The sequence below is a fragment of the Aquirufa sp. genome (assembly GCF_044377215.1).
Lineage (GTDB): Bacteria > Bacteroidota > Bacteroidia > Cytophagales > Spirosomataceae > Aquirufa.
Genome location: NZ_JBILJM010000010.1, coordinates 1 through 57,671 on the forward strand (window position 1 = coordinate 1; position 57,671 = coordinate 57,671).

Below are 57,671 nucleotides of genomic sequence, written 5' to 3' on the forward strand. Positions count from 1 at the left end.
GAATAGATCCTAGTAAATAACTCAATAAAGAAAGACCGGTAATAATTAAAATCATAAATCGGCAATAAAATCGCTATTTAGCGTCAATTCAAATATAGGTTGCTAATCTGCCAAAATCAAGAAGTTGAAAAAAGTTCTTGAAAAGTTTAAATTTTGGTCTTTATAATATACTAAAAGTGAAAATTTATAGACCCCATCAAACGAAAAAGCTCCGGATTTCCATGATCCAAATAACTCAAACGATGAAATGCTTGCAACCTAAAAAGTTTAAAAATATTATCGATTCCATAACCCACTTCAACAAAAGCCTTTTTAGGATCCAAGGAATCAAAATCATAGCGATCCAGGTAGCGCGAGTCCATAGGCCGATTAACCTCTTTCATGAGCTCTCGATTTGACGTTCGCTGGCTACCATACAGCACGTTTGCGCTCGCAATAAACCTCCATTTTAATTTTTTAATGAGGGGTATCCTATTGAAAAATAAACCTTCAAAGTTGTGATTGTATTGCAACGATGCGAAGCGGTCACTAACAAATTCAAAATAGTTCATGGTGGAAAACGCACTCCGAACAAACATAAATGTCTCATTCCCCAAATGTGGAAATAAGAGCGGCGCAGGAAGATTGGAAGGGGTATATCCGGCCAATAGCGTATAATCTGATCGACCGTATTTCCCGAATCTAAACGTTTGGTATGCTTTAATTGTAAATCGCTGATAGTTGAAATCGCCACCTAATAAGCCCCTAAAGCCTTGCTGATACCGAAATGTAAGCACCGGGATGCGGCGGGTAGCCAGCGTGACTTTCTCATTCCCATTTAAAATAAAGGTTTCATTTTTAGCAAAACGTGCCTCTAGTGTAAAAAATGTATCATTATAATAATCCTGCACGGGCGATTCCATTCCTAACTCGGGTTGGAGTCGGTATTGAAAACGGAATAAGGGATCAAAGGAACGCATGTTCATGGAGCCAGTTAACCGAAAACCTCGAATAAATTCAGTGGAAAAAAATGCTTCCGAGTCTCTCCTAAAAAATGCCCCTGAAAATGAACCCCAACGCGTAAATGCATAAAATAATTTATTGTCTCCAATCAGATCCGGGGTTAATCCAACACGCTCTAATTCATAACTATGCTTGATTCCAGCCACCGTCCATTTACTTTTGGAGAATAAATAATTCACCTCCCCTGAATATTTGGGAATCAAATCCTTGGTACCAAAACTGGCGTGCCCTCTAAAAATCCAACTTGAATCAAATAGCGCATTTGTCCGAAAACCCAAGCGCACCCGAGCCCCCTCAACTTGATTAATCGCCAAACCTGAAATGTAGGGTCCCACATCCATATCATTAAATTTACGATAACCACCCAGTACGACATCAGCAATCTCCACGTAGGTTCGCACGGCGGGCACCGACTTCACCGAATCAATCATCGAAAAAGCAACTAAGTCTTGTCGGCTTAGCGACTCATGACGCGCATTTTTCCAGTATGCTGGATCAGCATCGCGCGCATCCTCCGCCACCTCAGATGTTCGATCATAAAAATTTAACGGATGCGGCTTATTGATCACAAAATCTTTGTTGGAGATATACATCTTCAACAACATCCCCGCCGAGCCCTTCGAAATTTCCTCTAGATCAATCAAAAAACGTGTCCGCGCTGGCAACCATACGCCATCAGATGTTTGCTCAAGCTCTTGCGAAATCTTTACTTTTTCAATAAAATTAAGGTTGGCCGCTTTCCCCACGGTGGCGTCAATTTGCGTTAAAGCAAAGTGCGTTGTATCAATCCACATTTGACCAATGTACGTTAAATCTGCGGGGTTTTTGGGTTCAAATTCAATTTGATAACATACCCTTCCTTCTACTTGTACCGTGTCTAGCAAAAAATACTGATACGTTTGCCTCCATTGTTCCCCAATCGGGCTAGCAAAATCCTTACCAAAAAAGCTAATGAAGTTTTGATAAAAATTATAATTCGTCACCAAATTTCCGCCAACAAGTTGGGAAATAAGTCCCCCATCGCCCATACCCACTCCTTTGATGTTTGTTTTTTTAATATGCTCTCTGCGGCGACGAGGCGATTCGAGATAATAAAATTTACTGACAGTTTCCGTGATGTAGGTGGGAATCACCAACTTACCATCTTCTCCGGCCTGCTGCTCAAATTTTTTAATTGACGAAGCAATAGCTTGCATCACTTTTTTCCCTTTGAACTTTTCGGAAATGTTATCCACATCCAACTCCATTTTCGCATATGAATCATATTCATAGGCTGAGAGTTGGACGCGATCATTGCGGAATTTTTGTGCCTGAACAGCGCGTAAAATACGAAAAGCAGGGTTCTCCCCTGAATACACTTTTACCTCTGTTAAATTAGATGAACTGGGATTTACTTGAAAATCTACTTCATGTATACCGGGAGATTGGGAGACTGATTTGACCCGTCGGGTATACCCCACCATCGAGACAAACAAAGAATCAGCAGCTACGTTAGATTGAAAGGAATAAACCCCTTGAAAATTAGTTGTACCTCCGCTATTCACCCCCTTGATTCCTACAGACGCAAAGGGAATTGGATCTCCCGAATCTGCATCCGTTACTAATCCCTTGTAGACAAATTGAGCCTTTACATGGGAAGCGAGGAGTAGAAAAATAAACACTAGCCAACGGCTATTGCGACACAAAATCATCCTGTAGTTATATTTACTAAATTTCAATTTGATCAATGTCCCTCAAAAATCTGGTCATCCAAAACAAATTTTTTGAATTTCCGAAGGGCATGAGCACGATGTGCTATTTGATTTTTTTCGGCCAAACTCAACTCTGCGAAGGTTTTCGTTAGACCTTCTGGAACAAAAATAGGGTCATATCCAAATCCATTAGATCCCCGTTGCTCCGCTTCAATATGTCCTTGTATCTCGCCTTCAAATACATAAAATTTACCCTGATGATGCAATGTCAAAATTGTCACAAACCGTGCCTGACGATTAACAGAGCCAGCTAATGCATGCATCAACTTCGCCATATTCGCCGAATCACTTTTATGCTCACCTGCATAGCGTGCAGAATAAACACCCGGAGCTCCTCCTAAGGCCTCCACTTCCAATCCTGAATCATCCGCCAAACACGTAATTCCTCCAAAATTTTGCGCAATATATTGTGCTTTTTGCCTCGAGTTTTCAGTTAAGGTTTTTCCCGTCTCCGGAATCTCTACAGCTAAGCCTAAATCAAAAACCGTCCGAAAATCAAAAAGATCTCCTAGGAGATCCTTGATTTCATCTATTTTATGCCTGTTTTGTGTCGCTAAATAAATAATTGGTTTCATTATCCCTAAGGCGCAATAACCGAAATTTCAAAATACAATGTAGAATAGCCTGGTATCGCAGAGTTGCCTGCTGTACCATAACCCAATGAATATGGAATTATAACAGCTGCTTTCTCCCCAGCACGCATCTTTTTCAATGCCTCTGTAAATCCAGGAATCAAATTATTTTGACTCAAGACAAAAGGGACCGTTGGGGTTCCTAACGTCCCCGACCCAAAAATAGGGTTGTAAACAAATGCACCTGATACATCTGAATGAACATAACTATAAGACAAACGACCCGTGTAATTTACTAAAACAGGTGCATCAGCTGATACAGCAGCGCCTGTTGGATTGGTTACTAATTTCTTAAACAACAACCCCGAACTTGTTTTTTCCGGGTTTTCAATGTTGTATGTTTTTTGAATCAAGGCAATTTGAGCCGCCTCATCTCGAATAGCATCAATGGTTAACTCCAGAACAATGACCGAAAAAGCAGGTACATCACCCAATTGGGAACTCCCAAAAGCCAATGCCGACGGGATTAAAAACAAACCACTTTCCCCTTCATTGAGCAAACTTAAAGGCAAACTAAATAGCGATTGAGATGTATTGACACCCCAAACAAGTGATCGATTAATGTTTTTAGTTCGGGAAGTGGAATCGATTATTTTACCATCCAACAAGCTCATTTTGTAATGAAAAGTAACTAGCTCTCCTACAATTTTAGGTTTTACTTTATCACTCGGACTAGGAGTTTGATAGTACAATCCTGTCTGTAATGACTTCGTCAAGGTTAAATTCTTGAGCTTGATGTAATCTTGAATCTCAACCTCATTCTTATTCGAAGGGTCTTCTGGCGTTTCGAGCGTACAGCTACTAAATAAAACGGAACAGATACATACTAAACCAAAAATATATTTCATCTACTTTATTGAATTTTGGCAACGTAAATTTCAAAAACTAAAGGTGTAAAGCCAGGAATGGTCGTACTCGATCCTTTTTCACCATATCCAAGAGAAGACGGGAAAACGAGAACAGCTCGCTCGCCAAGACGCATCTTGGCAACACCTGCTGAAAAGCCTTTAACCGTCTGCGAACTACCTATCGTCACAGAGAAGCTATCCGTACGCGCCATATTTCCATCAAATGCAACTCCATTTAATAAACGGCCTGTATACTTCAATTTAACTACTTTCCCGGACGCAGGAACGTCACCTGTTCCAGGAGTCAAACTAATGTAGCGTAAGCCATCAGCCGTTCTTTCCTTAACTGTGTATTTCTTTGCCGCAATATATTCTTCGATACGATCATTTTGACTGCGAACAGAATAATTCTTGATAACCACCTTCACAGGCGTAAATGCAGGAAGCCCATCAAAAGATTGTGATGTACCCGGTAAGCCCATAACAGCCTCTTCTCCATCCTTTAGATAGGACATCAAACGACCAAAAATGGGATTCAAATACCCAAATTGGTACACCAAAGGATCCTTTGGACTTTCAATAATCTGACCTGTTAACAAATTCGAAAGCTCATAGTGCATTTGAAGCGTATCTGCCTTGGAGGCAAGTTCGCCTGTGGAATTTGTTTTAGTCAGCGCGTAATAAGCGCCATTTTCAATCGCAATAGGAGATTGATTTTGTTTCGCAAAAAAAGCTAAAATTTGGGCCTGATTTTCTTTGGCCTTTACTTCATCTGCTAATTCCACATTGGACAAACACGAACTCATCGTCCAAACGGCAAGAATTGCCCAAAACCCTTTTTGAATACTACCTATCATAATGTTCTCTAAACGAAAAAAACGTCTCTTTCGTATCAACCAAAATAAAGGGGGAACAAATCCCCCCTTTACAAATTATTTTTTGCTCAATACCTCAACCTCAAATACTAAAACTGAATTAGCTGGGATTGGACCACGTCCTTGATCACCGTAGGCCATTTGAGAAGGAATAACAAAAACTCCTTTTCCGCCTGCCTTTAATAAAGTTAACGCTTCGTTAAAACCTGGGATCATCTGACCTAAAGGCATTTCTGTATTAGAACCCTTATCAAATTCTTTTCCATCTAAAAATGTGCCACGGTAGTTAACCATCCATGATTCTCCCATTTTAGGCGATGCACCTTGACCTGGTTTTTCAATACTTGCAAGCAATCCTGAAGCCGTTTTTGTGAATTTCTTACCTGATTTAGCAATATATGCATCAATCATAGCAGGTTGTTTGGCAAGTAATTTAGCAGCATCTGCTTTCGCTTTCTCTGCTTGGCCAGCCATTTCTTTTTCAAATTCAGCCTTTGATTGAACTTTCAAAATCTTTACCGTATACTTTAAATCAGTCCCCGGCTTCAAGAATGGAGGCAAAGGAGCTTGTACTGTTTTCGCCAAGCTATCGATCGGAACCAAAATTGTGGCCGAATCCCCAATAGATAATAAACGAAGTCCATTTTCGAATGTACCCTTAAATGCTCCTGGAGCAGCTTGCGGTGCCTGAACCATCCCTTTTCCTGGTTGGCCATCCTTACGCGTATCCTGCAAAACAGAATCAGCGCCATTTTTGATCACCAAATCAAACGTAATGATATCCCCATCTTTCAACTTTTTTGCATTGTTGTCATGACTGTGGATTTGAATTTTTACTCCTTCAATTACTTCTACTTTATCCTTGGTACAAGCTGTCATTAAAACAGTAGCAGAAAATAGGACTCCTAAGATTTTACGCATGATTTCGTTGTTTATTTTTATAAATTTTTAACTCGATTAATTTCAGAAAGGTACAAAGGTAACACTTCTAGCAATTTTTCCTTCGCTTCTGTCAAACCGCCAGAAGAAAATCGTCCGCCAGACGCATTTTTATGTCCACCACCCTCAAAATAAGTAGCGGCAAATTGGTTCACTGCAAAAGGCTCAATCGACCGAAAAGATAGCTTTACACCATCTGGACGCTGAATCATACAAATAGACCAAATTGCTCCGGCCAACTGTAAGCCATAATTCACAATGCCTTCCGTGTCACCAGGTTGCGAATGAAATTGTTTTTGATCTTCCTCCGTAATCCACATAAAGGCTAAATGATAATCAGGTAAATATTCCAAGCGGTTTGCCAGCACATGACCCATAAATCGCAACCGTTGCAAACTCGCCGAATCAAATACCTTGCGATGAACCGCGTTTGTATTCACTCCTATTTTAATCAACGCCGCAACAACTTCGTGCACATGTGCTGTCGTATTTGGATGTCGGAATGATCCCGTATCCGTCATAATTCCAGAATACAAGCATGACCCCATATCCATATCAATTAAAGCTTCATCGCCCCATTCTTGAATCAAATCAAAAATCAACTCACAGGTAGACGCCGCAATCGTCCGATGGTAATAATAATCGGCAAAGTCCTCCGGATCCAAGTGATGATCAATAACCACCTTCTGGCAACGTGCCGCTTCGACCCATTTAGCCAAACCATGCAAACGCTGCATGCCCGAGAAATCAAGGCAAAAAATCCAATCCGCCGATTGAATCAATCCATCAATTTGAACCTTGTGAATAATATTTTCAAAATCAAGTATGTCAGCAGCGCCAGGCATCCATAAAAGATTAGCCGACAACCCAGAGGGAACAACAACAATTGCATCTAAACCCTTCTTAATCAAATACTTCTGCCAGGCTAATGTAGAACCAATAGCATCAGAATCAGGATTGAAATGCGTCGTAATAATAACTTGTTGGCCCGGAACTAAGGCAGCACGTAGTGCAGAAATTGATGACATAAAGTTGGATAAAGTGCTTATGATTTGGGCGTTCGCAAAGTTAAAGATAAATTTGTTGAAAAGTAATAAAAACGAGATGCCAACAAACAGAACTTTTACCATGATTAAACCCGATGCCATTGTAGATGGATTTACGGGACCTATCATTGAACAAATTGAAGCCGCGGGATTTAGAATCGTCGCGATGAAAAAAGTGCACCTGAGCATGGAAGAAGCAGGAAAATTTTATGAAGTTCATCAAGAGCGCCCATTTTACGGTGAGCTTTGTGAGCACATGTCTTCCAATCCAATCATTCCCATGGTCTTGGAAAAAGAAAATGCCATAGAAGAGTTTCGAATACTAATCGGAGCAACAGACCCAGCCAAAGCGGCAGAAGGCACAATTCGTAAGCAATTTGCCCGCTCAATAGGATCAAACGCGATTCATGGATCTGATTCGGACGCAAATGCAGCAATCGAAGGAGCTTTCTTCTTTACGCCCTCTGAACTTAAATAAGCCTATTTGTGCTTATAGAATAAAAAACCATTCTCTTCTTTGATCAAAATCAAGTTGGGATGGTACTTATAGCGATCCTCGGCATTCGTCTTCATCACCAAATAGGTGGGACGATCTGTCGAGGATTGTTTCATTAACTCCTCACCCGACGGACTATACGCCTGCTTTTGAAAATACAATAGGTGCGCAAAAGATTTGAAGCCAACGGGCTCGATGTAGACTTTTTGACCTACATGCGAAATGTAAAAATCCAGCGGTGTTGCCTGGGTATATCCCTCAATTTTGGGAACGACTATGGCCATGTAAGCCATAATTACAATTACTCCAGCGCCCATCAAGCGCATGATATGCTTAAACAATATTTGTTTTTGCCAAACCGTAACTAACACCACAAGCCCCAAAACCATGCCAATTACAACTTCCCAGCCCTCCCAATAAACAGGAGCTTGTAAATTACCCTGGACAAAAACATCTTTGATGTATACACTGTAAGTGCCAGCATGCATCCCGATCCACGGAACAAGCGTTAAAATAATGGCCAAAATTACCCCAATACTGGTTAGAAAAATCGTATATCCGCGCTTCCATGTCCAATTTCCCGTGGACCAATCATGCAAAACGAGCGCAGAGAAATAAGTTAATGGCAACCAGCACATACTCGAATAATGCACAATTTTAGTCTTGACTAAGCTGAACAAAATCAACACAACCCAAAACAGAACTTGCATCCACTGACTTAAACTAGCTGGTTGATTTCGCGAAAATAACCGCGGACCCGCCCAAATCGAAATAGGAAAACAACCCAAGAGTAAAACAAAAAAATGATAATAAAACGGTTGGCCATGCCCGGCATCACCTGTCGTCAACAAGCGTATTTGATAGGCAAAAAAGTCAACCAAAATTCCCCATCCGAAATGCCAAACAATCAAGGCGTACCACGTGACAAAAAGGAAAATTGCCAGTATTGCGGCCAATACCACCCCGGAAAACAATCGCTTGAAATTGGCAAAAACCTCAGCCCGTTGAATCAAAGAAAAAACAAAAATCGTTAAACCCCACAGTAAAAGTGCCACCGGGCCTTTGGTCAACATACCTAATCCGATGCAGATACCGGCCCACAAAGCAGGTCGCAAGGAACTGGGATTCGCGTAAAACTGACTTATCAAATAAACGCCTAAAAAAATAAAGAGATTAAATAGCGGATCAATGATACCCGAACTTGCATAAACGTGTGGCGTGATAGCAGCCAGGTAGGAAAATGCCCAAAGGTGACCCATGCGTTCGGACACATGCTTCGACCCGATTCGATAAATGACTAATAAGGTTGCGATGCCAATTAATGCATTTGGAAAGCGAGCAGCAAATTCCATGGACGTCCATGCCGATTCCGTAAATGTGCCAAAAAACTGAAAACTCAACACCTGAAGCCACATGAACAAGGGTGGCTTTTCCCAAAACGGCTGAAAGTTAATTTGGACGCTGAGGTAATCTCCGCTGACCAACATCTCACGCGCTGATTCCGCAAAATTAATTTCGTCCCAATCAAATAAATGCGACACCCCTAAGAAAGGAATAAACACGAGTACCCCAATAATCGACCACATTAAATAGGGTTTACGCATTACGTTTGACATCATTCTCATTTGATTTATACAGCATAAAATAATACACAAGTGCAGAACTTAAAAAACCAATCCCCGCACCGAATGTGACATCAATCGGAAAATGCTGCATCAGGTATAGCCGTGAATACGCGACACCTATGGCTATAAGTGCCATAAATAGGCCCCAAAGACGCGATTTACCCAATAAAGCAAACCAAAAAAACATAAACCAAGCGGCGGAAGTATGTCCCGAGGGAAAGCTATTGTGCGTGTGTACATCCACCCCTGGAACTAGATCCCAAGATATATGTAGCTTAGCAAAATAGGCAATTGGCCGCAAGGCATTCGGGAAAATTAGATGCTTAATACCTTGAATAATAAGCGTAGAAACGGCATAGGAAGTCAAAAACGGAACAAAAAAAGAACGTTTCTTTTGGTATAAATATACGGCTAGGGCAATCGGCAAGAAAACTTCAGCGAGTGACGTAAGAAAACGAAATATATAATCCGCCCAAAGTGCATGATGCGAATTCACCCAAGTCATTTGCTCAAGCCGCGTAGATGATAGCAAAACACCAATACAAAGGCATTCGAAAGCCACAAAGGCTAAACTAAACGTCCATAAAGATTTTTTCGACTGGGTCACAAGTTCAAAGGTCGGAAGATTTTATGAAAAAGGTAAGCGTCCTACTTGCTGTTTCCGAAAATTTACCTAATTTTGCATTCCTTTTTTTAGCACAAGCCGTGTCATGAAAGTATTAGAAGCGTACCAGATACCCATCATTTCATTAGAAGATAAAGCGTATCAATACACTTTTAGCGGGAATGATACATTTTTTGCAGCTTTTGAGCAGGATTGGGTAGAGAAAGGCACATTTAATGTGACGGTTGACTTAACGAAGTCGGCCTTAATGATTCAAGTTCAGTTACAGATTACGGGTTCAATAGAATTGACTTGTGACCGATCGCTGGAGCTCTTTGATCATGCACTTGCGGTGAATGAGAAACTTATTTTTAAGTATTCAGACCACAGTGAGGACATGGGGGACAATTTATTTTTGTTGGACCGCAAAGAGCCCAAATTAAACTTATCGCAAGATATATTTGATTTTATTGCGTTAGAGGTTCCTATGAAGAAATTGCATCCGCGTTTTTTAGTAGAAGGAACGGATACTGAAAGAGATGAATTTATTTACACGACAGATCGTGCGGATGCAAATCAAACGAAGTCGGCAGAAGAAGCAACAGACCCACGCTGGGCTGCGCTTCAAAAATTAAAAGATTTAAAATAAAATTAATTAACAAATACGATGGCACATCCTAAACGAAAAATCTCTACTACGCGTCGTGATACGAGAAGAGCGCATGATTTCGGAACTCCTAAGCATTTAGGCGTAGACCCACAAACAGGCGAAACTCACCTGTATCACCGTGCACACGTGCATGAGGGAAATTTATATTACAAAGGTAAAATGATTGTAGAGGGATATTCTGCACGTTAATTTTACTTGGGTCAAAAAAATCAGTTTTTTTTGAGTTTTGCCAAAAAGTCCCGTTAAAATACTATTTATTGACTAAAATTAATACTATTTTTGTCCTTAGATTTAGTATTTAAACACCTAGTAAATGAACATAGCAATCGACGTAATGGGCGGGGATTATGCCCCCGAAACAATAGTTGATGGGATTCTTTTAGCGATTTCAAATTTAGCCCCGGAAGAAATTATTCTTGCGGTTGGCCCAGCCGATACAATTAATACATTACTGACTGAACGAGGTTATACGGGTAGTCAAATTCGCGTGATCCATGCGGAAGAAGTAATTGAAATGGGAGAACATCCCACTCGAGCATTAACGCAAAAACCCAATTCCAGCATCGGAATTGGGTTTGCGCTTTTAAAGGAGGGCAAAGCCGATATTTTCGCATCCGCTGGAAATACGGGTGCCATGATGGTAGGCTCCTTATTCTCTGTCAAAACAATCGAAGGAATTCAGCGTCCTGCTATTGCCGGATTTATCCCACAGACGGATGGCACACATTCGGTGATGTTGGATATTGGGGCGAATGCCGACTGCAAACCTGAAATGCTCGCTCAGTGGGCGGTATTAGGTTCAGCTTACGCAGCGGCCACACGCGGAATTGAAAGTCCACGCGTCGGATTATTGAATATAGGCGAGGAAGAGCAAAAAGGTTCCACGTTGACGCAAGCGACCTATGCTTTACTGAAGGCAAACGAAAAATTAAATTTTGTTGGTAATTTAGAAGGGAAAGATATTTTCCGCGGGAAAGCAGATGTGATTGTCACGGATGGTTTTACCGGTAATATTGTCCTCAAAATGGGTGAATCCATTTACAACATCATGAAAGAAGAAGGCATGATGAACGAATTTGTGGATCGTACTAATTACGAGAATTACGGAGGAAGCCCTATTATTGGCATCAATGGAAATGTTATTATTGCCCATGGGGCTTCAAGTCCAAAGGCCATTATGAACATGATTAAATTATGCCAAAACATAGTAAAATCGAATGTTTGCCAAAAAATTAAGGCAGCCGTCGAAAACAACTAATACGATATGTCAAATAAAATAAGCGCAGCCATAACGGGAGTAGCCGGATACGTCCCTGATTATGTGCTAACGAATGAAGAGTTAGAAAAGTTAGTAGATACAAATGACGAGTGGATTACCTCCCGCACAGGAATTAAAGAGCGTCGCATCTTAAAAGGTGAAGGACAAGGGACTTCTGTCATGGGAGCCAAAGCGGTAGAAGAATTACTTCGTAAAACGAATTCAACTCCTGATCAAATTGATTTATTGATTTGCGCAACGGTAACGCCCGATTACCTATTCCCCTCTGCATCCAACATGATTTGTAAGTCGGTAGGTATCCGCGAAACAGCATCTTTCGATTTAGCAGCAGCATGTTCTGGATTCTTAAATGCATTAGCCGTTGGCTCGGCATTCATCGAGGCCGGCCGTTACAAAAAGGTCATTGTCGTTGGCGCAGATAAAATGTCGGCCATCGTCGATTACACAGACCGCACCACGTGCATTCTTTTTGGTGATGGTGCAGCCGCAGTGCTATTGGAGCCCAATACAGAAGGTTTAGGCGTTCAAGACTTCATCTTGAAATCTGATGGTGAAGGCTGTGAAAGTTTAATGCAAAAAGGTGGCGGTAGCGCTTACCCTCCAACGCATGAAACTGTTGAGCAAAAACTACATTACATCCGTCAGGAAGGACAAGCAGTTTATAAATTTGCGGTGACCCGCATGGCGAATGTTTCCGCGGAGATTATGGAGCGCAATGACTTAGTGGGCGATGACATTCGGTTTTTGGTGCCACATCAGGCCAACAAACGTATTATTGATGCAACGGCGAGCCGGATGGGCATCGGTGAGGAGAAGGTCATGTTGAATATCCAAAAATATGGCAACACGACTGCGGCGACGATTCCATTATGTTTATGGGATTATGAAAGTCAATTAAAAAAAGGAGATAAATTAATTTTGGCGGCCTTTGGTGGCGGCTTTACGTGGGGTTCCGCTTACATAACGTGGGCATACGATCCAAAATAATCAACAAAACACAATGGCAACTACAGCAGATATTAAAAATGGCATGGTGATCAAATACAATGACGATTTGTTTTCGATCATTGAATTTCTTCATGTGAAACCAGGAAAAGGTCCGGCATTTGTTCGGACAAAATTACGCTCATTGAGCTCTGGAAAAGTATTAGATAACACCTTTAATTCAGGTGTGGCTATCTATCCAGTGCGCGTTGAACGCAGAAAATTCCAATTTATTTACAAAGACGAATACGGCTATAACTTTATGGACCAAGAGTCTTTTGAGCAAATCCTCCTGAATGAAAATCTGTGCGTCATGGCCGATTTGATGAAAGAGGGTCAAGAAGTGGAGATTTTGATTAATACGGAAAATGATTCCGCACTTTCATGCGAATTACCTCCATTTGTTGAATTGAAAGTTACGTATACGGAACCAGGCGTACGCGGAGATACGGCGAACTCGCCTAAAAAACCAGCTACAGTGGAGACAGGGGCAACAATTACGGTTCCTATCTTTATTGAGCAAGATGAATTAATCAAAGTAGATACAAGAACTTATTCATACGCGGAGCGCGTCAAATAATTTTATATACATTTGTCAAAGTAAAAACGGTCACCTATTAACAAACCGAAATGGATACGAAAGAAATACAACGATTGTTAGATTACATCGCAAAATCTCCCTTAGCGGAAGTGAGCATTGAAACCGAGGGTTTAAAAGTTTCAGTGAAAAAAAATAGCGCGGTTGCACCTGTAGTAACAGTTGCTGCTGCTCCCGCTCCAATAGCTGCAGCACCGGCGGCGGCAGCACCAGTAGCTCCGGTGGCAGCACCGGTTGCCGACAACCTTTTTACAGTCAAATCCCCAATGATCGGCACATTCTACCGCGCAGCTGGTCCAGATAAAGATAATTTTGTGGAAGTTGGCACAGAAATCGCACCCGGAAAAACCTTGTGCATGATTGAAGCGATGAAATTATTCAATGAAATTGATTCAGAGATTTCTGGAAAAATCGTTCAAATTTTAGTGGAAAATGCAAGCCCAGTGGAGTTTGACCAACCATTATTCGTAGTAGAAAAAGCTTAATTATGAGCCTGCCGCATACCCCGTTTGGATTAAGTATGCACACAGACAAATCAAATTATATGTTTAAAAAAATACTCATTGCAAATCGAGGAGAGATCGCGTTACGCATCATTCGTACCTGCAAAGAAATGGGCATCAAGACAGTTGCTGTTTTTTCAACTGCTGACCGGGAAAGTTTACATGTTCGTTTTGCCGACGAGGCCGTGTGTATCGGACCTCCGCCAAGTCGGGATTCGTACCTCAGCATTCCAGCCTTAATTTCTGCGGCTGAAGTGACTGGCGCAGATGCCATTCACCCAGGCTATGGTTTCCTATCTGAAAATGCGGAGTTTTCGCGCATTTGTTCCGAGCATAGCATCAAGTTTATCGGCGCATCCGCGGAAATGATCAACCAAATGGGCGACAAAGCCACGGCTAAGAATACGATGAAGAAAGCGGGTGTACCAGTCATTCCTGGTTCAGATGGCTTATTGGACACCGTTGAAGAAGCCATTGAATTAGCGAAAACAATTGTTTACCCAGTCATCATTAAGGCCACAGCCGGTGGTGGTGGTCGTGGAATGCGTATTATTCGCGAAGAATCAGAGTTTCGTAAATTATGGGACGATGCCAAAATGGAAGCAGCAGCGGCATTTGGTAACGACGGCATGTACATGGAGAAATTCGTGGAAGAGCCACGCCACATCGAAATTCAGGTGGTAGGTGATAAATTTGGAAAAGTATGTCACCTTTCTGAGCGTGATTGTTCGATCCAACGACGTCATCAAAAATTATGTGAAGAAACACCCTCTCCTGCACTTACAGATGAGTTGCGTACTAAAATGGGAAATGCGGCCATCGCAGGTGCAAGCGCAATCGGCTATGAAGGCGCAGGAACAATTGAATTTTTGGTAGATAAAAACGGTGATTTCTACTTCATGGAAATGAATACCCGTATCCAAGTGGAGCACCCAATTACGGAAGAAGTAACCGATTTCGATTTGATAAAGGAGCAAATTAAAGTAGCTGCTGGGATTCCGATTTCAGGACAAAATTACTTCCCGAAATTATATGCCTTAGAGTGCCGGATTAATGCGGAAGATCCAGCCAATGGATTCCGCCCTTCTCCAGGTAAAATCACGAATTTACATCTTCCTGGTGGTCATGGGGTACGTATAGACTCGCACGTATATTCAGGCTACACCATTCCACCCAACTACGACTCCATGATTGCGAAAGTGATCGTGAGTGGTCAAAGTCGGGAAGAAGTTTTGCTTCGTATGAAGCGTGCTTTACAAGAATTTGTAATCGAAGGTGTAAAAACAACAATTCCATTCCATATTAAGCTGATGGATGACCCTGGTTTTCAATCAGGTAAGTTCACGACGGCATTCATGGATACCTTCGATATGAGTGGTATCTAGTGTTTAAAAGCACTTTTGAAGAAGGAGGCCTCGGTCTCCTTTTTTTATTCACAAATAATTTAGAATCAGGCTTGGATATTAGTTCTTGAATTTCTAAATTTGCACTCCCATTTTTCGATTGAATGCCCGTTTGAAAGATAAAATAGGTCATAATCAAATCCTTAAGGCAAATTCCGTGGTCTTGGTGGAAATGATTCAACAGTTAAACATTAATACTAGTGGATACTTTAAGTTACAAAACGATCTCTGCCAATAAAGCTACGGTTCAAAAGGACTGGGTGGTAGTAGATGCAGAAAACCAAATTTTAGGTCGTCTTTGCTCAGAAATCGCGAAAATCATTCGTGGTAAGCACAAGGCTTCGTATACGCCTCACGTAGATTGTGGTGATCAAGTAATTGTCATCAATGCGGAGAAAATTCGTTTGACAGGTAAGAAAATGACTGACAAGGTTTACATCCGTCACACGGGGTATCCAGGTGGTCAGCGTTTTGCTACGCCACGCGAGGTTTTAGTTAAAAACCCACGAGGTGTTGTCGAAGCAGCCGTAAAAGGTATGTTACCTAAGAATCGTTTAGGACGTTCTTTGTTTAACAACTTATTTGTGTACGCAGGATCAGCGCATCCACATGCAGCACAGCAACCTAAAGAAATCAAGTTTTAACGGACATTTAAAATGGCAGAAATAACAAGTAAAATCGGTAGAAGAAAGACGGCAGTAGCGCGTATTTCGATGACACCAGGTAAAGGCCAAATCAAAATTAATGGCCGGACATTAACGGATTACTTCCCTTCTGAGATTCTTCAGATTGTGGTAAACCAACCGTTCGCTTTAACGAACACGGTCGGTTCTTTTGACATTACAGCCAAAATTGATGGCGGTGGTATCAAAGGTCAGGCTGAAGCGCTTCGTATGGCGATTTCACGTGCACTTCAAACGCAAGATGCTGAATTACGTTCTCCTTTGAAAAAAGAAGGATTCTTAACGCGTGACCCTCGTATGGTTGAGCGTAAGAAACCAGGACGTGCGAAAGCTCGTAAGAGATTCCAATTCTCTAAGCGTTAAAAAGGGTTCGTGGGAAAGGCTTGTCTGTTGCCGATGCCTTTTCCACATTTTTATTTTTCACATTCTTAAACAACCAAAATGGCACAATTAAGCTACAACGACTTGCTTGACGCAGGCGTTCACTTCGGTCACTTGACACGTAAGTGGGATCCAAAAATGGCTCCATACATCTTTATGGAGAAAAATGGTATCCACATCATTGATCTTAACAAAACTATTTCTAGCCTTGAAGAAGCATCTGCAGCAATGCGTGCTATCGTACGTTCTGGTCGTAAGATCATGTTCGTTGCGACGAAGAAACAAGCGCAAGAAATCGTAACAACAGAGGCAGATAAATTAAAGATGCCATACGTAACTGACCGTTGGTTAGGTGGTATGTTGACAAACTTCGCGACTGTACGTAAGTCAATCAAGAAAATGTCAAGCATCGACAAGATGTTAAAAGACGAAGTTATCGTGAAAACTCTTGCGAAACGCGAGCGTTTAATGATGACGCGTGAAGAGGAAAAATTGAAGCGTGTGTTAGGTGGTATCACCGAATTGACACGTCTACCAGCGGCATTGTTCGTGATTGACGTGAAGCGTGAGCACATCGCTGTATCGGAAGCAAAGAAATTGGGTATCCCAGTTTTCGCTATGTGTGATACAAACTCTAATCCTGAATTAGTAGACTACCCTATCCCAGCGAATGATGATGCGTACAAATCGATCGCAGTGATCGTAAAATCCATCAGCCAAGCGATTGAAGAAGGTTTATCTGAGCGTAAGCAAGATAAAGACGACGCACGCATCGCAGAAGAGGAAGAAGCAAAACGTTTATTAGACGCAGATGCACAAGAAGCAGCTAAGGTAGCTGCCAAATATGAAAAAGAAGCAGAACAAGAATAACTAATATTCCAATTATGTCAATTACAGCCGCAGACGTTAATAAATTACGCCAAATGACTGGCGCCGGAATGATGGATTGCAAGAAAGCTTTGACAGAAGCCGATGGCGACTTTGAAGCAGCCGTAGACATCCTACGTAAAGCAGGTCAAAAAGTAGCAGCGAAACGTGCCGACAATCAAACGAATGAAGGTGTTGTTTTAATCGCGATGAACGTTGACCATTCAAACGGTAAATTAATCGCCCTTGCATGTGAAACTGAGCCAGTTTCTAAAGTAGATGCATTCAACGATTTAGCTAAAAATATCTTAGATGCTGCTGTGAAATCTCACGCTCCATCTGCACATGATTTATTAGCTGAGCCTTTAGCTGATGGCCGTTCTGTAGAAGGACATATCATCGACCTAACTGGTAAAATTGGTGAAAAAATCACGTTAGCAGCTTACGAAAATATCTCAGCTGAGAAAGTAGTTTCTTACATTCACTCCAACAACAAAATTGGTGTTCTAGTAGCATTCGAAAACGTTCAAGGTGCCGATGTTCAAGAAGTAGGTAAAGATATCGCGATGCAAATCACGGCTATGAAGCCAGTTGCTTTAGACAAAGACGGCGTTGATGCTGAAACAATCGAACGCGAAATCGAGATTGGAAAAGATCAAGCACGTCAAGAAGGAAAGCCAGAAGCTATGTTGGAGAAAATCGCTGTAGGTAAATTAGAGAAGTTCTACAAAGAACAAACTTTATTGAACCAACAGTTCGTGAAAGACTCATCTATTACGATCCGTCAATACGTAGAATCAACGCAAAAAGGTCTTACGATCGCGTCATTCAAACGTATCGCTTTGGTATAATTCAGCCAATGATAAAATCAAAAGACCAGCCTAAATGCTGGTCTTTTTTTTGTGTAAAAAATCAATCAGATGCCGCAAATCTCGTTTGAAAAAATGACATACATTTTCTAAATTGTAACCAAATTACGTTTAGTCAAAATCAGCGCGCATGAGCCATATAGTCATTTTGGGAGGAGGAGAAAGTGGCGTTGGCGCGGCATTACTAGCCCAATCAAAAGGCTTTAGCGTTTTTCTTTCCGACCAAGGAAAACTAAAAGAACATTACCAAGATCAATTACGCAGTCAAGCCATTCCTTTCGAATCTGAAAAGCATACCGTATCCGAAATTTTAAAAGCGGACGAAATTATCATCAGCCCGGGAATACCCGAAAAAAGCGAACTCGTACAAACAATCAAGAAACAAGGAATACCCCTCGTTTCTGAAATTGAATTCGCCGCGCGTTACACAAAAGCAAAATTGATCGCCATCACCGGAAGCAATGGTAAAACTACGACTACTCTACTCACCTACCACCTGCTCAAAGAGGCCGGATTCAACGTAGGATTAGCAGGTAATATCGGACAAAGCTTTGCTAAACAAGTCATGGAGGATATATTCGATTATTACGTGCTCGAAATATCCAGCTTTCAATTAGATCGCTGCTTTGATTTTAAACCGGATGTGGCCGTACTCATAAACATCACGCCCGATCACCTCGATCGCTACGACTATAAATTCGAAAATTACATTCACTCCAAATTTAGAATCTTCCAAAATGCGAACTCGCAGACCGCGTGTATCTATTGGGGAGACGACGCAGTGATTCAACAACACAAGGAATTAATTCCTGCAGCAATAGCGCACCAGCGGGTCATTCATTTTGATAAATCGTCTGGCGCAGCAAATATCACGGATGATGCGATTCAGTTTGCGTTTGGCCAGATTGAACGAGCCACTGCCCCGATTCAAGGACCACATAATGCCATCAACATGGCCGCTGCCGTTTTAGCAGCTACCGAAGCTGGCGTAGCTTGGTCGGACATTCAAGCAAATCTAGGATCGTTTCAAAATGCACCACATAGATTAGAACCTTGCGGGAACTGGCATGGAATTCAATTCATCAATGACTCGAAAGCCACCAATGTGGACGCTGTATTCTATGCACTAAACTCCTTTCAAAAGAATTTAATTCTGATCATTGGCGGTGTAGATAAAGGCAACGAATATGACGTCCTAAACGATTTAATCAAGTCAAAAGTAAAAGGCATGATTTGCCTTGGGACAGATAATGCTAAATTAATGGCCCATTTTGGCGACCGAGTACCTCAGATCATGTCGACAGATTCGTTGGAAACTGCCGTGTCAACGAGTATGCAATGGGGCGAATCAGGCGATATCGTACTCCTCTCTCCTGCCTGCGCTAGTTTTGATTTATTTAAAAATTACGAAGACCGCGGGGATCAATTTAAGGCGACCGTTAACCGATTAACTCATGGAAGCTAGAATAACCAATTTTATCAAAACCCGTTTAGCAGGCGACTACCAAATTTGGTTCATCGTTTTTTTGCTCAATATTTTTGGACTACTCATTCAATTTTCTGCCAAAGGAAAAATGTTCATGGGCGGCCCTATGGTCCCCATTTTAAACATTGGGAAATCAATATTTTTATTAGCTGGTTCCTTTGCCCTAATGTCCTGGATATCGCGCCAAAACTATTTGAAAGTCGCTAAGTACAGTAATATCTTCCTGATTTTCTCTTGGATTCTTATCCTAATTGCCTTCTTTTTCGGCGAAAACAAAGGTGGCGCGAGCCGATGGATCGACCTCGGATTTATCAGTTTTATGCCCTCAGACATGGCTAAACTTTGCTTAACCATGAGTTTAGCTAAGATATTTTCAACCCGACAGGCTGATCAAAGTTCCTATAACATCGGCGTAATCACCGTTATTTTAATCCAAATAGGCATCACTTGCTTTTTGGTTATGCTATCCAATTTCTCTACGGCAATCCTGATTTTCTTAACCAGTATTGTTCTTATGATCTTTGGCCGCGTACCCTTTAAATCCATATTCCTTATCATGGGCATCGTCGGATTTATCGCAGGCTCCGTTGTTACACTCGGTATCGGACAGCGCGCTGCCACCGTAAAAGCACGTTTGGCAACGTACGCACAAAGAACATTATCTAACACAAATGGCCTTAAAAACCTAGAGGATAAAGATGAAAACTACCAACTAAAACGAAGCTGGTACGCCATCGCAACGGGCGCGCTTATTCCTAAAGGCCCCGGAAATAGTCAATACAGATTCATCTTATCTCAAGCAGAATCGGATTTCGTTTACGCCATTATTTTAGAGGAATATGGGCTCATTATGGGCTTGGCCATTCCACTCCTATTCTTGTGGTTTATGTGGCGAGGCTCCTCCGTTATTCGCTATAGCGGTAAACCCCTAGGTGGTCTACTATCAGCTGGTTTGACATTTTCCATTGTGATTCAAGCCTTCATTAATATGCTTGTGGCCGTAGGTGCTGGACCGGTAACGGGCCAACCGATGCCCATGATTTCTGCGGGAGGCACGTCACTTTTATTTACTGCCATTAGTATTGGCTTAATTTTATCCATCAGCCGCGACAAGGAAATGGAAACAAAAGACCTTAAATCCGTTATTTAGTGGGAATCAAACGAATCATCATTTCTGGAGGCGGAACCGGTGGACATATATATCCTGCGATCGCCATCGCAACGGCACTTAAAGACCAAGACCCCTCTCTCGAATTTCTATTCGTGGGTGCCGAAGGCAAAATGGAAATGGAAAAAGTTCCCAAAGCTGGATTCAATATTCAAGGATTGCCTATCGTTGGAATCAACCGCCAGCACATGGCTAAAAACCTATTGTTTCCCTTTAAGCTGATTCAAAGCTTGCGTAAAGCCTTTCAAATTATTGCCGAATTCAAACCAGATGTGGCCATCGGTGTAGGCGGTTATGCCTCTGGACCCATGTTAATTGCCGCTTGGATCAAAGGAATTCCCTTTTACATTCAAGAACAAAATTCGTTCGCTGGCATCACTAATAAAGCACTAAGCAGCAAAGCCAAACATATTTTTGTCGCCTACCCCGGTATGGAAAAATTCTTCGGAAAAGATAAAATGACACTATCTGGAAATCCAGTCCGCAAAGACCTTATTGACCTGACTGGGAAAAAAGAAAAAGGAGCCTCGTTTTTTGGACTAGATCCGAACAAAAAAACGATCCTGGTCATCGGCGGAAGTCAAGGCGCACGAAGCATCAATCTGGCCATCCAGCAAGGATTAGCGGATGTAGCGGAAGCAGATGTCCAACTAATCTGGCAAACGGGGGTGTCGTTCGAAAATGAGGCAAAAAAGGCCTCAGTAGCAACTAAAGGACTCAAAAGCTATGTTTCGGCATTTATTTATGAGATGGCTTTAGCGTATGCGATGGCCGACTTAGTGGTTTCCCGGGCTGGGGCGCTTAGTGTTTCTGAAATTTGTTTGGCAGGGAAACCGAGTATTTTGGTTCCTTTCCCAAATGCTTCCGAAGATCATCAAACTGAAAATGCAAAAAGCCTGGTGAATAATGGGGCTGCCCGCTTAGTCATAGATAAAGACGCACAAACTGATTTGGTTCCTACCGCATTAAAGACATTGAAAAATACAAAAGTATTAACGGAACTGGGGCTTCAAAGCTTAGCCATGGGTAAACCATACGCAGCCAAAGAAATCGCCCAAGCCATCTTAAACGAAATGAACGCATGCGCATAAACGTTTCCATGGCCGACTTAAAACAAGTCTACTTTCTAGGCATCGGAGGTATCGGGATGTCGGCCATCGCCCGCTGGTTCTTGCACAATGGCTATCCCGTTGCTGGCTATGATAAAACCGAAAGTCAACTGACACGCACGCTGGCAAGCGAAGGAATGATTATTCACTATGAAGATTCTGTGGACCTTATCCCCGCAATCTGCCTAACTGAACCTGATTCATGTTTATTTATTTATACTCCGGCAATCCCAGCCAACCACATTGAAAAGAATTATTTGTTGGCCGCCAACATCCCCTTATGGAAACGTTCCCAAATTTTGGGTTGGATCACGGAACAAATGCCAACGCTTGCTGTCGCTGGTACGCATGGAAAAACCACTACCTCATCGTTATTGACCCACTTATTGGTTCATGCGAAGCAAAATGTAACGGCATTTCTAGGTGGAATTACCCAAAATTATGGAACAAACTTCATTCCAAATCAAGGACGTGAAAACATGGTTTGCGTGGTAGAAGCGGACGAATATGATCGCTCATTTTTGACATTGCATCCTACGGCTGCGGTCGTAACATCGACAGATGCAGATCATTTAGACATTTATGGTGCGGCTGAACAGGTACTAGAATCGTTCCAATTATTTGTCGACCAAATCAAACCTGGTGGATTCTTTATCCAAAAATCAGGTTTGACACTCGTTTCTGATGAAAAAGATTACACCTTTGGCATTAATCAAGGGGATTATCAAGCGACAAATATTCGTATTGAAAACCACCGCATGGTGTTTGACATGCTTTACCCAGGTGGTCAAATAACGGATATTCCAATGCGCATTCCTGGCTTTCACAACATAGAAAATACGTTGGCAGCAAGTGCCTTAGCCATGCATCACGGCGTGGGTCCTGCAGATATAAAAGCAGGAATTGCGTCGTTTAAAGGTGTGAAGCGCCGCTTTGAATACCATGTGGAAACGGAAGAGCATGTAATGATTGATGATTATGCGCATCATCCCACGGAAATTAGTGCTTGTCTAACTTCAGTCAAAGCCTTATATCCAGATGAAAAAATTGTTGCTGTTTTCCAGCCACATCTTTTTTCAAGGACACGTGATTTTTTAGAAGATTTTGGTACGAGCTTGGCGATTGCTGATGAAATATTTTTGTTGGATATCTATCCAGCACGCGAATTGCCAATTCCCGGAATTACATCTGAATTGCTTTTGAGTAAAATCCCAATGGAAAAAAAGTGTGTCATTGGCAAAGAAGACTTCATTCAGCGCATGCAATCAGAAAAACCGCGATTATTAATCACGATGGGAGCAGGAGATATCGACTTACTTTTGAATGATTGTAAATTGGCCTTAACTTCGTAGCATGAGTCCCTCCACAAATTTTAAAATACAGCGTTTAAAAAAGCTCCTGAGTATTGTCATACTCATGGGATTAGCGATAGCCGCTGTCATCTATGAGGAGGTTAGTTATAATGAAATTACCTGTACTGGAATTGTAGTCAAGCTAGACTCAGAAAACGAAAAACCCCTGTTAGGCAAGCAAGACATTAACTTGATGGTCACAAATCAGGGAAGCGATTATTTCCTAAATAAGCCATTGAATGAGATATCGTTGCATCAAATAGAGCAACGCGTAAAGCGGATCCCGCTCGTAAAATCGTGTGAAGCGCATCATGATTTTAGTGGAAAAATAATTATTTCAGTAAAAGAATATAGCCCTATTGCCCGCATTTTGCGTTTTACAACGGGTGCTTCGAATTTGCGAGATCAGTATGTGACGCAAGAAGGCCGACTAATCGCTACGAGTGATTTGTTCACTCCGCGAATTTTGGTTGTATCTGGCCCATTCTTTAAGGATAGTCGGCGCGACCTACGTGACGAACGCGGAAAAACACTTTTACCTTTTTTTGAATTCATACATCAAGATGAATTTTGGAAAGCTCAAATCGCACAAGTTATTGTTGCCGAAGATGGCGGTATTATCATGGTGCCGACCATGGGGAAAACATATATCGACTTCGGTTTGCCGATACACATCGAGACCAAATTCAAAAAGCTAGCTTTATTTTATAAGAAAATCATCCCAAATAAAGGTTGGGATACCTACTCATGGGTACATCTAAAATATAAGAATCAGGTAATTTGTGATTATTAGTCATTTTAGGTAATTTCAAAGCTAAATCGCCATTTAGTGGGCGTGTTCATTCTACAATACATTATATTTTATGCGGAACGATTTGATCATTGGACTCGATATTGGTAGTTCATTTATAAAGGCTGTAGCAGGCAAGCAAAATGCACAAGGTTTATTAGAGATTGTTGCGACAGGAAAAGCTTCTACGACAGGCTTTATTTTACATGGTGAAATCGTCAATATCAATAAAACTTCGGCCGCTATATCTGAGGCAATTAATCAAATCGCGGTAGCACTTCCCGGGAAGACTAAAGAGTATTATTTCTCATCCAACTTGTCTGGCAGTCATATCAATGTAAGTCCTTATACGATTACGAAACAGCGTAAAAATACATCTGATCCGGTAACTGTAAAGGAGATTTTAGAGATTACGGAGGAGGCAAAAAAATCGATTTCGGAGAAGAATCCGTGTGTATTACACACGTTACCGATCGGTTTTGTCGTGGGTTCTTTGCCTGAAACTTTGGATCCTATTGGCCAAGTGGGCGCACGACTGCAAGGTGATTTTATGGTGATTACCGCACGTCAAGATAAATTCGATTTATTCCGAAAAACCTTAGCATCTGCTGAGTCTGATCACATTAAAGGGGGTAATTTATATTTTAGTCCGTTGGCAAGTTCTAGTTCCGTTTTAAGTGCAGAGGAAAAGCAGCAAGGTGTTGTATTAGTGGATATCGGCAGTGGAACGACTGAAATAAGTATTTTTCAAAATAAGCGATTAAAGCACGCTACCGTTTTAAACTGGGGTGGAGATCGCATAACTGAAGATATCAAAGTGGCTCTTGATGTGACCTTAGAGCACGCAGAAGCTCTCAAGGTTAATTTCGGTTCAGCCTTACAAAAATTAATTGAGATCAATGAAGTTGTCATGATTCCAGGCATGGCGGGACGGAAACCGACGCCTATATCCGTTCGGAATTTGGCGATAATTATTGAGGAGCGCATGAAGGAATTGGCAGCAATTATTGTTGCTGAAATTCAAAAAACAACGAATATAACTGCATTGCGTGGTGGTATCGTCCTTTGTGGCGGCGGTGCAACCTTACCCTATATTGATGAATTATTCCAAAAAGTGACGGAGCTTGAGACGCGCGTCGGCATACCTAATGCCACCGCCTCAGACGAAATCAAGGACCCATCTTACGCTACGTCGGTAGGTCTTGTACAAGTTTATTTTGACCAACTAGAAAATTCAGATGATTCAGCGCCTGAGACAAGTTCTCAGACGGAGTATAGCACAGTTAATGGTAATTCGACGAAGCAAAAACCACCATCAATTAAATCGATTTTTGGTCGATTAGTAGAATCGCTTGTTGGCAGTGATGAAGAAGGCGGAGAATATTAGTCCTTTTTTCGCCACGGTTTTTTCTTTCCTCCTTTGTTGAAACCTCCACCTGAAAAAGCAGGCTTTTTTGTCTCTGGGGAATAATCTGGAACAGGGCCAAATTCTTCTGGAACCGGTGATTTGGTTACCTCTTTTTCCAATAAGCGTTCAATAGCGGCGAATTTCCGTTGCTCAGCTTCTGTAATTAATGTGTAGGCAGTACCTTTTGTCTGCGCGCGGGCTGTTCGACCAATTCGGTGAATGTAATCTTCCCCGTCGTTTGGTACATCATAATTCACGACTAATTCTATTTCATCAATATCAATACCCCGGCTCAATATATCCGTTGCCACCAAAATCTTGGTCTTCTTATTCCTGAAATCTTGCAATACTTGCTCACGTACATCTTGCTCCAAATCCGAATGAATTTCCTCTACCGAGAACCGTGCACGCTTTAGGTCGGCCGTCAACGATTTTACATTCTGTTTCCGTGAACAGAAAACAATCACGCGGGTATAATCTTGGCGCTTCAACAAATGTTTCACCAAAGGACTTTTTTGATTTTCATATACCACAAAGGCTTCTTGAACAATGGCCTCTGGGGGTTTCGAAACAGCGATATTTACTTCGACGGGATTTTGCATCAACTTACGTGCGAGGTCGCGCATTTTTGGCGGCATGGTCGCTGAAAACAAGAGATTTTGACGCACCTTGGGTAAATGTCCTGTAATTTTCATTAGGTCATCGTGAAAGCCCATGTCCAACATCCGGTCGGCCTCATCAAGTACCAAATACTTTACATGAGACAAATCGACATACCCCATATTTAAATGGGCAATCATGCGGCCCGGCGTACAAACCACGAGGTCCACTCCAGACGTCAACGCATTTTTTTCTGTCGTAAATGAGTTTCCATCGCCGCCGCCATAAACTGGCATGCAACTAACATTCGTGAAGTAACCCAAACCTTCCATATTCCCAGCAATCTGCACGGCAAGTTCCCGAGTTGGTACAATAATCAATGCATTGATATGCGCATCTGAATGATCTTCAGTTAAGATTTTATGGATGATTGGCAATAAAAAAGCAGCTGTCTTTCCTGTACCTGTCTGAGCCGAAGCTAGGACATCTTGCCCAGCTAAAATTGGCTTCATCACCTGCTCCTGAACCGGCGTTGCCGTTTTGTAGCCCATAGAATCAATACCTTCTAATAATCGTTCGGCTAAGCCAAGTTCTTTAAATGTCAAAATGTTTTTTTTAAGACTTTCAGTCACTAGTCGCTAGTCACCAGTCATGTTATGTATATTATTATCTCTAACCTCTTAACTCTCACCTCTAAAAACCCATTTCCTTTTCAATCAACTGAATCAGAATATGAATCACTTTAATATGAATTTCTTGAATACGATCCGCATAACCAAAGTGGTCCACGCGCACTTCGAAGACGTTTTCGCAGGAGGCCAACTGTCCGCCATCTTTTCCCGTTAGTAAAACGACAGCCATGCCTTTGGCTTGCGCAGCTTTTACAGCTTCAATGATGTTTGCAGAATTACCGCTGGTTGATAGTCCAAACAACACATCACTTGCATTTCCCAAGCCCTCAATAAACCGAGAGAACACGTAATTATACCCGAAATCATTACTTACACAGGAAATATGCGATGGGTCCGAAATCGCCATGGCAGCTAAAGCTGGTCGGTTTTCCCGGTAACGGCCCGACAACTCTTCCGCGAAATGCATGGCATCACAATGGCTTCCACCATTTCCACAGGCAATGATTTTTTTGCCTTGTTGGAGTGCGCCAACTAAACATTTTGCTGCATTTTCGATGGATTGAATTTTAGCCGGATTACTAAAAAACTGATCTAAAACTTGTTGGGCTTCCTGAAGATTGGCTTGAATAATATCTTTCAACTGCTTTTAATTTTGCACAAAGATAGTCATTATTTAAAAATCCCCACCGGCTCCGCCACCACCGAAATCTCCGCCTCCAAATCCGCCAAAATCAAATCCGCCGCCGCCCGAAGAACCTCCCCGATCAAAGCCCCCTCCTCCAAAGAAAACAGGAGGGAAAAACATTCCACCTCCATGTGAGCCAGGACCAGAACCACCATTGCGGTTACGATACGCCTTAATTAAAGAAAGAACTACAAAAACAAGTACAATGATAACAACAACCGGAATTCCTTCTGGATCAGTAGTGCCCTCAGACTGAAATTGTCCAGAGGCGCGTTGCATCATCTCGGTCGTCGCCACATCCAGCCCACCGTAATAATCACCCCGTTTAAAATAGGGCTTCAAAATTCGATTAATGATTCGTTTACACGTTGCATCTGGCAAAACATCCTCAATTCCACGTCCCGTCACAATCCGAATCTTCCGATTGTCCATGGAGACCAAAATCACAACACCATTATTCTTTTCTTTTTGGCCAACTCCCCACGTTTTACCAATCGCAATCGCGTAATCGTAGGGATCTGAATTGCCTATTGTGGGGACCAATACAATCGCAAATTGTGTGGAAGTAGTATCCGCATAACCACGTAGCTTTTGTTCTAATTGCTGAACCTCATCCGACTTCATTAAACCAGCCTGGTCTAATACGTAACCATTGGGTTTGGCAGGGATATCCTGTCCGAAAACCTGCAGGTTAATTAATATCAAGCCAATAAATAACCAAACTCTATTCCCCATACGAAAGCTCATCCGACAATTCATTCACATCTTCCCGTTGGTACGGAAAATAAACAGCTAAAGCCTCTCCGATTCGGCGAACGCCTAAAGCAAGACCTGAACCATACTCGTTTTTAGCTAATAAAGGACGCATCTCATCCCGAATGGTTTCCCAAAATTCGACAGGAACGTTTGCATCAATTCCTTTATCTCCTATGATTGAGAACTTCCGATCTTTAACAGCTAAATACACCAAAACACCATTCTGCAAATCAGTCTGGTGCATGCCTAATTGAAAAAAGAGCACCTTCGATCGCTCGATCGGGTGCCCTTCGCAATGACTTTCCACATGCACACGAATCTCTCCAGAAGTCTTTTTTTCGGCCTCCTGAATCGCTTGAATAATTTCCGCTTCGTGTGCTGCGCTTAACTGCATCTTATTTCTTCTCGTCGAAATTAACCTCAGGTGCTTTTTCAGAACCTGCCTCCGCTTGGAAAAATCCCTTCTCAGCAAAACCAGAGAACGAAGCAATTAAATTGCTTGGGAAAGTTACTATGATGGAATTGTAGTTTTTCACCGACGTATTAAAGCGATCACGCTCTTCTTTGATACGGTTTTCAGTACCCTCCAATTGTGCTTGCAATTCAGAGAAATTTTCTGTCGCACGCAATTGTGGATAATTTTCTGTCACAACCAAAAGTCGGGATAATGCTCCACTCAAACTACTTTGAGCCGCTTGGTATTTTTGTAAATTTTCTGGACTCAAATCTTTCGCATCCAATTTCATTTGTGTAGCCGATGCACGCGCTTGAATAACCGCAGTCAATGTCGACTTTTCAAAATTAGCTACTCCCTGTACCGTTTTAACCAAATTAGGAATCAAATCCGAACGTCTTTGATACGCACTCTGTACATTCGCCCAAGAAGCCTTTACTTCCTGATCACTTGTGGCCATGCTATTTCTCGATCCAATCCCCCAAAAAATCACCAAAGCAATTACGCCTAAACCAATCCAAATTTTCTTATTCATCGTTTTAAAAATTAAAGGTTTTTTGTACCCGCAAAGATATGCATATAAACAGTTTCCCTACGAATTTTTCCATCAAAATGCTTTTTCAAGGATAAACGTTCCTTTTCCCTCCATTATTTTATTTTTATCTTGTGCACATGTTAAAAAATATACCAAATCCTCCGCAAGCAACTGAAATTCCACACGCATTAACGATACATGGTGACTGCCGACAAGACCCCTATTTTTGGCTAAATAATCCTGAAAATCCCGCAGTCATCGACTACATGACACTAGAAAATGCGTATACTGAAAGCGTACTCAAGCCTACAGAAGCATTACAAAATGCGTTATTTGAGGAAATGAAAGGGCGCATGGTCGCCGACGAGCAATCTGTTCCTTATTTTAATGGCAAAGATTGGTTCTACCACCGCTACGAAACCGGTGGGGAATACCCACTTTATTGTCGAAAAAAAAGCAGCCTCGATGCGCCAGAGGAAATACTTTTGCATGGGAACCAACTCGGAAAAGACGAAGCGTACTTCGCCGTAGGCGGTTTGGCATTATCCGATAATGACCAAATTCTGGCTTATGCCACCGATACGGTGAGTCGGCGCAATTACACGGTTTACTTTAAAAATATGCAGACGGGTGAATTACTCGCCGACAAGATTGAAAATACCGAAGGGGGATCCTATGCGTGGTCGGCAGATTCACAGTACTTTTTCTACCTGCTCCGCGACCCACAAACTTTACTGGCCTCCAAGGTACTCCGCCATCAAATAGGGGCCGATTCCTCGCTAGATGTACTCGTTTATGAAGAAAAAAACGAGGAATGTTACATGGGGCTGAGCCGGAGCAAGTCGAAGGAATATATCTTTAGTGTGTCGAGCCAACAAGGCGTTTATTCGGAATACAGGATATTAAAGACAGATAACCCAACGGGGTCTTTCGAGGTATTTCAGCCAGGCGAACGTGGCTTGGAATACTTTATTGAACACCAAGCTGATCGTTTTTTGATACGAACAAATTTTCAAGAGGCGACCAATTTTCAATTAATGGCTTGCCCAGTAGATGGGCCCACCCACAAGTCGCATTGGCAAACCGTGGTTGCCCATCGCCCCGATGTTTTCCTAGAGGATTTTGATGCGACGACAGCGTGGATTGCCTTAGAAGTAAAAACGAATGGCCTCTCGCAAATTCAATTGATTCAAGGGGATTCCAATGAATTCATTCGGATGGATGAGGAAGTTTTTCAAGTCAATATTGGAATAAATGCCCATTATCGGAGTCATACCCTTCGGTATAATTACACGTCACTTACTTGTCCAAATTCAGTTTTGGAATACGACACAAACTCTAATAAATCAACTTTATTAAAGGAGGATCGGGTACTTGGGGAATTTGATAAGAACGCATATCAGTCGGAGCGCCTCTGGGCCACGGCGCGGGATGGTGCGAAAGTGCCTATTTCGTTGGTCTACAAAAAAGGTTATCAAAATGGCCCTTTATTACTCTACGCCTATGGTTCGTATGGCTACAGCATGGATCCTTATTTTTCTTCTAGTCGTTTGTCATTGTTGGATCGTGGATTTGCTTTTGCTATCGCGCACATTCGCGGCGGGCAGGAAATGGGACGGCACTGGTATGAAGACGGGAAAATGATGCGTAAAATGAATACGTTCACTGATTTCATTGATTGTGGGAAACATTTAGTTTCCATCGGAAAGGTTGATGCGAATCGATTATTCGCTCAAGGTGGCTCAGCTGGAGGAATGCTGATGGGGGGAATTATCAACATGGCACCCGAATTATTTGCTGGTGTGATTGCGGCGGTACCATTTGTGGATGTGGTCACGACGATGTTGGATGAAACGATACCGTTGACGACTGGCGAATGGGAAGAGTGGGGGAATCCGAAAAACGAGGAACATTACCATTACATGAAATCGTATTCGCCCTATGATAATGTGAAGGAGCAAGCGTATCCGCATTTATTTGTCACAACGGGATTACACGATTCGCAAGTACAGTATTGGGAACCTGCCAAATGGGTCGCGAAACTGCGTAAATTAAAAACCGATAACACGATCTTATTGCTCGACTGTGATATGTCGGCCGGTCACGGTGGCGCCTCTGGACGTTACAAACGCTTCAAAGATATTGCGAAAGATTTCGCGTTTTTGATTGGCATTAATGAGACGATTGCTGCGCAATAAGCATGCGATCGTTGCCATTAAAATCTTGTACTACTTGAATATTTTCAAATCCTTGAGCTTCGGCTAAGGAAATATTTTGTGCGCCAAAAGCCCGGTTGATTTCAAAGCAAAGGTGTCCTCCAGGCGTTAAACGCGCCTGAGCCATTTCGCCAATAACCCGATAAAATCTCAATGGATCTTCATCTGGGACAAATAAAGCGAGGTGGGGTTCGTGATCCAACACATGTGCTTCCATATCAATTTTTTCACTTTCCAATACATACGGTGGATTTGAAACGATGATATCCCACATTTGGCCTTCTTTTTCCCAGGCAAAAACATCCTGTTGCTTAAAAATTACATTCGCTCCTAATTCTTCCGCATTCTCTCGGCCTTTTTCAATCGCCTCGGATGCCACATCCCACGCTGTCACCTGCGCGTGCGGCGCCTCTAAAGCTAGGGTAATTGCGATGCAACCAGATCCGCTTCCTATATCAAGTATATGTTTTTCTTTATTGCCTATTAGCTTTAAAACCTGACCCACTAATTCCTCTGTTTCCGGCCGTGGAATCAGCGTAGCGGAATTCAAGGAAAATAGTCGGTCGAAAAAATAAGCCTTCTCTGTCACGTATTGTAGGGGTACCCCGGCGGATAAACGAGCTAAATCAGCCGTAAAATCAGCCGGCTCCTCCACCGCTTTATCCATCAGAATTTCCAAGGTATTCACACCACACTTCATGTTCAAATACGCATGTGCAATAGCCCTCGCCTCTGCAGCGGAATATTTAAAAACAATTGCTTGTTGGATTTGTTGAGATAATGCGTTTACTGATACAAGAAACATACGCTTAATTTCGTTTGTCTGTGGGATGAAGCTTTGCCAAACCTTACAGGATTGGCAAAGCTAAGGAACAATAAGTTATTTGGCAACGTGAAAAAATATCCTATATTTGAAGCGTAAAATTTAATTAACTATGAACTTAAACAGACGGAAAGCCCTTGAACGGCTTAGCATCTTGATGGGTGGCATGATTTCTGCCCCCGCTTTGGCTGGTATTCAGGGACAAAAATCGCATCCCACCTTTGTGCAATTCAATGCTACACAAGAATCACTCGTAGCTGAAATCGCCGACATTATCATTCCTACAACCGATACACCAGGAGCTAAAGCGGCTGGCGTGGAAAAATTCATATTGCGTGTCGTGCAAGATTGTTACCCAGAAGCAAGCCAAAAAGTATTTGCAACTGGTTTGGCAAAATTAGATGCCGATTGTCAATCACGTTTCGGAAAGGGCTTTACTGAAGCAAGCATTACCCAGCGTAAAGACGCACTAACAACATGTATGTTAGAATCCGATGCCGCACGGAAAACGGCAAAGGGCCAACCGACCTTCTTCTTCATGATTAAGGAATTGACAACCACTGGTTATTTTACATCTGAAATCGGAGCAACCAAAGCATTGGATTACCTTTCGATTCCAGGCAAATTTGACGGCTGCATGCCATTATCTCCAACTCAAAAAACGTGGGCACTATGAATCTGAATATTGACGCAATCAAAGCCATGACCTATGACGCTATTGTGATAGGATCTGGTGTTTCTGGTGGTTATGCCGCTAAAGAATTAACCGAAAAAGGTATGCGAGTTCTTGTCCTGGAAAAAGGAAAGAAATTCGACCACGTTACTGCCTACGAGCCTAGCTATAAAGATCCATGGGATTTTAAATACAATGGTCTATTGACCAATGAGCAAAAAGCGTCTCACCCAAAACTTTCCCGCGACTATCCCTACAACGAGATGACCGAGAAATATTGGATGAACGACTCCGATGCCCTTTACAAAGAAGTTAAACGATTCGACTGGTTCCGTCCCGATATCGTAGGAGGAAAATCCATCATGTGGGGTCGCCAAACCTACCGCTTATCTGACATTGACTTTGAAGCTAATCTAAAGGACGGCATCGCGGTTGACTGGCCAATTCGCTACAAAGACATCGCACCTTGGTATTCATACGTAGAAAAACACGTAGGTATCTCAGGTGAAGCTTTGGGATTACCACAATTACCCGATTCTGAATTCTTGAAACCAATGGACATGTACTGCGTAGAAAAAGAAGTACGCCAGCGCATTGAAAAGAATTTCCCTGGTCGGAACATGACGATTGGTCGGGTGGCCAACTTATCTGAAGCCAAAGAAGCTCAATTAAAAATTGGCCGCTCAGCGTGCCAGTATCGTAATAAATGTAGACTAGGTTGTCCTTACGGCGCCTATTTCAGTTCGCAATCATGTACGTTACCTCCTGCAGCTAAAACAGGCTTGTTGACACTTCGCCCAGATTCTATCGTTTCTGAGATCTTGTTTGACAACGCAAAACAAAAAGCGACAGGCGTTCGTGTAATCGATTCTGTAACCAAAGACGTACGTGAATATTTTGCAAAAATCATCTTTGTTTGCGGATCTACCGTAGCAACTACCGCTTTGTTACTAAACTCAAAATCATCCCGTTTCCAAAATGGATTAGGCAATGATTCAGGTGAGTTAGGGCACAATTTAATGGATCACCATTTCAAAATTGGCGCTTCCGGAACTTGGGAGGGTGGTGAAGATAAATACTACATAGGCCGACGGGCGAATGGAATTTACATTCCACGCTACCGGAATATCGGGAATGACAAGCGTGATTATTTACGTGGGTTTGGATACCAAGGTAGTGGATCAAGAGCTAGTTGGAATCGCGGTGCAAATGACATGAGTTTTGGCGCTGATTACAAAGATGCGATGACGAAACCAGGCCCATGGGTGATGAACTTAGGCGGATTCGGAGAAACACTTCCGTATCACGATAACAAAATGTATTTGGATCCGACAGATAAAGATAAGTGGGGAATTCCACTTGTCGTATTCGATGCTGAATTCAAAGAAAATGAGAAAAAGATGCGGAAGGATATGATGGAAGATGCCAAAGAAATGTTGGAAAGCGCAGGCTTGAAAAACGTTCGCGCATTCGACAACGGTTCTTACCCAGGTATGGCTATCCACGAAATGGGAACAGCACGCATGGGCCGCGATCCAAAAACTTCTGTGTTGAATGGAAATAACCAATTGCACGGCGTAAAGAATGTATTCGTAACGGATGGAGCTTGTATGACCTCAACGTCATGTGTCAATCCGTCGCTGACCTATATGGCCTTAACCGCTCGGGCAGCTGATTTCGCAGTCAAAGAAATCAAAAAACGTAATCTTTAATTAAATGGGCTTCGGCCCATTTTTTTTGTACCATGAAAAAAATATTAGGAACCATAGGCCTCATGACATTAGGACTAAGCGCAATGGCACAATACCCAACAATAGGGAAAATCCACCGCTATGACGCGGCACTGGATGCCTTAATAGACACAACAGCCAAAATAGAAATTGTGGCTAAAGGATTTACCTGGTCGGAAGGTCCCGTTTGGGTAAAAAAAGAAGGGTATTTGCTCTTCACAGATGTACCCGAAAATACCATTCACAAATGGACAGAAGCCAAAGGACTCGAGGTTTTCTTGAAACCTTCAGGTTATACAGGCACAGGCGTTTACTCAGAAGAGCCCGGAGCAAATGGATTAATCATTAACTTGAAAGGCAATTTGGTCTCATGTGAACATGGGGATCGTCGGATTGCCGAAATGCCCCTGAAGCGTCCCGATCAGAAAAAAACATTGGCGCATCTGTTTGAAGGCAAGCAGCTAAACAGCCCAAATGATCTCGTACAAAAGAAATCAGGCGACTATTATTTTACGGATCCCCCATACGGATTACCTGGCCGAGGAAAACCAGAACCTGCCAAAGAACTTGATTATCAAGGCGTATATCGAATCAATACGAAAGGAGAAATCAGTTTACAGATCAAGAACTTAGGCCGACCGAACGGTCTGGCATTCAATCCTGATGAAAGCATTTTGTATGTGGGAACCTCTGAACGCCCGACGCTCATTAATGCCTATCCAGTGGATAAAGCAGGAAATTTAGGCGAAGGTAACTTATTTTTCGATGCATCAGAATTGGCTAAGCAAGGTATACGAGGTGGCTACGATGGCATGAAGGTGGACGCAAAAGGAAATGTCTGGACTACGGGTCCAGGTGGCGTTTTGATTATTAATTCATCCGGAAAATTACTGGGCCGAATCGCAACAGGAAATGGAAATTCCAATGTGGCTTTTGGTGGAGCAGATGGAAAGTATTTATTCATCACCTCCGACATGAACTTACTTCGCGTAAAAATAAAATAGGGGGCTTATGCCCCCTATTTCTTTATAATTCTTTAATCTTAATATTTCGGTACCAAACTGGATTTCCGTGATCCTGCAAAGCAATACGTCCTTGCATATTCACACCAAAACCCGGCATTGTTTTGAATTTGGAACCCGCAACCATCGCCTTCCAATTCGCATCATCCGTACGTGTTTCCACTACTTTTGATCCATTCAAATATAATTGTAATAAACCGCGATTGTTCACAATGCGTGCCGTATTCCACTCACCTACAGGCTTAGTAACATTGACAGATGATTTGATTAAATCATACAAATCACCCGAATTATGCTTGTTGATTTTCCCATCTGGATGACCAGCGTCGTCTAAAACCTGCATTTCAGGGCCTGTATTATAGGTACTACGGTATTTTATCGGATCTTCCGTTACATTGAAAATGATTCCACTATTGCCGTTTGGAGAAATTTTCCAATCCACCGAGAAATCATAATTTACATAAGCCGCATCCGTAATTAAATCACCGCCGTCTTTTTTAGCTAAATCAAAGCCAATAACACCGTCCATAATTGTCCAAGAAGCACCTACTTTGCCGGGTTTGCCGTATGTATGCCAACCGTCAAATGTTTTTCCGTCAAACAATAATTTGAACCCAGCTTTCTTTTCTTGACGCGAAAGCGTGTTTACTGCTTGCCCGAATGCCATCAAACCCGATGCCATACAAGCACAAATTAATATCATTTTTTTCATGTGAATAAATAAGTTTTTGAATTGCAATACTAAAAAAAGAAATCAATACTTGTATCCCTCGACCCAATAATTCCAGAGAAACCCTCCAAATTTATTTGTAAATTGCACGCTTATTCAATAAACGTATGAAAACCAAAGTAAGTCCGAAGCCATCCATTAACATCGTAACACTCGGTTGTTCGAAGAATCTCGTTGATTCCGAAGTCTTATTTACGCAGTTAAAGGGCAACGGCATTGAAGTTACACATGAAGCCAAAAAAGATACCGCAAACATTGTTGTTGTCAATACATGTGGATTTATCGATACCGCCAAACAAGAATCAATTGATACCATTTTACGCTATGCAGATGCCAAAGAAGCAGGTAAAATCGACAAATTGTATGTAACAGGCTGTTTATCACACCGGTATAAAGATGATTTAGAAAAAGAAATTCCAATGGTCGATTCGTTCTTTGGGACAAATGAATTACCTCGTTTATTGAAAGCATTAAAAGCTGATTATAAGCATGAGCTGGTAGGTGAGCGTTTATTAACCACCCCAGCGCACTATGCCTATTTGAAAATTGCAGAAGGCTGCGATCGCCCATGTAGTTTTTGCGCCATCCCATTAATGCGCGGCGGACACGTGTCGCGTCCTATGGATGAATTAGTCAAAGAAGCGACATCATTAGCTAAAAAAGGAACAAAAGAATTAATCCTTATTGCCCAAGATCTGACTTTTTACGGATTGGATTTGAAGGGTGAAGGAAAATCAGGCCGACAATTAAAAGAATTGTTGGAACGTTTATCCGACGTTCAAGGCATCGAATGGATTCGCCTACAATACGCATATCCAGCAGGTTTCCCGATGGAGATTTTAAAAACGATGGCTGAGCGTGAAAATATTTGCAACTACCTAGACATGCCACTTCAAAGTGGTTCCGATGCCATGCTGAAACACATGCGCCGCGGAATTACGCGTGAAAAGACCGAACAACTCATCACGGACATTCGCGAAAAAGTGCCCGGAATTGCCTTGCGTACAACGCTAATCTCCGGTTATCCCGGCGAAACGGAAACTGATTTCGAAGAAACCTATTCATTCGTAGAACGGATGCGTTTTGACCGATTAGGGATCTTTAATTATTCACACGAAGAAAATACCCATGCTTATTTAGTTGAGGATAATGTACCTGAAGAAGTCAAGCAAGAACGTTCGGATGAGATTATGGCGCTCCAACAAGGCATTTCGGAGGAATTAAATCAATTGAAAATCGGCCGAACTTTCAAAGTGATGGTGGACCGGAAAGAGAGTGGTTTCTTCGTAGGTCGAACGGAGCATGATTCCCCAGAGGTGGATAATGAAGTCTTAATTCCAGCCGCACAATATGCCCGACAGGGAGATTTTGTTCAGGTGAAAATCAACAAAGCAGAGGAATTCGACTTATACGGCGATATCGTTTCTTAGTATCGTGGAATGGATTTATCCACTTCCCGCGCCCAAGCATCTATCCCACCAGCTACATTCAGCAGATTCGAGAAGCCTTGCGCTTGCAAATGTTTGAGCACATACATGGAGCGCATGCCATGATGACATAAAACGACTCCTTTAGCTTCCCTTGGGATCAGGTCTATTTGTAAGGAATTCATCGGCATTTGAATCGAGCTAGGTAAACTCGCTAAATCCCACTCAAACGGCTCCCGAACATCCAGTATAAATTGAATATCGCCCGTTTGTAAACGAGAAGCAGCTTCCGAAGTGGAAATTTCAATGACCTCTGCAACTTTGGTAGGAAAAATTTGTTCGACCGCATTTGCAGATCTTTCCATCCGAAACATCTGCATGCGCATGCTGCGTACGTCCCAACGAAGCAAATGATTTTGCGCGGGGGAATCCATGCCACTTAAATAAAATATCGCTTCTTTGGCTTGCATTAAACCCAACATCCCTGGCAAAAATCCGAGTACACCTGCCTCGTCGCAGTTTGGAATCTCGCCAGCACTAGGTTCTTCTGGAAATAAACAACGGTACGTAGGGCCCGTTCCGAACGCATTACAAACGGCCAATTGCCCTTCCCATGTATGAATCGCCGCATAAACAAATGCCTTGCCAAACTTCACGCAACTATCATTAATTAAATAACGTGTTTCAAAATTATCTGTGCAATCGATGACGAGATCGACATCGTTAACGAGCGTATGATTTGCCAACGAAAATTTCGCTGCAATTGCCTCAACTGACACATGTGGATTCAAGGACTCGACAAAAGCTTTGGCTAACAACGCCTTCGATTGCCCCACCTGATCCGTTCGGTAGATGGTTTGGCGGCCTAAATTACTCAACTCAACATCATCATGATCCACAATCGTTAGTTGGCCCACCCCAGCCGCAGCCAAGTAAGGAATGGCCGCCACACCCAAACCACCAGCCCCAATAACTAACACATGAGCATTTTTGAGGCGTACTTGCTTCGCTTCATCCCATTCGGGAATAGCGAGTTGTTTTTGGTATCGATTGGTTTCTTCGTGCGTCAACATGAGTAAATAAAAAAAGCCTCCTTGGTTTCAAGGAGGCTAATTTCGGTAAAAATCTTGATATATTTTAGATCGACAAAGTACCCTTACGAGCCGCAGCGATTAAAGTCTTCTCGAAACCGTTTTTGTTGATTGTACGAATTGCTTTTGCACATACTTTCATACGTACCCAAACACCTTCAGACTCCAAGAAAAACTTTTTAGTATGCAAGTTTGGATAAAACTTACGCTTTGTCTTGTTATTCGCGTGAGATACGTGATTACCCACTTGAGTTTTCTTTCCAGTTAATTGACAAACCTTTGCCATAATATGTTCTTTTTAAAATTGAATGCGCTGTAAAAACTATTTCCCCTAAAAGGGATTGCAAAAGTAGGAAATAAATTGAAAAATCCCAAAGGTCTTTACAAAATTTATAAAATGCATTTCAATGTGTATCTTTGGGCATGGTAAAGCGCAAGCAAGAAGAACCAGTATTCACTAAAATCGTCTCCTCCATCATCTGGTTGGGGACTTTGCCTTTGTGCCTTTATACGCTCCTCACCTACTTATTGAGTTATTCTTTAGTCATCGATCACTGGCTAGCCGGTTTTATCATGATGACCTTGCCTTACGCGCAAATCCTATGTTTTATCTCGTTGGTATACTGGATTTTTCGTCGGGCCAAACGCGCTTTACTTCCCCTGCTCGTTTTAGCGCTCGGATACAGTTTTATTCAACGTAGTTTTTCGTGGAAGACACCCGTCAAATCTCCGAAATCAGCGATTCGCGTAATGAGTTACAATGTGTATGGGATGTATTCCAATAGCTTTGAGGCGAATAAAGAGAAGGTAAAAAACTTGAAAAAGTTTATGTTGGACCACGCGGCCGACGTAAAATGTTTCCAAGAATTTTATTCCCATGCGGATCGGAAAGCGTATCGGACGATCAACATGATGAAGGAAAATTATCCGCATTACGCTTTTATCCCCTTAAAGGAAGAATTATTTGATACCAATGAAAAAATGGGGCTTGCCATCTTTTCAAAATACCCCATCATTCATCAAGAAGGAAAACAATTCGGGAATTCGGCTAACGGTTATTTATATGCTGACATTGTTGCGGAAAAAGACACCTTTCGAATTATCAACGTGCAACTTTGGTCGATGGGAATTCGTGTCGGGAAGGTGACAGGAAAAATCAGAGATCAAGATTACGAAGATGCCAAACGTGAAGGACGGGGTATCGTCGCATCCTTGCGCAAGGGATTTATCCACCACAAAGATGAAATGACTCAGATTAATCGGCTTATCCAACAAAGCTTATATCCGGTGATTTTAGTCGGGGACTTGAACGAGACGCCGTATGGCTGGGCGTATGGAACTTTACGGGAACGTTTGAAAAATTCGTTTGAGGAAGCGGGACGCGGATTTGGTTTTACCTTAAATCGAAGTCCCTATTTAGTTCGGATTGACAACCAATTCTGCTCGACGGAATGGCAAGTCACGCAGTTTAGAACGCTACGAAATGTTAGCTATACAGACCACTTTCCGGTTATCGCGGACTACACGTTAAAATAGTTTATTTTTGCTTCATACAAATGAAGAAAAATTCAACAAACCAACTCTGGAAAGTATTAGGCACCAGCTTTAGCATCGCCGTTACGATAGGTGGCACCGTGGGCACAGGCATATTGCGCAAACCAGGGCCCATTGCAGAGCAATTACACAATCCCTTTCTCATTATCGTTTTATGGATAGCTGTGGCCATCTATGCACTTTTAGGTGTGAGTTGCGTTTTGGAATTAAGCTTATCCATTCCCAAAGCAGGTGCTTGGTATGGGTATGCAGAACGCGCCTTTGGTAGGTATGTCGGATTTATTGTGGGCCTAAGTTCTTGGCTCGGAACCGTAAGTGCGCTAGGATTCGGCTCCTATACGTTTAGTGAATATTTAGGGCTTTTGATTCCCGCATTAGAACCCTATGTTATCTATTGTGCGATAGGGATTTTGGTTGTGTTGTGGAGTTTTCACCAGTTAGGCGTCATCCTGGCTGGCCGGTCACAAGAATGGCTAAGTGGAATTAAAGCTGTCGCTTTACTACTTTTTATTGGTATCTGTTTTCGGTATGGTGAAGGGGGCGTTTGGGCCGAAAATGCACCAATTCCAAGTCAGAGTACCCTCTGGTCGGGAATTCTAGCAGCCCTACTATCCATTTTCTATGCATTTGACGGTTGGCATACCGCTGCTTATTTTACGGAGGAAAATAAAGACCCCGTAAACACCATGCCCAAATCCATGTTTATTGGTGTCATCTTAGTAGCCATTATCTATGTTTTGATCAATGCAGGGATATTATACACGATGTCACTTGCTGATTTAAGCCAAAGCAAATTAGCGGCTTCTGACGCGATTGGGCACTATTTTGGACCGGGAGCCGGTCGGTGGATTACCACTTTTTTAATGCTCAGTATCCTGGGAATTTTAAATACACAGGTCATGTTTGCTCCGCGGGTGATCTTCTCCATGAGCCGCGATGGCTTATTTTTTCCGCAAGCTTCACGTGTGAATGCGGCAGGTAGTCCAACCTTTGCCACGCACTTGACGGTGGGAACGGCCTGTTTATTTTTGTTTAGTAGCAAGGCTATTAGTGACCGACTTTCAGATATTGCAACCTTCTTTTTTGTAGCTAGTTATTTGGCAGGATTTGCTTCGTTGATTCGCTTGCGAAAAATTGAGCCTGAGCTTCACCGACCATATCGCGTATGGGCCTATCCATTTTTACCCTGGTTATTGGTATTTATTTCAACTGCATTTCTAGTGGGGACTTTGGTGCAAAACTTGAGTAGCCTACCCTTCGTAGGACTATTCATGCTCGTCAGTTATGTAATTTATACATTCGTTTTAACGAAGCGCGTTTAACAACGTAATCACATCCGCCTTACTCGCAGCAACCGACCGATTGGCCAAATTTGATAGGATACTAAAGCGGTACATCTTGCCTTTGGCATCCTGGTAAAAACCAGAAAGATCATACGTATTTCCAAATGAGCCCGACTTAGCCCAAGCCGTTCCGTGATGGAGTTTAACATTGCGCATCGTACCTGATCGTCCTGATTGCGGCAATAACACTTTCAATTTTTCCATGGAAACCTCATTTTCCAATTCCCGTAGGATCTGAATCAAGTCTGTTGGCCGCACCAAATTATAGCGCGACAAACCCGAACCATCCACCCAGCGGAGGTCGGCAACCACCGAATTTTCCTTTTTTAATTGCTCAATGATTTTGGCAGTGGGCCCTGTCCAACCACGTTTCGCGGCGATTAAATACAACAATTGTTCCGCAATTTGATTGTCGCTCGTATACATCATGGGAACAATTAGGCTGTCGACGAGTCCCGTATACTGGATTTTTGCGGCAGCAGGTATCGCGCGCGTTTGTGTCACGATTGATTTCTGCAAGGTATCCGCTAATAAACGGGCCGTCAATTCCACCGAGGTCATAAATGGGATGGCTTGTTTAGGATAGGCCGTGGTATCGGGCAAATCTAGGTGGTTGGAGTCACGCGCACGCAACACCTCTTTTTGCTTGGTGATGCGTATATCTTGGCTAAATCGTTTGGGTGAAATCTGCCAAACACCCTCCTTTTTTTGTACACTAATTTGATTGTTGTACAGCGGCAATTGCGAAATTTCCGCTGAATAATCATCATTATAATCATCCCAAGCCCAGCCATCACCTAAGGCTTTTACGTGACGTGCATCGTCTGCATAAACGAGTACTTTCGCGCTTGCTTGTAATTTTTTTAATAAGGCATCGCCCTTTAGTTTGGGATGAAATAAACTAGGATCACCCGTGCCCCAGAAAAACAGGCTATCGGCGGTTTCAAAGTATTTGAATGACGGAATGGAATCGAAAAGATTTCGTTTAGCGAGGAGCATGGTGGCCAACTTCATATTGGAAGCGGGCATAAAAAACTGATCAGCCTGATAGGTGAATACGGTATTTCCCGTGGCAACTTCTTCAATGAGTACGCCACTGAATTGCTTGGGAAGTGAGGTTGAATGAAAGGCTTTTTTGACGCGAAGCGAGGTGCATGAACTTAAGAAGGCCAACAAAACTACGAGGTAGGTTAATTTAGTCATGCGTCAAATTTGGTCTTTAAAGGTACCAAAAATTCTGTATTTTCGCGTTTTCGCTCTGTGTAGATGCTCATCGGATTTGTTGTTTTTTACCTTCTTTTGAACTTGGTCGTTGGCTGGTGGGCCAGTCGGAAAGTCCATACTGCTAGCGATTTTGTGCTTGCGGGTCGTTCCTTGCCGTATGCCTTGGCCACAATGGTCACGTTTGCAACCTGGTTTGGATCTGAAACATTGCTCGGCGCGCCGCGCGAATTTGTCCATGGCGGCGTTCTATCCATTATTGAAGAGCCTTTTGGCGCAGCACTTGGTTTACTAATTGTGGGCATGATCTATGCCAAAAAACTTTATCCCCTCCCCGTCCTTACTTTCAGTGATTATTTCCGCATTCGGTTTGGAGGGTTGTCAGAAAAGCTATCTGCCCTCGTGATGATTCCCTCGTATTTTGGTTGGATTTCTGCACAGTTAGTCGCCTTGGGATTGACCATGCATTTATTACTCCCAATTTCCACGGAATGGGGCATTGTGATCGGCGCTGTTTTGGTGATGACGTATACGTTGATGGGTGGGATGTGGTCGATTTCGATCACCGACTTCCTCCATAATTTAATCTTAATTGCTGGGCTTTTGTTACTAGCCTATTTGATGTGGGATAAAATTCCAGATTGGCAGGTATTTTTAGCCGAGCAACCCAACGGTTTTTTCCGCTTTACCCCAAAAGAAAATACGACGACCTCCTGGCTAACTTATCTGGCGGCATGGATTACGATCGGTTTTGGGAGCATTCCACAGCAGGATATTTTCCAACGGGTGATGTCGGCCGCCACCGGAAAAATCGCGGCTAAAGCCAGCATCACTGCCGGCATCATGTACATTTCAATCGCCTTATTACCCTTGATGATTGCCCTCGTGGGAGTGCGTTTATATCCGGAATTGTTGCAGGACGATATGCTGTTGATTCCGAATTTGGTGATGAAGTTTACGCCTTATGCGATGCAGATTCTATTTTTAGGCGCATTATTATCTGCCTTGTTAAGCACGACAAGTGGTGCGATTTTAGCACCAGCGAGTGTTTTGGGGGAGAATCTTTGGAAGCCTTTATTGAAAAATCCATCCGATAAATCGGTCTTATTGGTCATCCGAATATCGGTGGTTGTGGTGACGGGGGCTTGTATATTGATGGCAATCAGCCGACAAAATATTTTCGAGCTCGTGGGAGAAGCGTCAGCATTTAGTTTGGTTTCATTGTTTATTCCGCTGAATGCGGGTCTGTGGTGGAAACGTGCGAGTGCGATGGGTAGTCACCTAAGCATGTTGGGTGGTTTATTTGTCTGGGCCTACTTTCATTTTATGGCACCCACGGAAATTCCGTCGATTTGGTATGGCTTATTGGCCAGTGGATTGGGGTTGCTTTTCGGAACTTACGTTTGGCCTAATCGATCCAAGGCTGATCGATCGTCCCCACATATCTCCCCTGCGACTGAGTAAAGATTAAATCTTGCAGTTCCACACCTACGTTTGGATACATGTGCACGTCGCTGAGTTGGGAAACAGGCAACCAAAGCACCTCCATAGCCGTCGTTTCATTCGGTTGGAGCACCGGAATTCCGCCAAGAATCTCGCCAGAAAACAAGATATGAAGTGATGTGGGACGTTTATCTGTTGCTTGAATTTCACCCATGAGCATTAGTGGGCCCACTTCCACGTCAATACCTAACTCTTCCAAACATTCGCGCGCTACGGTTTCTGGAAATGATTCCCCAGGATCTGTATTTCCACCGGGCAAATTGTAAATAAAATTAGTACCGTATTGGTACTTCATGACTAACACGTGATTATTTTCGAGGATAACTAAGGCGGGTCTACAGCGCATGTGGTAATTAAAACGTATCTCAATATACATTATTTTTTTAAATGTCTACCTTTGTGCGACCTAAATCACTTGGTATGCTGGTACACGATATATGTTCATCCATGGAAACATGGGCGCCACTCGCTTGGCAAGAATCCTATGATAATTCAGGTTTGTTGACAGGTAACCGTTCGCAAAAAGTCACGGGGGTCTTGGTCAGTTTTGATTGTACGGAGGCTGTTGTCGAAGAGGCCATAGCCAAAGGATGCAATATGATTGTGGCGCATCACCCCATTTTATTTAAGGGAATTAAGCAACTGACTGGGCGAGATTATGTGGAGCGGACGCTCATTTTAGCTATCAAAAATGATATTGCGCTTTATGCATCGCATACGAATTTAGATCATGCGCCTAAGGGAGTCAGCTATCAGTTGGCCCAAAAACTGGAACTTCAAGCCGGTAAGGTCTTGCGTCCGATGCGTGATGCATTGCGCCAACTCACCTATTTTGTTCCTGAGGCGGATGCGGAGAAAGTTCGCGCAGCATTGCATGCGGTGGGTGCGGGTAATATTGGCGAATATTCGGCGTGTAGTTTTTCAGGCGCGGGAACCGGTCGGTTTACTCCATCGGATACCGCCAATCCCACCATCGGCCAGGTCGGCAAATCAGAAGAGGTCGCAGAGTTAAAAGTGGATATGTTATTCCCAAAACACCTCGAATCAACCGTATTAGGCACACTTTTCACGTCACACCCCTATGAGGAGGTGGCATATTTTGTAACATCCTTGGGAAATTCGTGGCAAGATGTGGGCGCTGGCTTTGTTGGTGAATTACCTCAGGCCATGTCATCGAGCGAATTTACATCGTATGTAAAAGAAAAGCTTGGATTGACCTATTTTAGGCATACGCCTTGGTTGGGTAAATCGATCAAACGAATTGCCTTGTGCGGGGGAGCGGGAAGTTTCTTATTGGCCGATGCCATTCATACACAGGCAGATGTCTACATCAGTGGTGATTTTAAATATCATGAGTTCTTTGACGCAGAAAATCACTTGACGATCTGCGATATTGGGCATTATGAATCCGAAGTCATGATAAAGGATACCATCCATGAATATTTATCAAATAATTTTAGTACTTTTGCCGTTCTGAAAAGTATGACCCAGACCAATCCTGTGAGTCTTGCTTAGAGATTAGAGCGAATTAATATTTTCAAACGCAACAATAATAATGGCTACAGTTACCGAAACTACAATTGCCCAAAAGTTAGAAGCATTATTAAAGCTTCAAACCATTGATTCAGCCTTAGACAATATCAAGAAAGTACGAGGTGATTTACCTGAAGAGGTTCGTGATTTAGAGGATGAGATCGCAGGTTTAGAAACACGTTTAACCAAATTTCAAGCTGAAATAGCGTCATTCGAGGAGCAAATCGCGAATTACAAAGTTTCTAAAAAGGATTCTGAGAAGCTTATTGTCAAATACAAGGAGCAACAAATGAATGTGCGTAACAACCGTGAATTCGAAGCTATTTCGAAAGAGGTTGAGTTACAAGGTTTGGAAATGGAGATTGCCGACAAGCGTATCAAGGAAATCGATTTCAAAATTTTGAACAAAAATGATGAGATTGCTGGGGTAGAATCCAACTTATTTGAACGTAAAAAAGACCTTGAGATTAAGCAAAAAGAACTTGAGGTAATCATTAGCGAAAGCGAAGAAGACGAGCAAAAAGGATTGAAAGATCGTGAAAAAGCGTTGAAGAGCGTGGATGCACGCCTATTGAAATCTTACGAAAAATTGCGTGGAAACGCCATTAATGGCTTAGCAGTTGTTTTAGTAAAGCGTGGCGCTTGTGGTGGATGTTTCAGTTCTGTTCCTCCGCAACGTCAAACAGATATCAAAGACAAGAAAAAAATAATCGTTTGCGAACATTGCGGACGTATCTTGGGTGGAGTTGAAGATCCAATTCCAGCACCGGAAAAAGAGAAAAAACCGCGTGGAAAAGCTGCAATTGCAGCTGCCGCTGCAGCTACTGCAGCAGCAGCAACAGTCGCAGAATAATTCGCGTTAGAACACAAAAAAACCTGATGATTAATTTCATCAGGTTTTTTTTATGGCTTTTGATTAAAGCTTACTTCTTGAGCATGGCCAGCAAAGCTCCTAGTTTGTCCTTCATCTCCTTACGGTCTACGATGAAATCCAAAAATCCGTGATCCAAAACAAAGTCGGCACTTTGAAAACCTTTCGGCAAATCCTTCCCAATCGTCTCTTTAATGACACGTGGTCCAGCAAAACCAATCAATGCACCAGGTTCCGCAATATTAAAATCACCTAGCATCGCGAATGAAGCGGTTACTCCACCGGTAGTGGGATCTGTTAACAATGAGATGTAAGGTAGTTTAGCTTCTGCTAATAAGGCTAAGCGAGCCGATGTTTTCGCCATTTGCATTAAGGAGAAACCTGCCTCCATCATGCGCGCTCCACCTGAACGCGAAATCATCAAAAAAGGTGTTTTTGTTTTTATCGAGTAATCAATTGCGCGTGAAATTTTCTCTCCTACGACAGATCCCATCGAACCACCGATAAAACTAAAATCCATGGCCGCAATCGTAATTGGTAAGCCATTCATTTCACCATAGGCCGCACGCACGGCATCTTTTAAGCCTGTTTTATCCTCTGTGGCTTTTACTCGGTCCGTGTATTTCTTCGTATCCGTAAAATTCAATGGGTCACCAGAACTCATCATTGGGTCGATTTCTGTGTACCTAGACTGATCGAACAACAACTCAAAATATTCTTGTGAACCTATTTTTTCGTGGTAATTACAGCTTGAACAAGTAAAGGCGAATAAGCGGTGCTCACGTGTGTGAAGCGCTTTTTTACACGATGGACATTGGTACCAAAGGCCATCTGGAGAATCACGTTTAAACTCTGTAGGGGTTTGAATCCCTTTATCCTTTCGCGTAAACCAAGACATAATCAATTAATTAAATGATACCGATTACTCGGATGAACTGCAAAGGTAATTAAAAAGCTTCGCAAGGAAAAAACCACCTAGCTATTTCACTAAAATCACACGCCGATTAATCACCCGTTTTTCCGTTCTAAGCTCAATGAAATACGAACCAACTGCTTGTTCGCTTAGGTCCAACATATAATCTAGTTGGCCTTGAACAGGTATCGTTTCCGGACGTAACATAACTTTCCCCTGCATATCCAACACACGCAGCATCACACTTCGTTCATCGCTCGCTAAGCTAGCCTGTACACGCAGCCGACCGGTAGTTGGATTTGGACTAAGCGTAACGCCCGCCCCTAACGCACTCGGCTCATTACTTAGAATAATAATCGTAATCGCATTCGACTCACCCGTCGCACAAACGGCATTCACCTGCGCTTTTACCGTGTACACTCCCGGCTCAGTGGTGGTCAAGGTAGATGAACTTTGGCCTGGAATCACGTTTCCATTTCGAAGCCAAATGAAGGTTACCCCCGGATATTCAGAAGTAACGGCAAGAACTTGCTCCGACTGCTTAAATAAAAATGGCACATTAAAGGCACATTTTTGAACTTCAGAACAACCATTGGCATCTACTTTAGCCCCCGCAGCTGTGCCAAGACATTTATCTATGGAATCATCTACGCCGTCTTTATCTAAATCAACAGGTATAATTGGTTCTTGAATTTTCAAATTATCGACAGACCATCCCCAGCCATGCGCACCCACGTCCGCATGCAAACGGAACCGAATAAGCACTTGATCACCCGATTTAAACTTGCCAGAGGATAGTAAGTTGATTTCACGATTTCGTATCAGTGCGGCTGTTGGCGTTGCTGTTGAATTACCCTCATTATCTACCGCACTATTCCAGGCATTTAACCAAATAGAATTAGCATTCGAATCCCATCCATTGGTAAAATTAGACCACGTCAATCCGCCATCATTTGACCCTTGAACGATCACATAATCGAAGAAGCTACGGTTAATTGTTCCATCGGAATTCAAAAACGCTTCACCAGCTTCACCGGGTTCCACTAACACGATTTCATCAAAACTCATAATGGATTTAACCGCATTCAGCTTAATCGGTTTCAATAAAACGGCATCTGAATTCGTGAATCTATCTGTTCCATTTCCTCCATCATACGATTCTTCCGACCCATCGGCATATGGATGAGCGGTTTGCAAAGCAGAAGTAGTAAACCCTGCTGCCTTCCCAATAGCCATTCCCTTCAAATAAAATTCGGGCAAATTGGTATCAAAAGTTTGCAAGTACGTGGTCTCAACGGGCAAAATACCCAATACTTTGACATCATAAAACCCGCTGCTCGGACTTGTAACCGTATTTAAAGCCTTGGCCGCATCTTGAACAACAACCCGATATTTTAAAACATCGCCGGGTTTAATTTCGCCACTGGTAAAATTAAAGGAATTTGAAAAGGTAGTTGACGTACCAGCAACCAATTGAAAATCTTTACGCTTCAGCGGCCCATTATTGATCGCATATTCCATATAAACCGCACTCAAGCCGATATTATCGGATGCCAAAAGCGTAGTCAGTGGAATCGTAGTCTGTGAAGAAAAAATGTAGTTCAGTCGGTTTGCATATACCATTCTAGGTTTCACCGTATCTACACCAATATTAAACTCGAAAAAACTGCCAATTTTTGTGTTTGCAATGACCGGGGCCTCAGCAGGCGCTGTGATCTTTTTCCCCGACGGCTCATTAGCCATCCAATAATACCGCACATTCCGATCTCCAGAAGCCGGAGGCAATTTATAGGTATAGGTATTTCCAGTTCGCGTCAATGGCATCGATGTGGCCGATAAAATACTTTTGTTTACGGAGAGCATTAATTTGACAGAATTTTCGGCCAATAAAGTGTCCGAATAAACAGTGGCAGAAATGGAGATATCTGAAGTTGTATTTTCCGAATCAGGTAAATCTGTGGCGATGATATTGGTCGAATACCAACCAAAATCAGCGAAAGCGGATGTTACAATGGGTCCTACTTGATGCGTAATCTCACCGCGTGCAATTTGAGGTGTCATAAGTGAGTTTGGATCACCTACCTGGTACGTGGCTTGATCAACGTGGTACACACTTGAACCTGGCGAATACGTTCGTGGAGAATATAAATTCGCAACGATACCCCCGTTATTTTGAAGAATTTTATGGGATGATAGTTGGAGATTTGTGGACGTAATCGCCGTCTTCAATTCAAGGGATGGATTGGATATTTTGGTGGTATCCGTAACGGAAATACCTGTTTCTGTCTTAATATACTGATCAAAAATTCCCGGAAGACCATAACTTCCCTCACTCTGATCATCACTCAATCCGAGCTGTCCGATAAATCCGAGACCATGCCCAAACTCATGCAAAACCACCGAAAAAAGGTCAATTTGATTAATAGCAGGTACCCCTTCTGTATTAATATACCAATCTGAAAAATCAGAATTAAACGTCGCGAAAACATCTGGATCTGTTCCATTTAAGTTACGATGTGACATCTTCTCAGCTAATGCGATGGGATACCATGTATTTAGCCGATTACTACCAGCAAAATTTCGTACCACGGTGGAAGCACCAGCGCTGCCTAAAACACCAGTAGCAAGTGGGCGCCAACGGACAAAAATTTGAATAGGCACGTCCGAGATAAGCGTGTTCGCCCATACGCCTGCCGCTTTTTCAAAAACTGCCTTTACATTAGCTGGCGGTGGCGTTTCATAAGACACAATTACCTGTGTCGAACTTTGAGAGCCTTGTGTAGAAAACGTAGCCATTCCAGACCGATTCTTTGACTCTTCCAAAATTCGCTTGGAATAACCATCTGGTAATTCACGATGAATTCCCGACTTTTCAGGCGTATATTCCTCGACTTGTTGGCCCGGCTTAAACTCAATAGATAAGCTCTTTTGACCCATAACAGATCCAGCCAAACAACAAAACCCAATCAAAAAGCAGTAAAATCTGTTCATTATATAAAGTTAAGCAAGTCCTAATTACAATTTAATAATGTATCAAACAAGTTGGCAAAATCTGGCCGTACCACATCCGTATGTGCTAATTCCGCTGGTGTATGCGAAGTACTAATTCCTACGACCCGCATGCCGGCCGACTGCCCCGCTGCGATGCCTTGTAAGGAATCTTCAATTACCCAGCATTGTGCGGGTTCAACCCCTACAAGGCTAGCCGCCTTCACGTATATTTCAGGATCTGGTTTCCCTTTGCGCACTTCTGCACCGCCGATAATCGCATCGAATTGATCTCTAATTCCAAGGCCATCCAAAATAAAATCAATATTTCCCGGGCCAGCAGATGTAGCTAATGCCGTTTTAATTCCATGAGCGCGTAATGTTTGGAGAAACACCAACAACCCTGGTGCAGGATTAATGTGATCTCGGTAAAAATCACGGTAAATGAGCTCTTTTTCATCCTCCAGTACCTCGATTTCAGCTCGTGACATCTCCCGCTTATAAAACCATTCAAAAGTATCTTTGGAATTCATCCCGTTTAACTCCTGATAAAAAATCTCTCGGGTCAACTGTATATTTTTACGTTCGCAAAAAAGCAACCAAGCATCTACGTGATAGGGCAAGTTATCCACCACCACACCATCCATATCAAAAAGTACTGCTTGGAAATTCATAGCTTATACCTCTAAAGTTAATCCGTCAAAGGCCAAGTGTACATGGGGAGGCAACTCTTTTTCAACCTCGGCATGCAAACCCATCATGTGACTGATGTGCGTTATATACGCCTTTTTAGGCTTTATTTTTTCAATAACCTCAAGCGCTTCTTCCAACGTAAAGTGTGAAATATGCGTCGTTTTTCGAAGTGCATTTATGACAAGAACTTGGGACCCTTTTACCTTCTCAAGTTCCTCATCGGAAATAAAATTAGCATCCGTGATGTATGTAAAATCTCCGAAACGAAAGCCGAGCACATCTAAATAATAATGCTTAACTAAAATGGGAATGATTGAGACGCCGGCAATGGTAAATGGCCGATTTTCAATTTCGTGCACTTCGATTTCGGGTACACCTGGATATTTGTCCTCAGCAAAAGCATAGGCAAATTCCCGCTTCAATTGCTCGATAACGGGTGCTTGCGCGTACAGCGGAATACTTGACTTTTGGGCATAATTAAATCCACGAATGTCATCCATACCTGCGGTATGATCCTTATGTTCGTGGGTATATAAAACAGCATCTACGCGCTGAATACCCGCCCGTAAGATTTGTTGGCGAAAATCTGGTCCCGTATCAATAATAAAACTTTTTCCTTCGGTTTCAATATGCATGGAAACGCGAAGACGCTGATCGCATGGATCTGTGGAGCGACATACTTCACAGGAACAAGCAATCATCGGAATCCCTTGAGAGGTCCCTGTACCCAGAAACCTTACGTGGACCTGGGACATCGAATTATTCAGTTAATGACTTAACTGTCGAAACAAGTGCGTCAAAATTAAGTGGCTTGGCCAAGAAATCATCGAAACCAGCAGCCTTGAAATCTTCCATGGAATAATTACGGGCATTACCTGTAATGGCAATCATCGGAATTTTTGATTTCTGGGAATCAGCGAGTGCGCGAACGGCTTTGGCGCAATCCATTCCGTCCATCACAGGCATATTGATATCCAATAAAAGCACATCAAAATCAGCTTTAGCTAATTCGTCTAACACTTGCTGGCCATTCTTAACTGCATGAATCTCAAAATTTTGAAACTCTAAAATTTTACGCGCTAAATTTTGGATGACAGAACTATCTTCGGCGATCAATACTTTTTTCATAGGAGTACGTTATACATGATGGAGGAAAACCTCACAATTGGGTAAAAATAGGGAAACAAAAGAAATTAAGCAATAAAAAAAGCGACCCTTTTGAGGTCGCTTTTAAAAAGAATTTGAATCACTTATTTCACATAGATAGAAACAGATGATTTATCCCAATCTAGGCTAATTTGTCCTTGTGGAGATACACTGATGTTGAATTGCTCGGTCATCGCGTGCTCGCTAACTTTTCCAGTAACACGTAACACATCTTTTTCAGCTTTGTAGGTATAAGCTCCCCATTGCTTTGCATCGCTATTAAAAATAACCGTCCATTCCGTCGTTCCTGGGATAGAAAATAAAGAGTAAACTCCTTTTGCCAACGGCTTTCCTTGGATTGTCACATCATTCGAAAATTCGATGGTTGTCGCATCATTCGCTCCAGTTCTCCAAACTTCTCCGTAAGGGACTAACGCTTTTTGTTCTTTCGTACCGAATACCAAACGTCCTTTTACAGAAGGCTTGGCGTATTTAACCATAACTTCTGTATTGCCCACTTTTTGAATAACAACTGCTGGTGGCGATGCAGGAGCTTTTTGTGCAAAAGCACCAAAACTCAACACACTCATTAAAATCACTAAGTACTTTTTCATAATTCGATTTCGTTTAAATTTTTTACAAATTAAGCCAATAATTCAATTTCAACACCAAAGATCTGTTCCGAATTTGAAAGGTCTCCGGAAAATAATTATCCGTATACACTAAAAACAAATCCGAAGCTGGTTTATAACGCCATTGAAGTCGCGCATTCAAATTGATATTTTTGGTTTGTTGGTTCAATTGAAAAAACGTCGCAAAGAACAATTTGTTTGAAAATGTAATATCTATTTTCGGGCGAACAATCCAAAACTGCGAGGAAACCTTTTTGGCAGCCATCTTTTCAGTACCCGGAATTTCCACATCCTGGATGTCATTATAATCAACCGCCACCGAAACGGAGCCAAAAGGCTGGAATCGATAACCAATATCACCCGTGATCCCTGTGCGCCAGCCATTTCCAAAATATCCACCAAAACGCGAGGTCAATAAATAGGTAAATGCTTTGATAGGTGATGAACCATAACGTATATTCAACGCATACCAATCATGCTCTGAACCGCGCAAAAGCGCCGTATTGCCCATTCGCGTAGCGTCGAAATTATACTGTAACTTCACAAAATCATACGAATAAAAAACGCCAAAGGTCGAACGATCTTTCATCGTACCACTGTAGGATACATACGTTGTGTTATCTGTATATGCCCCTTGGTTGTTCCAAAAAGACACGGACATCACCTTCAATGTCGTGTAAAATAAATTGGTGTTTTTATTTTTTGGATAGAATATTTTGGCCGCTTCGGGTTGAATTTCGAGGTAGTTGACACGAGGGACGTAGCCAACTTCCGGGTTATAATTCTCACCGACCCACTGTTCTTTAATCGAGAAAGCCCAATCGTTATCCGCGTAAGCCAATGAAGCCGCTTGAGAAAAGTCGCGCGCTTTGTTTAACGGACTTATTGTATTCGCATAGAAAAGCGAGCCAGTCCAAAAATTATCTTTGGACGCTAAATTATACTCAAATCCTACGTCCCGGTTATAGGACTGAAATCCATTTGTTTTTTGCAACTCGGTATCAATAAATGACTGTTTATTAACCATATAAACACCAAAGTTTGACCGAGCAAATAGCTTCCGTTGGAGTGCCACCATCGAGTAATTTTGCGTTGGGATACCTTTGGCGTCGATGCGCTCCGACTGAACATTCAATGCCCCAATGCGCCAATCTTGATTTAATTTACCACTCAAGCGCGCACCGTAAGTAATAGGTGTTTGTTCATAAATTCCGGTTTTGGGATTAAGAGCTATCCCAATCCGTCGAGAGAAAAATGGACGAATACTCTCCGTTCCAAAGCCATCAAACAAGTCCGAATTTTCAATAAAAAATTGGCGCCTCTCGGGATAAAATAACTCAAACCGATCCAAGTTGGTTTGTTGGCGATCCACATCCACCTGCGAAAAATCCGGATTCAAGGTCAAGTCCAAATTCAATCCCGAATTAATTGAGACTTTTATATCTCCTCCGATTTGATTCCGAAAGGTCGTTGGATCCTTCGATTCATAGTTGGCCGTCGCACCCGATAACACATAGGGAATAAACGAAATATTCTTTTTGGGAGCCGGTGGAGGTGTATCCCAAACAAGCACTCCCGCGTAAGCTAACGAGGCTGTTGGAAATTGACGTGGAACAGGTGCCCAGGCAGATTTTTCTTTTGCCTTTAAATCATAACGAGAGAAGTTGATGCCCCAGCGTTTCACATTATCCTTATAACGGATCGACTTAAACGGAATGGCTGCTTCAAAAATCCATGAATCGGTCTTGTAGGTCGTAGCGGATTCCCATTTATTATCCCAATTCAGATTCACTTTGGCGCCCTCCGACATCTGGCCATCCCATTGGGCTCCAGCGGCGTTAGCGCCAAATGCAAAACCGGTTGTTTTATCTTCGAATGTGTCGATAAATACCAAGAAATTATCATTTACTCCAAAACCAAAATCACGTTTCATGGATTCAACTACATAAGCCCCAGGTTCTTTCAAAAAACATTCCGCTGATATGTATATGTATTTGTCATCGTAGGCAATTTTTACATCTGTACGAACCTGAGCACACAAAGAATCGTAAGGATTACACATGACGAAATCGCTAACTGCGGCAGATTCTAGCCAAGCGTTTTCGTTTAACACCCCATCAATTTTTATGGGCCCTGTACTTTTTTTGATATTTACTTGGAATCGTTCGTTGATTTTTTGCGCATTGGCAATGCCAACAAACATTAATAGGCAGCAAACGAGAAGTATTGATCGATTCATGCGTTTCAAATAGGTCTAACAGAAAAACAAAGGTAAGTTATTTTCACATGAGACTTGTGGGTCTTATGGGGCTTGATTATTTTTGCACCATATTTAACCGAGACTACCCATGGGAAGAGCCTTCGAATTCCGAAAAGCGAGAAAGTTTAAACGTTGGGGCCAAATGGCCAAAACCTTCACTAAAATAGGTAAGGACATCGTGATTGCCGTGAAAGCAGGTGGCGGAGATCCTGCATCGAATTCACGTTTACGTGCCATTATTCAAAATGCGAAGGCCGTTAATATGCCGAAGGAAAACGTAGAGCGCGCGATCAAACGTGCGACTTCGAAGGACCAAGAGGATTACAAAGAGATTGTGTACGAAGGATATGCGATGCATGGCATCGCCATTTTAGTAGAAACAACCACAGATAACATTAACCGTACCGTAGCAAATATCCGTTCCTCGTTTACAAAATGTGGCGGATCTTTAGGAACTACGGGGATGTTGGACTTCATCTTCGCCCGCAAATCAGTCTTTAAAATTGCCGCCAAACCGGAAATCGATTTGGAAGAATTGGAATTTGAGTTGATTGACTTAGGTGGCGACGAAGTATTTTTAGATGAGGAGACGAATCAAATCAACATTTATGGTGAATTCACGGCATTCGGTGGGATACAGAAATTTTTGGAAGAGCGTGGATATGAATTAATGGGTGCGGATTTCGAGCGTATTCCAGATGAAACGAAAGAATTGACAGATGCGCAAGTGGCTGATGTTGAAAAACTCATCGAGCGACTAGAGGAGGATGACGATGTGCAAAACGTCTACCATAATATGGGATAAAGCAAAAGGCCAGGAAACTGGCCTTTTTGTTGTATTCTATTTTTGAATAGGAAAAAGCTCCTCCCTCCCTTAGCTTTGGCAAACCTCAAAGGTTTGCCAAAGCTCAAAACCATGAATCCGAGTCCTACGGTTTCAGACGATATAAATACGGAGCTTTGTGAGCGCCTCCGGTGAATTTCTTTTCAATCCGCAGGAGAATATCTAAACTTAACATCTTACGCTGAAAATTAGTCCGCACAATTTTTTTGTCCAAAATCGTCTCATACACCGCTTGAATTTCCGACATTGTAAAGGTATCCCCCAATAATTCGAAAGCAATTAATTTTTCATCCAAGGACTGCCTCATTGCTTCTAAAGCCTTATTCACAATCTTATTATGATCTAAAAATAGATGAGGTAGGGCTGCAATATCAACCCAATCTGCGGCATCTGAAATATCACCAGGGTTAACCACCACCTTGGAATAATCAACCAAGGCATAATAACCAATGGTTATGTAACGCTTTGACATCCAAGATAAATCATCATCGGGGGATCCCATCGCCGTAGTAACGCTGCGATGCTCCTCCGCAGCCCGATCATTCCGCTCTAAATCGCCAAAGGTGTAAAATTGCTCTAAGTATATATCTGTCAATCCTGTACGTTCATACAATACCCGCTCAGCCGCCTGATCAACATTTTCTTCTACACCCACAAATCCACCAGCCAAAGACCAGACATGCGTATTGTGAAATTTCAGCAACAATACTTTCAACTGATTTTCATGGAAACCAAAAATCACACAGTCAACGGAAATTCCTGGCAACCAAAGTTCTGTTTGTTTAAATCTACTTAACATAAGTTTGAATTAATGAGCAAATTTAATTCGCAAAAATAACATATCTATCTCAATCAAATTAAACCTGTCCTTACAAAAAATCGGACCTCAATGACCCCTCTGGCAAGAAAAATGGTGAATGCAAATCAATATAAAATGCACCATTCGCCTGCAACAGGGCATTCATTGCTCTTTGTTTATCAATCAAAGCCGTTCGAGCTGAACTAGGCCTTAGAGCAGCAATAACTAATTTTGCGCCCGGCACTTGCTTCCTCAAATAATTAAAAACTTCATACCTATAATCGCCATGGCCACTAACTAAATCCGCTGTTGTATCGAAGGCTAAGGCACCAATAGGTTTATTCAATAATGTTCCACTCATTACTAGCGATGCATCTTGGATAAAAGCACTTCTGTTCATAACACATTATTTTTTACTAAGTTGTAGTTACCACCATTATCGATTTTCACTTTAGGATATTTTCTTTTACAGTTTTCCACCCCAATAGACGTTACCTTACTACTCCAACAATAAATATTTTTCATTGAACCCATTTCGCACAATTGCATTAAACCTGCATCATCAATGTTAGTTCCAATGATGTTTAGGTAGTGTAATTTGCTCATTTTTTTAAGGTCATTAACTGCAC

The 57,671-nt window shown here is 42.3% G+C and carries 58 protein-coding genes (1 of these 58 running past the window's edge); 29 read left to right on the forward strand and 29 right to left on the reverse strand.

Annotated features, from left to right (window positions below; translation table 11 throughout):
• Window positions 1–170: 170 nt before the first annotated feature.
• From ACIQ6T_RS04830 to ACIQ6T_RS04855, 6 genes are all read right to left on the reverse strand, one after another.
• Window positions 171–2,663, reverse strand: a complete 2,493-nt coding sequence (locus ACIQ6T_RS04830) for a DUF5686 family protein (RefSeq protein WP_395784775.1) — start codon at window positions 2,661–2,663, stop codon at window positions 171–173.
• Between the two features lie 62 nt (window positions 2,664–2,725).
• The gene (gene rdgB, locus ACIQ6T_RS04835) at window positions 2,726–3,328 is read right to left on the reverse strand and encodes an RdgB/HAM1 family non-canonical purine NTP pyrophosphatase (protein ID WP_395784776.1); all 603 of its coding nucleotides are present in this window, start codon (window positions 3,326–3,328) and stop codon (window positions 2,726–2,728) included.
• Window positions 3,329–3,333: 5 nt separating this feature from the next.
• Entirely contained in the window at window positions 3,334–4,233 is a 900-nt protein-coding gene (locus ACIQ6T_RS04840) for an FKBP-type peptidyl-prolyl cis-trans isomerase (RefSeq protein ID WP_395784777.1), read from the reverse strand.
• A 5-nt stretch (window positions 4,234–4,238) separates the two neighbouring features.
• Window positions 4,239–5,090, reverse strand: a complete 852-nt coding sequence (locus tag ACIQ6T_RS04845; protein ID WP_395784778.1) for an FKBP-type peptidyl-prolyl cis-trans isomerase — start codon at window positions 5,088–5,090, stop codon at window positions 4,239–4,241.
• Window positions 5,091–5,165: 75 nt separating this feature from the next.
• The gene (locus ACIQ6T_RS04850) at window positions 5,166–6,029 is read right to left on the reverse strand and encodes an FKBP-type peptidyl-prolyl cis-trans isomerase (RefSeq protein ID WP_395784779.1); all 864 of its coding nucleotides are present in this window, start codon (window positions 6,027–6,029) and stop codon (window positions 5,166–5,168) included.
• Window positions 6,030–6,046: 17 nt separating this feature from the next.
• A complete protein-coding gene (locus ACIQ6T_RS04855; RefSeq protein WP_395784780.1) occupies window positions 6,047–7,075 on the reverse strand; it encodes a bifunctional oligoribonuclease/PAP phosphatase NrnA in 1,029 nt (342 codons plus the stop codon).
• A 76-nt stretch (window positions 7,076–7,151) separates the two neighbouring features.
• Here ACIQ6T_RS04855 and ACIQ6T_RS04860 point away from each other — a divergent pair, with 76 nt between their 5' ends.
• Window positions 7,152–7,571, forward strand: coding sequence for a nucleoside-diphosphate kinase (locus ACIQ6T_RS04860; protein WP_395784847.1), 420 nt, complete (start codon window positions 7,152–7,154; stop codon window positions 7,569–7,571).
• 2 nt (window positions 7,572–7,573) lie between these two features.
• Here the strand turns inward: ACIQ6T_RS04860 and ACIQ6T_RS04865 are convergent, their stop codons facing one another.
• Both ACIQ6T_RS04865 and ACIQ6T_RS04870 read right to left on the reverse strand, forming a co-directional pair.
• On the reverse strand, window positions 7,574–9,208 hold the full coding sequence (locus ACIQ6T_RS04865) for an ArnT family glycosyltransferase (RefSeq protein WP_395784781.1): 1,635 nt from the start codon (window positions 9,206–9,208) through the stop codon (window positions 7,574–7,576).
• Window positions 9,186–9,821, reverse strand: coding sequence for a phosphatase PAP2 family protein (locus tag ACIQ6T_RS04870; RefSeq protein ID WP_395784782.1), 636 nt, complete (start codon window positions 9,819–9,821; stop codon window positions 9,186–9,188). Before ACIQ6T_RS04870 ends, ACIQ6T_RS04865 begins: the two co-directional genes overlap by 23 nt.
• A gap of 103 nt (window positions 9,822–9,924) precedes the next feature.
• Between ACIQ6T_RS04870 and ACIQ6T_RS04875 the strand changes: the two genes are divergently transcribed.
• From ACIQ6T_RS04875 to ftsA, 17 genes are all read left to right on the forward strand, one after another.
• A complete protein-coding gene (locus tag ACIQ6T_RS04875) occupies window positions 9,925–10,467 on the forward strand; it encodes a YceD family protein (protein WP_395784783.1) in 543 nt (180 codons plus the stop codon).
• An 18-nt stretch (window positions 10,468–10,485) separates the two neighbouring features.
• Window positions 10,486–10,677: a 50S ribosomal protein L32 gene (gene rpmF / locus ACIQ6T_RS04880; protein WP_315577081.1), complete on the forward strand. Its 192-nt coding sequence runs from the start codon at window positions 10,486–10,488 to the stop codon at window positions 10,675–10,677.
• Between the two features lie 124 nt (window positions 10,678–10,801).
• Window positions 10,802–11,746 (forward strand): phosphate acyltransferase PlsX, encoded by a 945-nt coding sequence (gene plsX, locus ACIQ6T_RS04885; protein ID WP_395784784.1) that lies wholly within the window; start codon window positions 10,802–10,804, stop codon window positions 11,744–11,746.
• A 6-nt stretch (window positions 11,747–11,752) separates the two neighbouring features.
• Complete coding sequence (locus ACIQ6T_RS04890) at window positions 11,753–12,754, forward strand: beta-ketoacyl-ACP synthase III (RefSeq protein WP_395784785.1); 1,002 nt, start codon at window positions 11,753–11,755, stop codon at window positions 12,752–12,754.
• Window positions 12,755–12,767: 13 nt separating this feature from the next.
• Entirely contained in the window at window positions 12,768–13,331 is a 564-nt protein-coding gene (gene efp, locus ACIQ6T_RS04895) for an elongation factor P (RefSeq protein ID WP_395784786.1), read from the forward strand.
• Between the two features lie 50 nt (window positions 13,332–13,381).
• Complete coding sequence (accB, locus tag ACIQ6T_RS04900) at window positions 13,382–13,834, forward strand: acetyl-CoA carboxylase biotin carboxyl carrier protein (protein WP_395784787.1); 453 nt, start codon at window positions 13,382–13,384, stop codon at window positions 13,832–13,834.
• Window positions 13,835–13,893: 59 nt separating this feature from the next.
• Entirely contained in the window at window positions 13,894–15,237 is a 1,344-nt protein-coding gene (gene accC / locus ACIQ6T_RS04905; protein WP_395784788.1) for an acetyl-CoA carboxylase biotin carboxylase subunit, read from the forward strand.
• A gap of 218 nt (window positions 15,238–15,455) precedes the next feature.
• Window positions 15,456–15,899, forward strand: coding sequence for a 50S ribosomal protein L13 (gene rplM / locus ACIQ6T_RS04910; protein WP_395784789.1), 444 nt, complete (start codon window positions 15,456–15,458; stop codon window positions 15,897–15,899).
• A gap of 12 nt (window positions 15,900–15,911) precedes the next feature.
• Window positions 15,912–16,301, forward strand: a complete 390-nt coding sequence (gene rpsI / locus ACIQ6T_RS04915; protein WP_395784790.1) for a 30S ribosomal protein S9 — start codon at window positions 15,912–15,914, stop codon at window positions 16,299–16,301.
• Window positions 16,302–16,379: 78 nt separating this feature from the next.
• Window positions 16,380–17,189: a 30S ribosomal protein S2 gene (gene rpsB, locus ACIQ6T_RS04920; protein ID WP_395784791.1), complete on the forward strand. Its 810-nt coding sequence runs from the start codon at window positions 16,380–16,382 to the stop codon at window positions 17,187–17,189.
• Window positions 17,190–17,203: 14 nt separating this feature from the next.
• Window positions 17,204–18,037, forward strand: a complete 834-nt coding sequence (gene tsf, locus ACIQ6T_RS04925; protein WP_395784792.1) for a translation elongation factor Ts — start codon at window positions 17,204–17,206, stop codon at window positions 18,035–18,037.
• A 148-nt stretch (window positions 18,038–18,185) separates the two neighbouring features.
• Window positions 18,186–19,520 carry a UDP-N-acetylmuramoyl-L-alanine--D-glutamate ligase gene (gene murD, locus ACIQ6T_RS04930; RefSeq protein WP_395784793.1) on the forward strand — a complete coding sequence of 445 codons (1,335 nt, stop codon included), beginning with the start codon at window positions 18,186–18,188 and terminating at the stop codon, window positions 19,518–19,520.
• Window positions 19,510–20,691: an FtsW/RodA/SpoVE family cell cycle protein gene (locus ACIQ6T_RS04935; RefSeq protein ID WP_395784794.1), complete on the forward strand. Its 1,182-nt coding sequence runs from the start codon at window positions 19,510–19,512 to the stop codon at window positions 20,689–20,691. The genes murD and ACIQ6T_RS04935 overlap by 11 nt, the downstream gene beginning before the upstream one ends.
• A gap of 5 nt (window positions 20,692–20,696) precedes the next feature.
• Window positions 20,697–21,800, forward strand: a complete 1,104-nt coding sequence (gene murG, locus ACIQ6T_RS04940; RefSeq protein ID WP_395784848.1) for an undecaprenyldiphospho-muramoylpentapeptide beta-N-acetylglucosaminyltransferase — start codon at window positions 20,697–20,699, stop codon at window positions 21,798–21,800.
• Window positions 21,791–23,170 (forward strand): UDP-N-acetylmuramate--L-alanine ligase, encoded by a 1,380-nt coding sequence (gene murC, locus ACIQ6T_RS04945; protein ID WP_395784795.1) that lies wholly within the window; start codon window positions 21,791–21,793, stop codon window positions 23,168–23,170. Before murG ends, murC begins: the two co-directional genes overlap by 10 nt.
• A 1-nt stretch (window position 23,171) precedes the next feature.
• Entirely contained in the window at window positions 23,172–23,963 is a 792-nt protein-coding gene (locus tag ACIQ6T_RS04950; protein WP_395784796.1) for a cell division protein FtsQ/DivIB, read from the forward strand.
• Window positions 23,964–24,033: 70 nt separating this feature from the next.
• Complete coding sequence (ftsA, locus tag ACIQ6T_RS04955) at window positions 24,034–25,347, forward strand: cell division protein FtsA (RefSeq protein ID WP_395784797.1); 1,314 nt, start codon at window positions 24,034–24,036, stop codon at window positions 25,345–25,347.
• On the opposite strand, the gene ACIQ6T_RS04960 is transcribed toward ftsA, so the two are convergent.
• The 5 genes from ACIQ6T_RS04960 to ACIQ6T_RS04980 form a co-directional block, all read right to left on the reverse strand.
• Complete coding sequence (locus ACIQ6T_RS04960; protein ID WP_395784798.1) at window positions 25,344–26,573, reverse strand: DEAD/DEAH box helicase; 1,230 nt, start codon at window positions 26,571–26,573, stop codon at window positions 25,344–25,346. The two genes, ftsA and ACIQ6T_RS04960, sit on opposite strands and share 4 nt — an antisense overlap.
• Window positions 26,574–26,661: 88 nt before the next feature.
• A complete protein-coding gene (lpcA, locus tag ACIQ6T_RS04965; protein WP_395784799.1) occupies window positions 26,662–27,240 on the reverse strand; it encodes a D-sedoheptulose 7-phosphate isomerase in 579 nt (192 codons plus the stop codon).
• Between the two features lie 33 nt (window positions 27,241–27,273).
• Entirely contained in the window at window positions 27,274–28,020 is a 747-nt protein-coding gene (locus ACIQ6T_RS04970) for a TPM domain-containing protein (RefSeq protein ID WP_395784800.1), read from the reverse strand.
• Window positions 28,010–28,435 carry a TPM domain-containing protein gene (locus tag ACIQ6T_RS04975; RefSeq protein ID WP_395784801.1) on the reverse strand — a complete coding sequence of 142 codons (426 nt, stop codon included), beginning with the start codon at window positions 28,433–28,435 and terminating at the stop codon, window positions 28,010–28,012. The genes ACIQ6T_RS04970 and ACIQ6T_RS04975 overlap by 11 nt, the downstream gene beginning before the upstream one ends.
• Window position 28,436: 1 nt before the next feature.
• Complete coding sequence (locus ACIQ6T_RS04980) at window positions 28,437–29,030, reverse strand: LemA family protein (RefSeq protein WP_395784802.1); 594 nt, start codon at window positions 29,028–29,030, stop codon at window positions 28,437–28,439.
• A 137-nt stretch (window positions 29,031–29,167) separates the two neighbouring features.
• Here ACIQ6T_RS04980 and ACIQ6T_RS04985 point away from each other — a divergent pair, with 137 nt between their 5' ends.
• Window positions 29,168–31,228, forward strand: a complete 2,061-nt coding sequence (locus ACIQ6T_RS04985; protein WP_395784803.1) for a S9 family peptidase — start codon at window positions 29,168–29,170, stop codon at window positions 31,226–31,228.
• On the opposite strand, the gene prmC is transcribed toward ACIQ6T_RS04985, so the two are convergent.
• A complete protein-coding gene (prmC, locus tag ACIQ6T_RS04990; protein WP_395784804.1) occupies window positions 31,203–32,051 on the reverse strand; it encodes a peptide chain release factor N(5)-glutamine methyltransferase in 849 nt (282 codons plus the stop codon). The genes ACIQ6T_RS04985 and prmC overlap by 26 nt on opposite strands.
• Window positions 32,052–32,181: 130 nt before the next feature.
• On the opposite strand from prmC, the gene ACIQ6T_RS04995 reads away from it, so the two are divergent.
• From ACIQ6T_RS04995 to ACIQ6T_RS05005, 3 genes are read left to right on the forward strand one after another with little or no spacing between them, the layout of a single operon-like run.
• Window positions 32,182–32,745: a gluconate 2-dehydrogenase subunit 3 family protein gene (locus tag ACIQ6T_RS04995; RefSeq protein ID WP_395784805.1), complete on the forward strand. Its 564-nt coding sequence runs from the start codon at window positions 32,182–32,184 to the stop codon at window positions 32,743–32,745.
• Window positions 32,742–34,454, forward strand: coding sequence for a GMC oxidoreductase (locus tag ACIQ6T_RS05000; RefSeq protein ID WP_395784806.1), 1,713 nt, complete (start codon window positions 32,742–32,744; stop codon window positions 34,452–34,454). Before ACIQ6T_RS04995 ends, ACIQ6T_RS05000 begins: the two co-directional genes overlap by 4 nt.
• Window positions 34,455–34,486: 32 nt before the next feature.
• Entirely contained in the window at window positions 34,487–35,476 is a 990-nt protein-coding gene (locus ACIQ6T_RS05005) for an SMP-30/gluconolactonase/LRE family protein (RefSeq protein ID WP_395784807.1), read from the forward strand.
• Window positions 35,477–35,498: 22 nt separating this feature from the next.
• Here the strand turns inward: ACIQ6T_RS05005 and ACIQ6T_RS05010 are convergent, their stop codons facing one another.
• Window positions 35,499–36,206 (reverse strand): DUF1080 domain-containing protein, encoded by a 708-nt coding sequence (locus ACIQ6T_RS05010; RefSeq protein WP_395784808.1) that lies wholly within the window; start codon window positions 36,204–36,206, stop codon window positions 35,499–35,501.
• Between the two features lie 125 nt (window positions 36,207–36,331).
• Between ACIQ6T_RS05010 and rimO the strand changes: the two genes are divergently transcribed.
• The gene (rimO, locus tag ACIQ6T_RS05015) at window positions 36,332–37,654 is read left to right on the forward strand and encodes a 30S ribosomal protein S12 methylthiotransferase RimO (RefSeq protein ID WP_395784809.1); all 1,323 of its coding nucleotides are present in this window, start codon (window positions 36,332–36,334) and stop codon (window positions 37,652–37,654) included.
• Here the strand turns inward: rimO and ACIQ6T_RS05020 are convergent.
• Entirely contained in the window at window positions 37,651–38,724 is a 1,074-nt protein-coding gene (locus ACIQ6T_RS05020; RefSeq protein ID WP_395784810.1) for a ThiF family adenylyltransferase, read from the reverse strand. The two genes, rimO and ACIQ6T_RS05020, sit on opposite strands and share 4 nt — an antisense overlap.
• A 64-nt stretch (window positions 38,725–38,788) precedes the next feature.
• Window positions 38,789–39,028: a 50S ribosomal protein L28 gene (gene rpmB / locus ACIQ6T_RS05025; protein WP_395784811.1), complete on the reverse strand. Its 240-nt coding sequence runs from the start codon at window positions 39,026–39,028 to the stop codon at window positions 38,789–38,791.
• 137 nt (window positions 39,029–39,165) lie between these two features.
• Between rpmB and ACIQ6T_RS05030 the strand changes: the two genes are divergently transcribed.
• Together ACIQ6T_RS05030 and ACIQ6T_RS05035 are read left to right on the forward strand one after the other, a co-directional pair.
• Entirely contained in the window at window positions 39,166–40,278 is a 1,113-nt protein-coding gene (locus tag ACIQ6T_RS05030) for an endonuclease/exonuclease/phosphatase family protein (RefSeq protein WP_395784812.1), read from the forward strand.
• A 20-nt stretch (window positions 40,279–40,298) separates the two neighbouring features.
• Entirely contained in the window at window positions 40,299–41,618 is a 1,320-nt protein-coding gene (locus tag ACIQ6T_RS05035) for an APC family permease (RefSeq protein WP_395784813.1), read from the forward strand.
• On the opposite strand, the gene ACIQ6T_RS05040 is transcribed toward ACIQ6T_RS05035, so the two are convergent.
• Window positions 41,601–42,842, reverse strand: a complete 1,242-nt coding sequence (locus ACIQ6T_RS05040) for a D-alanyl-D-alanine carboxypeptidase (RefSeq protein ID WP_395784814.1) — start codon at window positions 42,840–42,842, stop codon at window positions 41,601–41,603. The two genes, ACIQ6T_RS05035 and ACIQ6T_RS05040, sit on opposite strands and share 18 nt — an antisense overlap.
• 63 nt (window positions 42,843–42,905) lie before the next feature.
• Here ACIQ6T_RS05040 and ACIQ6T_RS05045 point away from each other — a divergent pair, with 63 nt between their 5' ends.
• Entirely contained in the window at window positions 42,906–44,324 is a 1,419-nt protein-coding gene (locus ACIQ6T_RS05045; RefSeq protein WP_395784815.1) for a sodium:solute symporter family protein, read from the forward strand.
• Here the strand turns inward: ACIQ6T_RS05045 and ACIQ6T_RS05050 are convergent.
• Window positions 44,269–44,709, reverse strand: a complete 441-nt coding sequence (locus ACIQ6T_RS05050) for an NUDIX domain-containing protein (protein WP_395784816.1) — start codon at window positions 44,707–44,709, stop codon at window positions 44,269–44,271. The two genes, ACIQ6T_RS05045 and ACIQ6T_RS05050, sit on opposite strands and share 56 nt — an antisense overlap.
• Before the next feature lie 74 nt (window positions 44,710–44,783).
• Here ACIQ6T_RS05050 and ACIQ6T_RS05055 point away from each other — a divergent pair, with 74 nt between their 5' ends.
• A complete protein-coding gene (locus ACIQ6T_RS05055; RefSeq protein ID WP_395784817.1) occupies window positions 44,784–45,878 on the forward strand; it encodes a Nif3-like dinuclear metal center hexameric protein in 1,095 nt (364 codons plus the stop codon).
• Window positions 45,879–45,918: 40 nt separating this feature from the next.
• On the forward strand, window positions 45,919–46,749 hold the full coding sequence (locus tag ACIQ6T_RS05060) for a zinc ribbon domain-containing protein (protein WP_395784818.1): 831 nt from the start codon (window positions 45,919–45,921) through the stop codon (window positions 46,747–46,749).
• A gap of 70 nt (window positions 46,750–46,819) precedes the next feature.
• Here ACIQ6T_RS05060 and accD read toward each other — a convergent pair whose 3' ends face one another.
• The 7 genes from accD to ACIQ6T_RS05095 form a co-directional block, all read right to left on the reverse strand.
• Window positions 46,820–47,665 carry an acetyl-CoA carboxylase, carboxyltransferase subunit beta gene (gene accD / locus ACIQ6T_RS05065; RefSeq protein ID WP_395784819.1) on the reverse strand — a complete coding sequence of 282 codons (846 nt, stop codon included), beginning with the start codon at window positions 47,663–47,665 and terminating at the stop codon, window positions 46,820–46,822.
• An 81-nt stretch (window positions 47,666–47,746) separates the two neighbouring features.
• Window positions 47,747–50,671, reverse strand: a complete 2,925-nt coding sequence (locus ACIQ6T_RS05070; RefSeq protein WP_395784820.1) for a T9SS type A sorting domain-containing protein — start codon at window positions 50,669–50,671, stop codon at window positions 47,747–47,749.
• A 20-nt stretch (window positions 50,672–50,691) separates the two neighbouring features.
• Window positions 50,692–51,342 (reverse strand): HAD family hydrolase, encoded by a 651-nt coding sequence (locus ACIQ6T_RS05075; protein ID WP_395784821.1) that lies wholly within the window; start codon window positions 51,340–51,342, stop codon window positions 50,692–50,694.
• Window positions 51,343–51,345: 3 nt separating this feature from the next.
• Window positions 51,346–52,116, reverse strand: a complete 771-nt coding sequence (locus tag ACIQ6T_RS05080; RefSeq protein WP_395784822.1) for an MBL fold metallo-hydrolase — start codon at window positions 52,114–52,116, stop codon at window positions 51,346–51,348.
• Between the two features lie 4 nt (window positions 52,117–52,120).
• On the reverse strand, window positions 52,121–52,489 hold the full coding sequence (locus tag ACIQ6T_RS05085) for a response regulator (RefSeq protein ID WP_395784823.1): 369 nt from the start codon (window positions 52,487–52,489) through the stop codon (window positions 52,121–52,123).
• A 122-nt stretch (window positions 52,490–52,611) separates the two neighbouring features.
• Window positions 52,612–53,121: a DUF2911 domain-containing protein gene (locus ACIQ6T_RS05090; RefSeq protein ID WP_395784824.1), complete on the reverse strand. Its 510-nt coding sequence runs from the start codon at window positions 53,119–53,121 to the stop codon at window positions 52,612–52,614.
• A 22-nt stretch (window positions 53,122–53,143) separates the two neighbouring features.
• Window positions 53,144–55,378, reverse strand: coding sequence for a DUF5916 domain-containing protein (locus ACIQ6T_RS05095; RefSeq protein WP_395784825.1), 2,235 nt, complete (start codon window positions 55,376–55,378; stop codon window positions 53,144–53,146).
• Between the two features lie 109 nt (window positions 55,379–55,487).
• Between ACIQ6T_RS05095 and ACIQ6T_RS05100 the strand changes: the two genes are divergently transcribed.
• Complete coding sequence (locus ACIQ6T_RS05100; RefSeq protein WP_395784826.1) at window positions 55,488–56,204, forward strand: YebC/PmpR family DNA-binding transcriptional regulator; 717 nt, start codon at window positions 55,488–55,490, stop codon at window positions 56,202–56,204.
• A 124-nt stretch (window positions 56,205–56,328) separates the two neighbouring features.
• Here the strand turns inward: ACIQ6T_RS05100 and ACIQ6T_RS05105 are convergent, their stop codons facing one another.
• The 3 genes from ACIQ6T_RS05105 to ACIQ6T_RS05115 form a co-directional block, all read right to left on the reverse strand.
• Window positions 56,329–57,042 carry an NUDIX hydrolase gene (locus ACIQ6T_RS05105; RefSeq protein ID WP_395784827.1) on the reverse strand — a complete coding sequence of 238 codons (714 nt, stop codon included), beginning with the start codon at window positions 57,040–57,042 and terminating at the stop codon, window positions 56,329–56,331.
• A 70-nt stretch (window positions 57,043–57,112) separates the two neighbouring features.
• Window positions 57,113–57,442: a hypothetical protein gene (locus ACIQ6T_RS05110; RefSeq protein WP_395784828.1), complete on the reverse strand. Its 330-nt coding sequence runs from the start codon at window positions 57,440–57,442 to the stop codon at window positions 57,113–57,115.
• Window positions 57,439–57,671 carry the 3' end of a c-type cytochrome domain-containing protein gene (locus tag ACIQ6T_RS05115; RefSeq protein ID WP_395784829.1) on the reverse strand. The gene runs 1,135 nt beyond the window's last position, so 233 of the gene's 1,368 nt are visible here — the last part of the coding sequence; its start codon lies off the right edge, out of view — the gene reads right to left on this strand; the stop codon is at window positions 57,439–57,441. Before ACIQ6T_RS05115 ends, ACIQ6T_RS05110 begins: the two co-directional genes overlap by 4 nt.

Coding starts and splice junctions, on each gene's coding strand:
- ACIQ6T_RS04840 (WP_395784777.1), bottom strand. CDS start 4,233: ATGAAATATATTTTTGGTTTAGTATGTATCTGTTCCGTTTTATTTAGT.
- ACIQ6T_RS04975 (WP_395784801.1), bottom strand. CDS start 28,435: ATGCAGTTAAGCGCAGCACACGAAGCGGAAATTATTCAAGCGATTCAG.
- ACIQ6T_RS05020 (WP_395784810.1), bottom strand. CDS start 38,724: ATGTTGACGCACGAAGAAACCAATCGATACCAAAAACAACTCGCTATT.
- ACIQ6T_RS04875 (WP_395784783.1), top strand. CDS start 9,925: ATGAAAGTATTAGAAGCGTACCAGATACCCATCATTTCATTAGAAGAT.
- ACIQ6T_RS04890 (WP_395784785.1), top strand. CDS start 11,753: ATGTCAAATAAAATAAGCGCAGCCATAACGGGAGTAGCCGGATACGTC.
- ACIQ6T_RS04865 (WP_395784781.1), bottom strand. CDS start 9,208: ATGATGTCAAACGTAATGCGTAAACCCTATTTAATGTGGTCGATTATT.
- ACIQ6T_RS05090 (WP_395784824.1), bottom strand. CDS start 53,121: ATGAAAAAGTACTTAGTGATTTTAATGAGTGTGTTGAGTTTTGGTGCT.
- ACIQ6T_RS04995 (WP_395784805.1), top strand. CDS start 32,182: ATGAACTTAAACAGACGGAAAGCCCTTGAACGGCTTAGCATCTTGATG.
- ACIQ6T_RS04970 (WP_395784800.1), bottom strand. CDS start 28,020: ATGGGGAATAGAGTTTGGTTATTTATTGGCTTGATATTAATTAACCTG.
- ACIQ6T_RS04850 (WP_395784779.1), bottom strand. CDS start 6,029: ATGCGTAAAATCTTAGGAGTCCTATTTTCTGCTACTGTTTTAATGACA.
- ACIQ6T_RS05035 (WP_395784813.1), top strand. CDS start 40,299: ATGAAGAAAAATTCAACAAACCAACTCTGGAAAGTATTAGGCACCAGC.
- ACIQ6T_RS05040 (WP_395784814.1), bottom strand. CDS start 42,842: ATGACTAAATTAACCTACCTCGTAGTTTTGTTGGCCTTCTTAAGTTCA.
- rpmB (WP_395784811.1), bottom strand. CDS start 39,028: ATGGCAAAGGTTTGTCAATTAACTGGAAAGAAAACTCAAGTGGGTAAT.
- ACIQ6T_RS05075 (WP_395784821.1), bottom strand. CDS start 51,342: ATGAATTTCCAAGCAGTACTTTTTGATATGGATGGTGTGGTGGTGGAT.
- ACIQ6T_RS04980 (WP_395784802.1), bottom strand. CDS start 29,030: ATGAATAAGAAAATTTGGATTGGTTTAGGCGTAATTGCTTTGGTGATT.
- ACIQ6T_RS05080 (WP_395784822.1), bottom strand. CDS start 52,116: ATGTCCCAGGTCCACGTAAGGTTTCTGGGTACAGGGACCTCTCAAGGG.
- rdgB (WP_395784776.1), bottom strand. CDS start 3,328: ATGAAACCAATTATTTATTTAGCGACACAAAACAGGCATAAAATAGAT.
- rpmF (WP_315577081.1), top strand. CDS start 10,486: ATGGCACATCCTAAACGAAAAATCTCTACTACGCGTCGTGATACGAGA.
- ACIQ6T_RS05085 (WP_395784823.1), bottom strand. CDS start 52,489: ATGAAAAAAGTATTGATCGCCGAAGATAGTTCTGTCATCCAAAATTTA.
- ACIQ6T_RS05010 (WP_395784808.1), bottom strand. CDS start 36,206: ATGAAAAAAATGATATTAATTTGTGCTTGTATGGCATCGGGTTTGATG.
- ACIQ6T_RS05030 (WP_395784812.1), top strand. CDS start 39,166: ATGGTAAAGCGCAAGCAAGAAGAACCAGTATTCACTAAAATCGTCTCC.
- ftsA (WP_395784797.1), top strand. CDS start 24,034: ATGCGGAACGATTTGATCATTGGACTCGATATTGGTAGTTCATTTATA.
- ACIQ6T_RS05000 (WP_395784806.1), top strand. CDS start 32,742: ATGAATCTGAATATTGACGCAATCAAAGCCATGACCTATGACGCTATT.
- rimO (WP_395784809.1), top strand. CDS start 36,332: ATGAAAACCAAAGTAAGTCCGAAGCCATCCATTAACATCGTAACACTC.
- ACIQ6T_RS05095 (WP_395784825.1), bottom strand. CDS start 55,378: ATGAATCGATCAATACTTCTCGTTTGCTGCCTATTAATGTTTGTTGGC.
- ACIQ6T_RS05110 (WP_395784828.1), bottom strand. CDS start 57,442: ATGAACAGAAGTGCTTTTATCCAAGATGCATCGCTAGTAATGAGTGGA.
- ACIQ6T_RS05045 (WP_395784815.1), top strand. CDS start 42,906: ATGCTCATCGGATTTGTTGTTTTTTACCTTCTTTTGAACTTGGTCGTT.
- ACIQ6T_RS05060 (WP_395784818.1), top strand. CDS start 45,919: ATGGCTACAGTTACCGAAACTACAATTGCCCAAAAGTTAGAAGCATTA.
- ACIQ6T_RS05050 (WP_395784816.1), bottom strand. CDS start 44,709: ATGCGCTGTAGACCCGCCTTAGTTATCCTCGAAAATAATCACGTGTTA.
- ACIQ6T_RS04855 (WP_395784780.1), bottom strand. CDS start 7,075: ATGTCATCAATTTCTGCACTACGTGCTGCCTTAGTTCCGGGCCAACAA.
- murD (WP_395784793.1), top strand. CDS start 18,186: ATGAGCCATATAGTCATTTTGGGAGGAGGAGAAAGTGGCGTTGGCGCG.
- efp (WP_395784786.1), top strand. CDS start 12,768: ATGGCAACTACAGCAGATATTAAAAATGGCATGGTGATCAAATACAAT.
- ACIQ6T_RS04860 (WP_395784847.1), top strand. CDS start 7,152: ATGCCAACAAACAGAACTTTTACCATGATTAAACCCGATGCCATTGTA.
- accD (WP_395784819.1), bottom strand. CDS start 47,665: ATGTCTTGGTTTACGCGAAAGGATAAAGGGATTCAAACCCCTACAGAG.
- rpsB (WP_395784791.1), top strand. CDS start 16,380: ATGGCACAATTAAGCTACAACGACTTGCTTGACGCAGGCGTTCACTTC.
- ACIQ6T_RS05105 (WP_395784827.1), bottom strand. CDS start 57,042: ATGTTAAGTAGATTTAAACAAACAGAACTTTGGTTGCCAGGAATTTCC.
- tsf (WP_395784792.1), top strand. CDS start 17,204: ATGTCAATTACAGCCGCAGACGTTAATAAATTACGCCAAATGACTGGC.
- ACIQ6T_RS04985 (WP_395784803.1), top strand. CDS start 29,168: ATGTTAAAAAATATACCAAATCCTCCGCAAGCAACTGAAATTCCACAC.
- ACIQ6T_RS04845 (WP_395784778.1), bottom strand. CDS start 5,090: ATGATAGGTAGTATTCAAAAAGGGTTTTGGGCAATTCTTGCCGTTTGG.
- rpsI (WP_395784790.1), top strand. CDS start 15,912: ATGGCAGAAATAACAAGTAAAATCGGTAGAAGAAAGACGGCAGTAGCG.
- ACIQ6T_RS05005 (WP_395784807.1), top strand. CDS start 34,487: ATGAAAAAAATATTAGGAACCATAGGCCTCATGACATTAGGACTAAGC.
- ACIQ6T_RS05100 (WP_395784826.1), top strand. CDS start 55,488: ATGGGAAGAGCCTTCGAATTCCGAAAAGCGAGAAAGTTTAAACGTTGG.
- prmC (WP_395784804.1), bottom strand. CDS start 32,051: ATGTTTCTTGTATCAGTAAACGCATTATCTCAACAAATCCAACAAGCA.
- ACIQ6T_RS04950 (WP_395784796.1), top strand. CDS start 23,172: ATGAGTCCCTCCACAAATTTTAAAATACAGCGTTTAAAAAAGCTCCTG.
- ACIQ6T_RS04935 (WP_395784794.1), top strand. CDS start 19,510: ATGGAAGCTAGAATAACCAATTTTATCAAAACCCGTTTAGCAGGCGAC.
- ACIQ6T_RS05070 (WP_395784820.1), bottom strand. CDS start 50,671: ATGAACAGATTTTACTGCTTTTTGATTGGGTTTTGTTGTTTGGCTGGA.
- accB (WP_395784787.1), top strand. CDS start 13,382: ATGGATACGAAAGAAATACAACGATTGTTAGATTACATCGCAAAATCT.
- murC (WP_395784795.1), top strand. CDS start 21,791: ATGCGCATAAACGTTTCCATGGCCGACTTAAAACAAGTCTACTTTCTA.
- accC (WP_395784788.1), top strand. CDS start 13,894: ATGTTTAAAAAAATACTCATTGCAAATCGAGGAGAGATCGCGTTACGC.
- plsX (WP_395784784.1), top strand. CDS start 10,802: ATGAACATAGCAATCGACGTAATGGGCGGGGATTATGCCCCCGAAACA.
- ACIQ6T_RS05055 (WP_395784817.1), top strand. CDS start 44,784: ATGCTGGTACACGATATATGTTCATCCATGGAAACATGGGCGCCACTC.